Annotated in this window: 56 protein-coding genes and 1 pseudogene (1 of these 57 cut by a window edge); 17 read left to right on the top strand and 40 right to left on the bottom strand. The window is 61.9% G+C overall.

Annotated features, from left to right (window positions below; all coding sequences use genetic code 11):
* Positions 1–430: 430 nt before the first annotated feature.
* The 3 genes from EFD56_RS24445 to EFD56_RS24455 all read right to left on the bottom strand — a co-directional run bounded on the left by EFD56_RS24445 (position 431) and on the right by EFD56_RS24455 (position 3974).
* Entirely contained in the window at positions 431–1288 is an 858-nt protein-coding gene (locus EFD56_RS24445; protein ID WP_126906525.1) for an MOSC domain-containing protein, read from the bottom strand.
* Positions 1289–1297: 9 nt separating this feature from the next.
* Positions 1298–1942, bottom strand: a complete 645-nt coding sequence (locus tag EFD56_RS24450) for an HD domain-containing protein (protein WP_126906526.1) — start codon at positions 1940–1942, stop codon at positions 1298–1300.
* A 145-nt stretch (positions 1943–2087) separates the two neighbouring features.
* The gene (locus tag EFD56_RS24455; RefSeq protein WP_064827274.1) at positions 2088–3974 is read right to left on the bottom strand and encodes a putative bifunctional diguanylate cyclase/phosphodiesterase; all 1887 of its coding nucleotides are present in this window, start codon (positions 3972–3974) and stop codon (positions 2088–2090) included.
* Positions 3975–4382: 408 nt separating this feature from the next.
* Between EFD56_RS24455 and EFD56_RS24460 the strand changes: the two genes are divergently transcribed.
* The gene (locus EFD56_RS24460; RefSeq protein WP_126906527.1) at positions 4383–4724 is read left to right on the top strand and encodes a hypothetical protein; all 342 of its coding nucleotides are present in this window, start codon (positions 4383–4385) and stop codon (positions 4722–4724) included.
* Between the two features lie 396 nt (positions 4725–5120).
* Positions 5121–5636 carry a superoxide dismutase family protein gene (locus EFD56_RS24470; protein ID WP_004669892.1) on the top strand — a complete coding sequence of 172 codons (516 nt, stop codon included), beginning with the start codon at positions 5121–5123 and terminating at the stop codon, positions 5634–5636.
* A gap of 28 nt (positions 5637–5664) precedes the next feature.
* Here the strand turns inward: EFD56_RS24470 and EFD56_RS24475 are convergent, their stop codons facing one another.
* The 8 genes from EFD56_RS24475 to EFD56_RS24510 form a co-directional block, all read right to left on the bottom strand.
* Entirely contained in the window at positions 5665–6549 is an 885-nt protein-coding gene (locus EFD56_RS24475; protein WP_126906528.1) for a mechanosensitive ion channel family protein, read from the bottom strand.
* Positions 6550–6607: 58 nt separating this feature from the next.
* Positions 6608–7138, bottom strand: a complete 531-nt coding sequence (locus tag EFD56_RS24480) for a tyrosine phosphatase family protein (RefSeq protein ID WP_037137785.1) — start codon at positions 7136–7138, stop codon at positions 6608–6610.
* Positions 7135–7707, bottom strand: a complete 573-nt coding sequence (locus EFD56_RS24485; protein ID WP_012483273.1) for an HD domain-containing protein — start codon at positions 7705–7707, stop codon at positions 7135–7137. Before EFD56_RS24485 ends, EFD56_RS24480 begins: the two co-directional genes overlap by 4 nt.
* A gap of 29 nt (positions 7708–7736) precedes the next feature.
* Positions 7737–8585: a CAF17-like 4Fe-4S cluster assembly/insertion protein YgfZ gene (gene ygfZ / locus EFD56_RS24490; protein WP_126906529.1), complete on the bottom strand. Its 849-nt coding sequence runs from the start codon at positions 8583–8585 to the stop codon at positions 7737–7739.
* A gap of 83 nt (positions 8586–8668) precedes the next feature.
* A complete protein-coding gene (locus tag EFD56_RS24495) occupies positions 8669–9421 on the bottom strand; it encodes a hypothetical protein (RefSeq protein WP_126906530.1) in 753 nt (250 codons plus the stop codon).
* Positions 9422–9439: 18 nt separating this feature from the next.
* Positions 9440–9697 carry a hypothetical protein gene (locus tag EFD56_RS24500; RefSeq protein ID WP_004675135.1) on the bottom strand — a complete coding sequence of 86 codons (258 nt, stop codon included), beginning with the start codon at positions 9695–9697 and terminating at the stop codon, positions 9440–9442.
* Positions 9698–9800: 103 nt separating this feature from the next.
* Complete coding sequence (locus EFD56_RS24505; protein WP_184319994.1) at positions 9801–10244, bottom strand: TIGR02301 family protein; 444 nt, start codon at positions 10242–10244, stop codon at positions 9801–9803.
* Between the two features lie 123 nt (positions 10245–10367).
* Entirely contained in the window at positions 10368–10802 is a 435-nt protein-coding gene (locus EFD56_RS24510; protein ID WP_126906531.1) for an NUDIX hydrolase, read from the bottom strand.
* A gap of 185 nt (positions 10803–10987) precedes the next feature.
* Between EFD56_RS24510 and EFD56_RS24515 the strand changes: the two are divergent.
* Together EFD56_RS24515 and EFD56_RS24520 are read left to right on the top strand one after the other, a co-directional pair.
* A pseudogene (locus tag EFD56_RS24515) lies at positions 10988–11307 on the top strand (YnfA family protein).
* A gap of 93 nt (positions 11308–11400) precedes the next feature.
* A complete protein-coding gene (locus EFD56_RS24520) occupies positions 11401–12165 on the top strand; it encodes an SOS response-associated peptidase (protein WP_126906532.1) in 765 nt (254 codons plus the stop codon).
* A gap of 147 nt (positions 12166–12312) precedes the next feature.
* Here the strand turns inward: EFD56_RS24520 and EFD56_RS32775 are convergent, their stop codons facing one another.
* From EFD56_RS32775 to EFD56_RS24540, 5 genes are all read right to left on the bottom strand, one after another.
* A complete protein-coding gene (locus EFD56_RS32775; RefSeq protein ID WP_010006292.1) occupies positions 12313–12459 on the bottom strand; it encodes a hypothetical protein in 147 nt (48 codons plus the stop codon).
* Between the two features lie 359 nt (positions 12460–12818).
* Positions 12819–13664 carry a CDP-diacylglycerol--serine O-phosphatidyltransferase gene (gene pssA / locus EFD56_RS24525; RefSeq protein ID WP_004675126.1) on the bottom strand — a complete coding sequence of 282 codons (846 nt, stop codon included), beginning with the start codon at positions 13662–13664 and terminating at the stop codon, positions 12819–12821.
* Positions 13665–13677: 13 nt separating this feature from the next.
* Positions 13678–14376 (bottom strand): phosphatidylserine decarboxylase, encoded by a 699-nt coding sequence (locus EFD56_RS24530; RefSeq protein WP_004675124.1) that lies wholly within the window; start codon positions 14374–14376, stop codon positions 13678–13680.
* 137 nt (positions 14377–14513) lie between these two features.
* Entirely contained in the window at positions 14514–16391 is a 1878-nt protein-coding gene (locus tag EFD56_RS24535) for an ABCB family ABC transporter ATP-binding protein/permease (RefSeq protein ID WP_126906533.1), read from the bottom strand.
* 200 nt (positions 16392–16591) lie between these two features.
* Complete coding sequence (locus EFD56_RS24540; RefSeq protein ID WP_126906534.1) at positions 16592–18610, bottom strand: LysM peptidoglycan-binding domain-containing protein; 2019 nt, start codon at positions 18608–18610, stop codon at positions 16592–16594.
* A 155-nt stretch (positions 18611–18765) separates the two neighbouring features.
* Here EFD56_RS24540 and EFD56_RS24545 point away from each other — a divergent pair, with 155 nt between their 5' ends.
* Complete coding sequence (locus EFD56_RS24545; RefSeq protein ID WP_126906535.1) at positions 18766–19389, top strand: LOG family protein; 624 nt, start codon at positions 18766–18768, stop codon at positions 19387–19389.
* A gap of 43 nt (positions 19390–19432) precedes the next feature.
* Here EFD56_RS24545 and EFD56_RS24550 read toward each other — a convergent pair whose 3' ends face one another.
* Positions 19433–20368: a LysR family transcriptional regulator gene (locus EFD56_RS24550; protein ID WP_126906579.1), complete on the bottom strand. Its 936-nt coding sequence runs from the start codon at positions 20366–20368 to the stop codon at positions 19433–19435.
* An 87-nt stretch (positions 20369–20455) separates the two neighbouring features.
* On the opposite strand from EFD56_RS24550, the gene EFD56_RS24555 reads away from it, so the two are divergent.
* The 3 genes from EFD56_RS24555 (at position 20456) to EFD56_RS24565 (ending at position 23376) form a co-directional block, all read left to right on the top strand.
* On the top strand, positions 20456–21349 hold the full coding sequence (locus EFD56_RS24555) for an MBL fold metallo-hydrolase (RefSeq protein ID WP_126906536.1): 894 nt from the start codon (positions 20456–20458) through the stop codon (positions 21347–21349).
* Positions 21342–22349: an alpha/beta hydrolase gene (locus EFD56_RS24560; RefSeq protein ID WP_126906537.1), complete on the top strand. Its 1008-nt coding sequence runs from the start codon at positions 21342–21344 to the stop codon at positions 22347–22349. The genes EFD56_RS24555 and EFD56_RS24560 overlap by 8 nt, the downstream gene beginning before the upstream one ends.
* 94 nt (positions 22350–22443) lie before the next feature.
* Complete coding sequence (locus EFD56_RS24565) at positions 22444–23376, top strand: hypothetical protein (protein ID WP_126906538.1); 933 nt, start codon at positions 22444–22446, stop codon at positions 23374–23376.
* Positions 23377–23409: 33 nt separating this feature from the next.
* Here EFD56_RS24565 and rarD read toward each other — a convergent pair whose 3' ends face one another.
* From rarD to cysS, 7 genes are all read right to left on the bottom strand, one after another.
* On the bottom strand, positions 23410–24327 hold the full coding sequence (gene rarD, locus EFD56_RS24570; protein ID WP_126906539.1) for an EamA family transporter RarD: 918 nt from the start codon (positions 24325–24327) through the stop codon (positions 23410–23412).
* Between the two features lie 198 nt (positions 24328–24525).
* Positions 24526–26139 (bottom strand): citramalate synthase, encoded by a 1614-nt coding sequence (gene cimA, locus EFD56_RS24575; RefSeq protein WP_064817858.1) that lies wholly within the window; start codon positions 26137–26139, stop codon positions 24526–24528.
* 102 nt (positions 26140–26241) lie between these two features.
* Positions 26242–27204: a prolyl aminopeptidase gene (gene pip, locus EFD56_RS24580; RefSeq protein WP_004675106.1), complete on the bottom strand. Its 963-nt coding sequence runs from the start codon at positions 27202–27204 to the stop codon at positions 26242–26244.
* The gene (locus tag EFD56_RS24585) at positions 27201–27677 is read right to left on the bottom strand and encodes a GFA family protein (RefSeq protein ID WP_064827287.1); all 477 of its coding nucleotides are present in this window, start codon (positions 27675–27677) and stop codon (positions 27201–27203) included. Before EFD56_RS24585 ends, pip begins: the two co-directional genes overlap by 4 nt.
* Positions 27674–28162: a GFA family protein gene (locus tag EFD56_RS24590; protein WP_037115852.1), complete on the bottom strand. Its 489-nt coding sequence runs from the start codon at positions 28160–28162 to the stop codon at positions 27674–27676. Before EFD56_RS24590 ends, EFD56_RS24585 begins: the two co-directional genes overlap by 4 nt.
* Entirely contained in the window at positions 28159–28635 is a 477-nt protein-coding gene (locus EFD56_RS24595) for a GFA family protein (protein WP_064827289.1), read from the bottom strand. The genes EFD56_RS24590 and EFD56_RS24595 overlap by 4 nt, the downstream gene beginning before the upstream one ends.
* Before the next feature lie 363 nt (positions 28636–28998).
* Positions 28999–30390, bottom strand: coding sequence for a cysteine--tRNA ligase (cysS, locus tag EFD56_RS24605; RefSeq protein ID WP_126906540.1), 1392 nt, complete (start codon positions 30388–30390; stop codon positions 28999–29001).
* A 287-nt stretch (positions 30391–30677) separates the two neighbouring features.
* Between cysS and EFD56_RS24610 the strand changes: the two genes are divergently transcribed.
* Positions 30678–31427 carry a glycoside hydrolase family 25 protein gene (locus tag EFD56_RS24610; RefSeq protein ID WP_126906541.1) on the top strand — a complete coding sequence of 250 codons (750 nt, stop codon included), beginning with the start codon at positions 30678–30680 and terminating at the stop codon, positions 31425–31427.
* Positions 31428–31436: 9 nt separating this feature from the next.
* Here EFD56_RS24610 and EFD56_RS24615 read toward each other — a convergent pair whose 3' ends face one another.
* The 4 genes from EFD56_RS24615 to radA all read right to left on the bottom strand — a co-directional run bounded on the left by EFD56_RS24615 (position 31437) and on the right by radA (position 36080).
* A complete protein-coding gene (locus EFD56_RS24615) occupies positions 31437–32177 on the bottom strand; it encodes an SDR family NAD(P)-dependent oxidoreductase (protein ID WP_126906542.1) in 741 nt (246 codons plus the stop codon).
* An 80-nt stretch (positions 32178–32257) separates the two neighbouring features.
* On the bottom strand, positions 32258–33748 hold the full coding sequence (gene purF / locus EFD56_RS24620) for an amidophosphoribosyltransferase (RefSeq protein ID WP_016734261.1): 1491 nt from the start codon (positions 33746–33748) through the stop codon (positions 32258–32260).
* A 223-nt stretch (positions 33749–33971) separates the two neighbouring features.
* On the bottom strand, positions 33972–34589 hold the full coding sequence (locus EFD56_RS24625) for a CvpA family protein (protein WP_126906543.1): 618 nt from the start codon (positions 34587–34589) through the stop codon (positions 33972–33974).
* Positions 34590–34679: 90 nt separating this feature from the next.
* Positions 34680–36080: a DNA repair protein RadA gene (gene radA / locus EFD56_RS24630; RefSeq protein WP_012483297.1), complete on the bottom strand. Its 1401-nt coding sequence runs from the start codon at positions 36078–36080 to the stop codon at positions 34680–34682.
* A 165-nt stretch (positions 36081–36245) separates the two neighbouring features.
* On the opposite strand from radA, the gene EFD56_RS24635 reads away from it, so the two are divergent.
* Positions 36246–36881, top strand: a complete 636-nt coding sequence (locus EFD56_RS24635; protein ID WP_126906544.1) for a LysE family translocator — start codon at positions 36246–36248, stop codon at positions 36879–36881.
* Positions 36882–36890: 9 nt separating this feature from the next.
* Here the strand turns inward: EFD56_RS24635 and alr are convergent, their stop codons facing one another.
* From alr to EFD56_RS24670, 7 genes are all read right to left on the bottom strand, one after another.
* Entirely contained in the window at positions 36891–38051 is a 1161-nt protein-coding gene (gene alr / locus EFD56_RS24640) for an alanine racemase (protein WP_126906545.1), read from the bottom strand.
* A gap of 100 nt (positions 38052–38151) precedes the next feature.
* On the bottom strand, positions 38152–39648 hold the full coding sequence (locus EFD56_RS24645) for a replicative DNA helicase (RefSeq protein WP_012483300.1): 1497 nt from the start codon (positions 39646–39648) through the stop codon (positions 38152–38154).
* 374 nt (positions 39649–40022) lie between these two features.
* Complete coding sequence (rplI, locus tag EFD56_RS24650) at positions 40023–40601, bottom strand: 50S ribosomal protein L9 (RefSeq protein ID WP_004680496.1); 579 nt, start codon at positions 40599–40601, stop codon at positions 40023–40025.
* Positions 40602–40622: 21 nt separating this feature from the next.
* On the bottom strand, positions 40623–41609 hold the full coding sequence (locus tag EFD56_RS24655; RefSeq protein WP_126906546.1) for a DUF2232 domain-containing protein: 987 nt from the start codon (positions 41607–41609) through the stop codon (positions 40623–40625).
* Positions 41610–41757: 148 nt separating this feature from the next.
* Positions 41758–42006, bottom strand: a complete 249-nt coding sequence (gene rpsR / locus EFD56_RS24660) for a 30S ribosomal protein S18 (protein ID WP_004680498.1) — start codon at positions 42004–42006, stop codon at positions 41758–41760.
* Positions 42007–42018: 12 nt separating this feature from the next.
* Positions 42019–42477 carry a 30S ribosomal protein S6 gene (gene rpsF, locus EFD56_RS24665; protein WP_004680499.1) on the bottom strand — a complete coding sequence of 153 codons (459 nt, stop codon included), beginning with the start codon at positions 42475–42477 and terminating at the stop codon, positions 42019–42021.
* Positions 42478–42781: 304 nt separating this feature from the next.
* On the bottom strand, positions 42782–43825 hold the full coding sequence (locus tag EFD56_RS24670; protein WP_126906547.1) for an aldo/keto reductase: 1044 nt from the start codon (positions 43823–43825) through the stop codon (positions 42782–42784).
* A gap of 209 nt (positions 43826–44034) precedes the next feature.
* Between EFD56_RS24670 and fabD the strand changes: the two genes are divergently transcribed.
* From fabD to gmk, 7 genes are all read left to right on the top strand, one after another.
* Positions 44035–44979 carry an ACP S-malonyltransferase gene (gene fabD / locus EFD56_RS24680; protein ID WP_126906548.1) on the top strand — a complete coding sequence of 315 codons (945 nt, stop codon included), beginning with the start codon at positions 44035–44037 and terminating at the stop codon, positions 44977–44979.
* A 30-nt stretch (positions 44980–45009) separates the two neighbouring features.
* Positions 45010–45747 (top strand): 3-oxoacyl-[acyl-carrier-protein] reductase, encoded by a 738-nt coding sequence (gene fabG, locus EFD56_RS24685; protein ID WP_085742157.1) that lies wholly within the window; start codon positions 45010–45012, stop codon positions 45745–45747.
* A 285-nt stretch (positions 45748–46032) separates the two neighbouring features.
* Positions 46033–46269: an acyl carrier protein gene (locus tag EFD56_RS24690; protein ID WP_003547058.1), complete on the top strand. Its 237-nt coding sequence runs from the start codon at positions 46033–46035 to the stop codon at positions 46267–46269.
* Between the two features lie 93 nt (positions 46270–46362).
* Positions 46363–47625 carry a beta-ketoacyl-ACP synthase II gene (gene fabF / locus EFD56_RS24695; RefSeq protein WP_004680503.1) on the top strand — a complete coding sequence of 421 codons (1263 nt, stop codon included), beginning with the start codon at positions 46363–46365 and terminating at the stop codon, positions 47623–47625.
* Positions 47626–47755: 130 nt separating this feature from the next.
* A complete protein-coding gene (gene mltG / locus EFD56_RS24700) occupies positions 47756–48973 on the top strand; it encodes an endolytic transglycosylase MltG (RefSeq protein ID WP_037118865.1) in 1218 nt (405 codons plus the stop codon).
* 18 nt (positions 48974–48991) lie between these two features.
* The gene (locus EFD56_RS24705) at positions 48992–49879 is read left to right on the top strand and encodes a YicC/YloC family endoribonuclease (protein WP_004680505.1); all 888 of its coding nucleotides are present in this window, start codon (positions 48992–48994) and stop codon (positions 49877–49879) included.
* A gap of 3 nt (positions 49880–49882) precedes the next feature.
* Positions 49883–50545 (top strand): guanylate kinase, encoded by a 663-nt coding sequence (gene gmk / locus EFD56_RS24710; protein ID WP_004680508.1) that lies wholly within the window; start codon positions 49883–49885, stop codon positions 50543–50545.
* A gap of 82 nt (positions 50546–50627) precedes the next feature.
* Here gmk and rsmA read toward each other — a convergent pair whose 3' ends face one another.
* The 5 genes from rsmA to lptG form a co-directional block, all read right to left on the bottom strand.
* Positions 50628–51455, bottom strand: a complete 828-nt coding sequence (rsmA, locus tag EFD56_RS24715; RefSeq protein ID WP_126906549.1) for a 16S rRNA (adenine(1518)-N(6)/adenine(1519)-N(6))-dimethyltransferase RsmA — start codon at positions 51453–51455, stop codon at positions 50628–50630.
* Positions 51455–52483: a 4-hydroxythreonine-4-phosphate dehydrogenase PdxA gene (gene pdxA, locus EFD56_RS24720; RefSeq protein ID WP_126906550.1), complete on the bottom strand. Its 1029-nt coding sequence runs from the start codon at positions 52481–52483 to the stop codon at positions 51455–51457. Before pdxA ends, rsmA begins: the two co-directional genes overlap by 1 nt.
* A gap of 6 nt (positions 52484–52489) precedes the next feature.
* Positions 52490–53434, bottom strand: coding sequence for a SurA N-terminal domain-containing protein (locus EFD56_RS24725; RefSeq protein WP_004680513.1), 945 nt, complete (start codon positions 53432–53434; stop codon positions 52490–52492).
* A 184-nt stretch (positions 53435–53618) separates the two neighbouring features.
* Positions 53619–55949, bottom strand: a complete 2331-nt coding sequence (locus EFD56_RS24730; protein ID WP_037137840.1) for an LPS-assembly protein LptD — start codon at positions 55947–55949, stop codon at positions 53619–53621.
* A protein-coding gene (gene lptG, locus EFD56_RS24735; RefSeq protein WP_004680515.1) for an LPS export ABC transporter permease LptG crosses the window boundary here: on the bottom strand, positions 55949–56302 show its 3' portion. Its footprint extends 735 nt past the window's final position; the window shows 354 of its 1089 coding nt (coding positions 736–1089); the start codon falls outside the window, past its right edge; it ends in the stop codon at positions 55949–55951. Before lptG ends, EFD56_RS24730 begins: the two co-directional genes overlap by 1 nt.

Here is a 56302-nt window from a genome sequence, read left to right on the forward strand (position 1 = left end):
CGGCTGATGCCGAAGCGCTGGCAAAGCGCCGAGACATTCGCACCTTCGAGCCCCGCCAACCGGCAGAATTCCAAACGCTCATCCACAACTGACCTCGACCGCCAAACCATGCCGACCTCCCGAAAAAACATCTCGAAAGTGTCAGGCATGTCTCCGAACATCTGTCAGGTATGTATCCGGGCTTTACACTTGAGCCTGGGATCCATGAGGCGGCTGATGATGGATGCGGTGTGGATGCTCGGCTCAAGGCCGAGCACGACGGAGGGTGGGGTGGGCAGGAGAAACCCATTCACAGCGCAGACGCCGTGTCAGCGACGCTATCCGCTAGCGAAACCAGACAATGCCAGTCACGACCTAAACTGACTTGGTGAGGGCGGATGTGACAGCGTGCGGAAGAGAGCGCTGTTCAGACGGCCTTTCGCTGTGTGATCTACCCCCGCGCACGAACCTTCAGTGCCCAGCCTTCAGGCCTCTCTTCGACAATGCGGACGGCGTCGCCGATCGTGATCCTGCCGCTGCCGCGCGGCGTGACGTTCCAGCCGAACAGCGGTCCGGGCACGCGGCGGTCGGCCGACATGCGGATGCGGCCCATGGCCGGCATCGGGTTATCCACGTCGCGTGACCCGGTCAGTTGGTCTTGCGTCGTCATGATGCAGCGCGAGCAGGGTTTGACGAGATCGAAGCGGATGCCCGCGATTTCAATTGCCGCCCAGCGATCCTCCGGCCAGGCCTCGTCGGTGTCGATGACGATGTTCGGTCGGAAGCGCTCCATGCCGACGCTGCCTTCGCCGTGGACGGCGAGATCGTCGTTCAGCGCCTGCAGCGAACCGGTCGTCGTCACCAGGATCTGATAGCCGTCGGTAAAGCTCACCGGCGTGCCTTCGCCGGCCCATTCGGCATTCGCCGTCCGCCGTGCCCGGCCGTCGAAAAACACCAGCCGCACCTCGCGGCCGAGCCATTCGGAAAGCTGGCGGTTGCTCTCTGCATCGGCGACGGCGGCGCTGACGGCCGATTTCCAAACGCTGACATCCATGCGGATGTCAGGCCGGGGCGGCGGTACCGATATGTCAGGCTTGCCCTGCATCAGCAGCCGAAAGGCACCGGCCTCCGGCCGGATCTCGATGCGGGCGAGGTCCGGCAGTTCGCGCTGGGTGATGAAGTGGCCTTCAGCGTCTGTGATCATCGCCCGCCGGTCGCCGGGAAGCCCATAGGCGTCAATATCGGCGGCGGGCAGCGCGATGGCGCGAGCGCTCTTGAGCGGGTAGATGAAGAGGTCGCTGACACGCATGCCGTTCTCCTAAATTTCGTCCAGGAATGCCGAGAGAAAATCACGCAGACTTTTATCACGCGCAGCCGCCAGCCGGCGGCCGGTCTCGGTCTGGAACCCGTCCGCCAGTTTGAACAGCTTCGTCTGGAAATGGTCAATGGCATAACGTTTGTCGTCGAGGGGACGGTTCGTTGCCGCCGGATCGAACGGATCATAGAGCCCGGATCCCATTCGCCCGCCGATATAGAAGCAGCGTGCGACGCCGACCATGCCGATCGCGTCCAGCCGGTCGGCATCCTGCAGGATTTTCGCCTCGATCGTCTGCGGCGTCACCCCGGCGGAGAAACTGTGAGCGGTGATGGCATGCCCCACAGCGCTGATATCCGCCGCAGTCCAGCCGAGTTCGGCCAGGATTGCCGATGCCTTTTCCGCCGCCAGCGCCGATGCCTTGGCGCGCAAGGGGGAATTCTTCTCGACCGCGACGCAGTCGTGCAGCAGCACCGCAGCGGCGAGGATGCGTCCGTCTCCGCCTTCGCCCGCATGGATGCGCATGGCATTTCTGAAGACGCGCAGGATATGGGCGAGATCGTGTGAACCGTCATCGCCTTCGGCCGCATGCGCAATCAGCGACGCAGCGAGCGTCTCATGAGGGGAGAAGGCTTCGGCCTTGAACATCGCGCCACCTGTTATTGGAAAAATCGTTCATCGAGCATCGAAAGCGGCTTCCGGGAAGCGGCCCGGCTACGAAGATCTGCAGAACACGGAGCCGGTTTGTAGCGGCTTGCCATGCGAGTCGCAATCATGAGAAATTCACCTGCCCTCAGGAGAAATTACCGTCGCTCTTCGGCGGCATGGAGAGAAGGTGCTGCACGTCGCGAACAGGGCGCGGCGGACTGATGTGATAGCCCTGGATCTCGTCGCATTCCTCGCATTCGAGCAGCGCCAGCTGAGCGGCCGTCTCGACGCCTTCGACAGTGACGCGCATGCCGAGCGCATCACCGAGCAGGATGATTGCGCGCATGATCGCATGCGCCTCCCTATTGTCGACGATGTCGTTGACGAAGGATTTGTCGATTTTGATCTTGTCGAAGGGGAAGCTCGAGAGATAGCTCAGAGAGGAATATCCGGTGCCGAAATCGTCCATCGAGATGCGGATGCCGCGCTCCTTCAGGGCGTGCAGGATCGGCAGCACCTCGCTGAGGTTCTCCATCAGCACGCTCTCGGTGATTTCGAGTTCGAGGCGTGACGGCAATAGCGCAGCGGCGGCAAGCGCTTCGCTGACATCCTGCATCAGATCGCTGCCGCTGAATTGGATCGCCGAAACGTTGACCGACACCTTGATGCCTTCCGGCCATTGCGCCGCATCGCTGCAAGCTTGGCGCAAAACCCAGCGGCCAATATCGACGATGAGCCCGACCTCCTCGGCAAGCGGGATGAAATCCATCGGCGATACGCGGCCGCGGATCGGGTGGTTCCAGCGGATCAGCGCTTCGAAACCGCAGACCTGCTGCTTGGAAAGGTCGTAGAGCGGCTGGTAGTGCAGCTCGAATTCCCCCTTTTCGACGGCGGCGCGAAGATCGGCCTCGAGGGCATGGCGCAACTGCATCTGCGCTTCCATCTCGCTGGTGAAGAAGCGCTCGCGCTTGCGTCCGTCGGCTTTGGCATGCAACAGCGCCACGCCGGCATTTTTCAAAAGGATATCTGTTTCTTCACCATCCCGTGGAGCGATTGCGATGCCCATGGAGACGCTGAGCTCCACTCTTTTTTCGCCGTGCAGGAAGGGCTCGGAAAGGGCGCGGCGGATCCGGTCGGCCAGCGCCGTCGCGCTCCGGGGCTGCCGGTTACCTGTCTGCAGGATGGCGAATTCGTCGGAACCGAGTCGCGCCACTGTATTTTCCGAGCCGGCCGAGGCTCGGATGCGCCCGGCGACCTGCTGCAGGATCTTGTCGCCAACCGATACCCCGATCGTATTGTTGATCGACTTGAAGCGGTCGAGATTGAGGTGGACCAGGGCAATCTGCTCGTCCGGCTTGCGCTCCGCCAGCGTGGCATCGACCTGCTCGCGGAAATAGATGCGATTGGGAAGATCGGTCAGGAGGTCGTGATGGGCGAGATAGGTGATGCGCTCTGCTGCCTTTCGATCCTCGGTAATGTCGGCATGGATGGCGATGTTGCTGCCGTCGGAGAGGATCGTCACTACGCTTTGGATAATGCGGCCGTCATTCATCTGCCATTCGCGCCGGCGGATGCGGCTGCTCCCCGCCTTGGCGGAAGCAGGTCGGCCGGTTCGCCTGCCGCCTGGTGAGACGGCGCTTTCCCTGCCGCGCATTTTTTCGAGGAGCTCGGTAATCGTTGCGCCGGCGGCGATATCCTCCGGCGTCAGGCCGAAGAGTTGGTGGAAGCGGCTATTGTAGAGCGTCAGCCGCTGGTCGGCGTCGAAGACGCTGAGGCCGAGCGGCAGATTGTTGAGGACGATTTCGAAGAGTCTCTTCTGTCCGTCGAACGCCTGGCTAAGGGCCGAAAGATTACCCCTCAGAGACTGGTTTTCCTTCAGCAGCGTTTCCGCGCTTTTCTCGATTGCGTCATAGTCGCTTTCGTGGCCGCGATAGGTTGCGATCACCAGCTGCATCAGACGCTGCGCGTCGATTGATCCATCGGCCGCGACAGCCTCTGTACATTGCCGCCAAAAGAGCGCTTCAGCTTTCATGGCAAGCGTCTTGGAGAACGGCCGTGGCCGTTCGATGATGCACGTGCCTCAAAACGCGGGCCATCAGAACCTCAAAAGACAGACATGGAATTCGATATTTACAAACGTACGGTGGTAATGCCCCACCATTCTGGATCTGCGGGATTAATATTCGGTTGCAGTGCAGCAGCCGCACACGCGGTTTGAAACCCGCGTTTTTACATTAAAAACCGCTGAAATATCGAGGAGGCTGTCGAGGAAAAGCCGATTTGGCAGTCCTCCGTTAACGCCTGTCAATCTTCATTAATGAGAAGTTAACAACTTATTGACGCACTGCGCAAATCAGTTTAACCACCGAGTCACTCGTTATTTTCCGTTCTCGTATTGCGTACAAACACCACCGGCAAAAGGCGGTGAATGGAGGTTTGTATGACCCGCACCACATCCGTTTCAGATACTTCATATGCATATCTTGCCACGCTTTCGCGGCTCGATTCCAATGGTGACGGCGTGCTCAGCCGCGGCGAACGTGCCGCCGATGAGAAGCCCGGTATCCTCAAGCAACTGCTGGAAGACGACACGACCGGCGACACGCAGCCGAAATTTTCCGGCAGCCTGATTGCGCTGATGATGGACACCCGCGACACCGTCACGATGAGCAGCATCGCCGTTCCCTATCCATTGCAGCAGACCGCGCCGACGACCGGCGATCAATCCGACGATCTTTACCGCAATACCTACGGCCAGTTCGATTTCGACGCCGTCGCCTGACGGCGTCTAGAGCCTTTCCTGGTTAGATTGAAGCATTCTGTTGGCTCAAACGGAGTCGGATGGTCGACCGGCCGGCGCGCGTCGTAGCAAAGCTCTACGGCCAAGCCGGCCGGTCGATCAGCCGGTCCGTTTCAGCCAACCCGAAGGGCCGGGCATGTTTCCGCCAGGATCAGAGGCGATCGGCTCGGACGTACCTGGGGGGTATGCCCATCGCCAATCGCCTCTGCCCTGACGAAAACCTGCTCCGGCAGAATGCTTCAATCTAACCAGGAAAGGCTCTAGATCCCTGTGATCTGCAAGCCGGCCCATTGGCCGGCTTTTTTGTTGGATGGTCCGCTGAGGAACACGTTCCGGGCTGACACGTTCAGAAGGACAACCGGACGGAAGGAGATCTCCATGAAAGCCATGCGCATCATCGCTGCCCTGAGCCTGCTTGCAATTGCCTTGCCGGCGAGTGCCCAGGACAAGCAAACGGCGGTCGCCAATTTCGTCGGCAAGGACGGCAAGGAAAGCGGCCGCGCCCAGCTAACGGCTGCCGCCAATGGCGGCGTCCTGATCGAAGTGGAGATATCGGGACTGCCGGCGAATAAATGGGTGGCCTTTCATGTTCACGAGACCGGCCGCTGCGATGCGGCAACCCATCACGAATCGGCAGGCGGCCATTTCAACCCGGACTCGGCCGAGCACGGGATTCTTGCGGCCAAAGGACCCCATGCCGGCGATATGCCCAATCAATATGTCGGACAGGACGGCGTGTTGAGAGCCCAGATATTCGACGGCATGGTCACGCTTGACGGCAAGAAGGACGGCATCCGCGGCCGCGCTTTGATGGTGCACGCCAATTCCGACGATTATCGCAGCCAGCCTTCCGGTGACGCCGGGGAGAGGCTTGCCTGCGGCGTCATTCAATAGGCCGACGATCGCCCCGGTCAGCCATGTTTCACTGCCGCGTCGGCTTTTCGGCCGCCGCGGTGCCGTTGGACCTCTTTCCCGCCGCGGAATTTGAATCGTCCCGCAAAGCGGCCGGATCGTCCTTGTCGTCGAAGGCAAGTTTTACCCGCTTCACCATGTCACGGCTGACCTGCCACCAGTCCCCCGTCTTTGCCCAGTAGCGCAGCGTCACCGATATCGTGCTGTCACCGAGGCTGTCGATGAAAACGCTGGGTGCCGGTGACGGCAGCACCCTGGGATTGCCTTTGGCAAGGCCCATCAACGTTTCCATCGCCAAATCAAGATCATCCTCACGCGAAATACTGATCTTCAGGTCGTTCTGCCGCGTAGGTTCGCGGCTGAAGTTGGTAATCGGGGTGTTCCAGAGCGTCGAATTCGGCGCCAGCCGATAGAGCCCGTCGCCGGTTCTGAGTTCTGTCGCAAATAGCCCGATCTCGCGCACCGTGCCGGCCACGCTGCTGGTCTCGATATATTCGCCGACGCGGAATGGTCTGAGGACCAGCAGCATGATGCCGGCCGCAATATTCTGCAGCGTCCCTTGCAGCGCCAGCCCGATCGCCAGGCCGGCTGCGCCAAGGGCGGCGATGATCGAGGCGGTCTGGACGCCGAACTGGCCGAGTACGGTAATGAACACCAGGATCAGCAGTGCATAGCGGATGACGTTGGTGAAGAAGCGCGCCAATGTCTCGTCGATACCGTGGATGAGCGACAGGCCTTCATAGGCCCAGCGGCTGACGAAGCCGGCCAGCGTCCAGCCGACGACGAGCACGATGACCGCTCCGAGAATGGAAAAGGAATATTGGACGGCGAGCGCGCTTGCCTGGCTCAGTGCCGTCCGGGTGGCAAGAAGGACGTCGGCTGCTTGTTGTTCCATGATTTGGCCCTGCGGATCGTGCGTGGTCGAGGGCAAGATGGAGCGGACGGCGGCAGCGTCAACCGCCGCCGGCGTCGTGAATGTCGAGCACGAAGGGCGCATTGCCGTCGGCATCGGCGCCGCGTCCGATGGCCCGCACGGCCGTGACCAGCCGGCCGCCGCGGCCGAGCAACGCGTCGCCAATCTCGATTAGCCGGGTATTCGGCGTCGCGAAAGGCGAGGCGGCGCGCAGCCGCCGGGCCAGCCCTTCTTCGCTCTGATCCGGTGCGAGCGACAATGCGGCGATCAAGGCGGCCGCCGGGGATCGCGACACACCCATCCAGCAATGGATGAGCAGCGGCGTCTCCTGCCGCCATGACGCGGCAAAATCGATAAGTTGGCGGACATGCGTTTCGTCAGGCGCCACGAGACCGCCGGTACCCTTGAACGCGATGTCGTTCATCGCCAGCGTCAGGTGACGCTCGGGCGCGATCACGCCCGGCCGGTGAAAGGCCTGTTCCTTGGCGATCAGGCTGATCATGTCGCGCGCCTTATGGCGCACCGCCATTTCGGCGATGCGCGACAGCGGCGAGACGATGATGACGCTCACGATCCCATCTCCCGCTCGGCCTCGATCGCCGCGAAGCGCTCGCAGAACAGCCGCTGCGCTTCGATCGCGGGCAGCGGCTCCATCATCAGCAAGTCCTTGCTGATGCCGCGCGGCTGGCCGAAGAATTTTTGCGCTTCAGCCGGTGTGAAACCGGCAAGCACCGTCGCCTCGAAATAGGCGGCAATGGTGTCGGCCTTCTTGATCCGGTCCTTGAGGTCGCGCGTGGGATGCGGCGGCAGGCCGAAGCGCAGGTGCACGGCCGCCTCCAGCCGCATTTCAACCGCCTTGTAACCGCCGCCGACCACCGATTTGAACGGCGAGATCATGTCTCCGATCACATATTCCGGCGCGTCGTGCAGCAGCGCCATCAGGCACTCCTCCGGCCGGGCATTGTTGAAGCGGCGGAAAATATCTTCGACGAGGAGACTGTGCTGCGCCACCGAAAAAGCGTGATCGCCGGATGTCTGGCCGTTCCAGCGGGCGACGCGCGCCAATCCGTGGGCGATGTCGGCGAGTTCGACATCGAGCGGCGAGGGGTCGAGCAGGTCGAGCCTGCGCCCGGACAGCATGCGTTGCCAGGCACGCGGAACTTTGGCCGTCACGCGCTGGCCTCGTCGGCGCTGGTCGGGAAGACAAGCCCGGACCATTGCGGCAGGGTGAGAGAAACGGCCGTCCCGCCGGCCAGCAGCGGCGTTCCTTCCGCCATCGCGGCGCCGGCGCGGTCGATGCGCACGATCGCAAGTCCGCTGCCGCCGTCGATGGAACCGAGGGTCCCCACTGGCTTGCCGGCGGCGGTGATCTCGGTGCCTGTCCCCGGCAGAGCCGTTGCGGCGGATACCGTGACGACGCGCCGGCGCGCGGTGCCGCGGTGCTGCATGCGCGAAACCACTTCCTGTCCGACATAGCAGCCTTTCTTGAAGGAGAGGCCGCCGTTCAGATCCATCAGAACATCATGCGGAAAGGCATCCTGCAGCGAAAAGTCCGATCCCGATGTCGCAATGCCGTGGGCGATGCGCAACGCATCGTAGAGCGCCTCAGCGCCGTCACCGTGTCGTCCCGGCCGGCGGGTCAGCGTGAGGCCGGCCTTGGCGAAGCGGCTGTCCCGGAAGCCTAAGCTGACGCCATCGGTATCTTCGCCCCAGCAAACGCTGATGCCTTCTTCGGCGACGGGCGCAAGCGTGACGGCGGCCCGCAGCTTGTACATCGTCAGCCGTTTCAGCAGCGCATCGCGCTGGCCGGCATCGGTTTCGATCATGTAGCCGTCGCCATCCTGCCAGATCATGAAGTCGAACAGGATCTTGCCCTGCGGCGTCAACAGCGCCCCAGGCCGCGCTTCGTCGGCCGCAAGCGAGGTGATATCGGTGGTGATCAAGTTTTGCAGGAAGGATTGGGCATCCGCGCCGCCGACGGAGAGCAATGAGCGGTCTTTCAGGAATACGGCTGGCATGGCGGAACCTGTCGCGTTGGTCATCGCTCAGAGGTATGACTTGATGAGGCGGATCGCAAGCGCCATGCAGCTTGCGTCAGGCGTCAATCGCCTGCCGTGAAGAATTTCCATTTGCCGTCGGGCGTAATGCCGAGGCGGTAGAAATTATATCCGCCGAATTCCTGCATGTCGGACAGATCGCCGGCGGTGACGATGCGCAGCAATTCGACCCGCTCCGGCGGCGTCAGCGACTTCAGGTCTTTCTCGGCGAAATAGGGCCAGACATACATGTCGTCGGCGGTGCCCTGGCCGACATGGACGAAGCCGGTCGAGACGATGTCGAGCATGATGGCGAGGATTTCATCCCCATCGGGATCGCCGGAAAGATCCTTCAGCGTGCCGATTGGATCTTCTGTGGGTTCGCCGACCGTCACCTGCGTCTGCTCTGCGCCGGCGCCCATCAGCGGCCGCAGCCGTTCGAGATCGCCGGAAGCGGCCGCCTCGACGATCTGCTGGCGCATCTTGCGAACCGGCTCGGGGGCCTTGCTGATGTCGTAGATCACCTCGACGGGCTTGGAATTGTCCTGCGTGCCCGGCGTCTTGTCGACACCTTGACTGTTCTGGCTATTCACCAGCGGATCGGCCATGGGAACGCCGGGGGTGGTGCCGCCTTGCGGCTGGCTCTGCCCTTGGGCGCTTCCCTGTGCCGGCTGGTCGTTCGGCTGGCCGGGGATCTTGTGCAGTTCGGAAAGCGCGTAGGCCGAGGGCGTAAGGGCGAAATTGCCGGCGGCAAGGCTGAGCGCAAGCATCACCGGCGCGAGCGAAATTCGCGAAACTTTCTCTTTACCGATGCGCATCGAGCTCTCTGATAATAATTATTGCAGGGTGCGGTTGGCGGAGAATTCGCCGGCAAGCATACGGTCGCGCAGCGAATCGAGCAAAGCTTCGGCGCTGCTTTCCCCATGCAATCGAATGGTCTCGCGCAGTGCATGCGCGATGGCGGCATCAGCAATGATCTCAGGCTCGATCCCGTCGGCCATGCCGTCGGCCCAAGCCTCGTTCTGGTACTCCAGAGCCGCCTGCATCTTTTCGTGGACGATCATGTCGTCGATCTCGTTGAGGCTTGCTTCCATTGTCTTTTCCTCAGAACTTCTCATCTCTTACTGCACCGTTAACAACACTAACAGCCTTTTCCCAAAACGACACGTCCGCATGCGAAAACAGGTTAATTAAACGTCAATTTCCAAAGCGCGAGGTAATTTCTGTGGCAAGTGTTGCACCTTCGTTACGGTAGCGCTCTTCTGCCACGATGGCCGCCGGGGTGCAATCCGTGTAGACCGAGGCGAAGGCGCGATAACCGCGATTGAAGGCTGCCGTGAGCTTTTCCTTGCGTTGCGGTTCGTTGCCGGCCTCCGAATCGAGCAGCTGCTGCATGCCCTTTCGCCACTCATCGCCGCCCGCGGCCTTGCAGAGGGTTCGCAGATAATGCACCGAACCCAGCACCTCGGCGAGCCGCGCCAGCTTGTCGTCATAAGGGACGATCGCGGCCGGCGGCGCAATCTCCTCCTCCTGTGGAGGCGGCGTGTTCTTGCCCTGAGCCATGGTGGGGCCGGCGAGCACGAGCAGGGACAGGACAACGCGTCGAACGGGAATCATGCTTCCAGTTGATACGTTGACCATGACGGCAACAAGGCGCGCTTGACAATTTCCACTTCTATTCGCCGCCCGCCAGAGCATGGCGCCGAAAAGTGTCAGCGGTTTTCGGACGACATCATGCTCTAACTCTAATTCAGAACAGGATGATTATCGGCCGGTTGGCCGATAATCATCCTGTGCCAGCCGTTCCGCGCATTCGAGCACGCTCTGCGGCACAGGCAGCCGCCGAATCTCATCCACCGTATACCAGCCCAGCGCCGCTGCATCGTCGGCGGCTTCCGCCACCATGTCCCGGTCGGCCTCGACGCGAAAGACCGACAGGAAGAAATGACTCTTGAGGCTGCCGTCCGGCCCATGCGTCTTCAGGTCATAGGTCGAAAACAGCCGCGGATTATGCGCCGAGATGCCGGTTTCCTCGCGGAATTCCCGCAGCGCCGTCTGCTCCGGCGTTTCCCCCGGCTCGGCGCGTCCACCGGGAAAGGCATACATGTCGGCGGAAGGCGGGTTGCGTCGCAACACCAGCAGGAACCGGCCGTCGCGTTCGAGAATGGCGGAGGAGGCGGCTTTGGCGGTGGAGATCATAAGACTGCTCTTGGTGTGACGGCCCATTCTATCGCATGGACCGATTGTTGCATGCCGGCGCTGCCTGGCTTCCCCAATTTTTCGTCTGGCCAGGTTCGGAAGACAAGGCCCGAAAGGCGGTGCAACGGTTCCCGAGGTGACGACATGTGTGCAACAGAGATTCCAGATTTTCGAGAGGGCTTTGCGTGACCTATATCATCTACGCCTTTGCCGCCGTCTTCGAGATTGCCGGCTGCTTCGCCTTCTGGGCATGGCTGAGGTTCGAAAAGCCCGTCTGGTGGCTGGTGCCGGGCATGATCTCGCTCGCGCTTTTCGCCTGGCTTCTGACGCTGGTGCCGAGCGAGGCCGCCGGCCGAACCTTCGCGGCCTTGGCGGCATTTATATTCTGGCTTCGCTCTTCTGGCTCTGGCTGGTCGAAGGCCGTGTGCCCGATCGTTATGATATCGGCGGCGGACTGATCTGCCTTGCCGGGGCGAGCGTCATCCTCTTTGCGCCACGAGGCTGAAGCATGTCGCGCAGGCGCAACGCGCTTAGCTCTTTGGTCGCGGCACGCCCAGGGCGTCTTGACCGGACTCGGACCGGGTGCAAAGACGGGTCGATGTGTGGACGTTTCGCCCTGACAAGTTCCAGCGCAGACCTGCGCGATTTCCTCTCCGGTGTCGATCTCGACGATTTTCCGGCGCGCTACAACATCGCCCCGACGCAGCCGATCCTGGTCGTCATAGCAGGCGAGGACAGGGAGCGAGGCAGCAATCTGGCCGACCGGCGCGCGGTGCTGGTGCGCTGGGGTTTTACGCCGGCCTGGGTCAAGGACCCGAGAGAATTTCCGCTGCTGATCAATGCGCGCGCCGAGACGGCGATCGGCAAAGCCTCGTTTCGGGCGGCGATGCGTCATCGCCGCGTGCTGATTCCGGCTTCGGGTTTTTATGAATGGCATCGTCCGCCGAAGGAGAGCGACGGCAAGCCGCAGGCCTATTGGATCAGGCCGCGTCAGGGCGGAATCGTCGCCTTTGCCGGATTGATGGAGACATGGTCCTCAGCCGATGGCTCGGAGGTCGATACCGGCGCGATCCTGACGACGTCCGCCAATGCGGGCATCTCGGCGATCCATGATCGCATGCCTGTCGTCATCAAGCCGCCGGACTTCGCGCGCTGGCTCGATTGCAGGACTCAGGAACCGCGTGAGGTGGCGGACCTGACGCAGCCCGTTCAGGACGATTTTTTCGAGGCCGTACCGGTCTCCGACAAGGTCAATAAGGTTGCCAATATGGGCCCTGACCTGCAGGAGCCAGTCGTCATCGAACGGCAGTTCAAGGCACCCGAGAAGCAAAGGCCGGATAACGGCCAACTCAGCCTTTTCTGAAACGCTATCGGCCGCTTCTGGCACTGCGGCCCGTTGGTCGAATCCTAGAGATCGGGACGCTTTAGAAACATGCCGCAGTCTTGGGGCAACGGCATGCCGGAAGCTGGAAGGTGAAGCGCAGGTGACGGCGGTTCGAAGCTCGGCGCTTCAAGCGGATTTCTTGACGCTCTCCGGCTTGTTCTTCGCCATCAGCGATGCCGCGGCAACGGCCTTCAGGCCGACGGGGCGATAATTGGCGGCGAGGTCCGGCTTGGCCGTCTGCTGTTCGCCGGTACTGCTCTTGTTCGAAGTCACGGATACTCTCCTTTACGTGGTTCTTCCCTGGGAATTTTATTTTTGCAGTTTCGCCAGAAATAGCGACGAATCGGCGGCGCCGCTTATCAGGATTTGTGAACGCCCACCATAATTCGCGAGGCTTAACTGAAGCCTACGTTGGTTAATACTTACTGAAGGAAGCGGTTCCCAAAAAACTGCGCAGCCGTTATCCCCGGGGAAAGCTCATGGCTTTCCCCGGAAGAAGCACAAGTTTTCCGGGAATATGCGAGAACGAGGGGAGAAGCATTTCCGTGGGAGAGAGGCTACTGCAGTTCAAAGTCTTACAGCGTCCTTTGCGCGTCTGAAAAGACGCGCGGCGCTGTAGGAATGCCTGGAGGTCAGATATGACGGCCGATATCGTCGTCGCCGACGCCGGGCTCCTCGATCGTCAGCGTCCCATATTTCCGCCGCCATTTCCGCGCGCCGAAGGGAAGCGAAACGAGGTAGGCGGCAACGGTAAACACCATCACCTCCCAGGTGTAGCTCATCAGCAGAGCTACATAGAGCACGACGCCGAGCATCATCGGCAGCACGAGATCGCGCCGCAGCCGGTTGCCCTCCGATTTGCCCGACCAGACCGGCAGCCGGCTGATCAGCAGGAAGGCGATGAACACGGTATAGATCGACGAGACAAAGGCGAAGGTGCGGTCGGTCGCCATGCCAAGGAAGCCGAGATAGACCGGCAGCAGCACGAGCATGGCGCCGGCCGGCGCCGGCACGCCGACGAAATATTCCGACTGCCAGCTTGCCTTGTTCTCGCGTTCGGCCATGACATTGAAACGGGCAAGGCGCAGTCCGGCGGCGATCGCATAGATCAGCGCCGCGATCCAGCCGAGCGAGCGCGCCTGGTCGAGCGCGAAAACATAGACGACGAGGGCGGGTGCGACGCCGAAATTGACGATGTCGGCAAGCGAATCCATCTGCGCGCCGAACTTCGACGTCGCCTTCATCAGCCGGGCCACCCGTCCGTCGATACCGTCGAGGAAGGCGGCGACGAGCACCATGGAGACGGCGAGCTCGTAACGATTCTCGAAAGCCAGGCGGATGCCGGTCAGCCCGGCGCAGATTGCCAGAATGGTGATGAGATTCGGAAAGACGAGACGGAGCGGGATTTCGCGCAGACGCGGGCCGCGGGCGGAATCATCCGGACCATTGGGCTCGAAAGGCGGAAAAGGCGTTTCCATATCGCGTTCCAATCTAGCTGCGGCGGCTGATGACGGGACCCTTGGCCGAGGCGAATTCGGCGATGACGGTTTCTCCGGCAATCGCGGTCTGGCCGAGCGAGACACGTGGCGCCGCACCGGCGGGCAGGAAGACATCGAGGCGGGAGCCGAAACGGATCAGCCCGAAGCGCTCGCCGGCATCCATCGGCTCGTTGGGGTTTGCCCAGCAGAGGATGCGCCGCGCCACGAGGCCGGCGATCTGCACGACGCCGATCTGGCCGTGCTTGGTTTCGATCACCAGGCCGTTGCGCTCATTGTCCTCGCTCGCCTTGTCGAGCTCGGCGTTCACGAAGCTGCCGGAGCGGTAGTTGATGCTGACGATGCGTCCGCGCATCGGCGCCCGGTTCACATGGCAGTTGAAGACGTTCATGAACACGGAAATGCGCAGCATCGGCTCCGAGCCGAGGTCGAGCTCGGCCGGCGGGGTCACCATCTGGATCGCCGAGACCTTACCGTCGGCCGGGGAAATCACCAGATCGTCGTCCTGCGGGGTCACGCGCTCGGGATCGCGGAAGAAGTAGGCGCACCACAGCGTGAAGATCATGCCGATCCAGAAGAGCGGCTTGAAGATCCAGCCGAGGATTAGCGAGGCGACGAAGAAGGCGGCCACGAAGGGATAACCCTCCTTGTGCACGGGGACGATCGTGTTGCGAACCGTGTTGAACAGGCTCATGGCTGCCGGTCTCCTTGCGTTGTCGTTTTTTGCTGGTTAGCGAAAAACCGCCTCCGGGGCAATGCTGCGGCCCCGGCCCCTGTTCGCACGCTTAGGTTCTGAACAACAAAAGCCGATGCCGGCATCCGGTTCCCGAATTAATTTGCCGGCGCAAGCCGCGTGACCACGCCCATGTCGTCGCTTTCGCGCACCTGCTTCAGGTGTTCCTCGGCCTGTGTGGCCTCGCGCTGACGGTTCCACATGGAGGCATAGAGGCCGTTCCGTTCAAGCAGGGCCGCATGGGTTCCGCGCTCGACGATTTCACCGCTTTTCAGCACGATGATTTCGTCGGCGCCGATCACGGTCGAAAGCCGATGGGCGATGACTAGCGTCGTTCGGTTCTTCGAAACCACGTCGAGCGCCGTCTGGATTTCTCGTTCCGTCGTCGTGTCGAGCGCCGACGTCGCCTCGTCGAGGATCAGAATCGGCGGCGCTTTGAGGATGGTGCGGGCGATCGCCACCCGCTGCTTCTCGCCGCCCGAAAGCTTGAGGCCGCGCTCGCCGACTTTGGTTTCGAAACCTTCCGGCAGCATTTCGATGAAATGCGCGATCTGCGCCACCTCGGCGGCGGCAAAGACCTCGCCGTCGCTGGCCGATGTACGGCCATAGCGGATGTTGTAGGCGACGGTATCGTTGAAGAGCACGGTATCCTGCGGCACCATGCCGATCACCGAGCGCAGGCTCTTCTGCGTCACCGTGCGGATATCCTGGCCGTCGACCGTGATCGTGCCGCTCTGGATATCGTAGAAACGGTAGAGCAGGCGCGACAGAGTCGACTTGCCCGCCCCCGAGGGGCCGACCACGGCGACCGTCTTGCCGGCCGGCACGTCGAAGGAAATCCCCTTGAGGATCGGACGGGCCGGATCATAGGCGAAGTGCACATCCTTGAAGGAGATCGCGCCCTGGCCGCTCCTGAGTTCTGTTGCATCGGGCGCGTCCTTGACTTCGGCTTTCACCTCCAGGAGATCGAACATTTGCTCGATATCGGTCAGCCCCTGGCGGATTTCGCGGTAGACGAAGCCGATGAAGTTGAGCGGCGCGGAAAGCTGCAGCAGCATCGAATTGACGAAGACGAAATCGCCGACCGTCTGCTCGCCGCGCTGGACAGCCAGCGCCGACAGCACCAGCATGATCGTCGTGCCGATGCCGAAGATGACGCCCTGGCCGAAGTTCAGCCAGCCGAGCGAGGTCCAGACATCGGTCGCCGCCTTCTCGTAGCGCTCCATCGATTTGTCGAAGCGTTTGGCTTCCATCTCCTCATTGCCGAAATATTTGACGGTTTCGAAATTGAGGAGGGAGTCGATGGCTTTGGTATTGGCGTCGGTATCGCTGTCGTTCATCGACCGGCGGATGGCGATGCGCCAATCGGAGGCGCGGATCGTGAACCAGATATAGGCCCAGACCGTCAAGGCGGTGACGGCGAGGTAGGAAAATCCGTAACCCCACCAGAAGATTGCCGCGGTCAGCAGGAATTCGATGACGGTCGGAACCGAATTGAGGATCGTGAAACGGACGATCGTCTCGATACCCTTGGTGCCGCGCTCGATGATGCGCGAGAGACCGCCGGTCTTGCGCTCCAGATGGAAGCGCAGCGACAGCTCGTGCATGTGCACGAAGGTCCTGTAGGCGAGCTGGCGCACCGCATGCTGCCCGACGCTGGCAAACAGCGCGTCGCGCAACTGGTTGAGGCCGAGCTGGATCAGCCGCGTGAGGTTATAGGCGATGACCAGCGCGATGGCGCCGGCAAGCAGCGGCGGAACCGTGCCGGCGAGGTCCATCCTGCCATTCAGTGCATCGGTCGACCATTTGAAGAAATAGGGAACGAGCAGCAGAACGAACTTGGAGATCAGCAGATAGACCGAGGCCCAGACGACGCGCATCTTGAGGTCGGGCCGGCCGGCCGGCCACATATAGGGCCAGAGGTTGAGAAGCGTGCGCAGCAGGTGGGATTCCGAGACAGTCTTGCCGTTTGCCATGCGTGTCTCCAGTCCGGATGGGAGTTGCTGCCGTCGCGTGCGTCGATGCTGGCAAAGCGCGAGCGGGACGTGCTCGAAAGCGTTTCCCCTGTCACCGCCAGATAGGGTGCCGAGCGGATGAATACAACAAATGCGGGGCTCAGGAAAAGCCCGGGCCGGGCGGTTATCCCGCCCGGCCCGATCATGTTCTTCTGCTTTGTTTAAAGGTGCTGGCCGGAAAGGCGTTTGCGGTGCAGTTCCTCGGCATTCGGCAAGGCATCCTTCGGCAGGCCGAAGATCTGGCCGGGGCGGATGCGGTCGGGATCGGTGATCTTGTCTTCGTTGGCGATGTAGATCGTCGTGTAGCGCACACCAAGGCCATAGGTCCGGCGCGAGATCTGCCACAACGTGTCGCCGCGGCGAATGATCACCGCCGCATTGTTGGCCGTCAGCGGCGCCTGTTCGATGGTTTTCGGCTGGTTGCCGGCAGCGTCGTTGGTGGACGTCGCGGATGCAGGGGCCGCAGGCGCTGGTGCGCCGTTGAGTTCGGCAATGATCGCCCCCAGCCCGTCGAGACCAGCCCCGACGGATTTTGCATCCTTCGGCAGGCCCTGCAGCATCTTCAACGCGTTGGTCGCCTTCTCAGAGGCGGATCCGGATGCTTGCTTGAGGGTATCCGATGCGTCGGCGCCTGGGCGGAAGTCGGCGAGCGAGCGCAGTGCGAATTCCGTTGCCGAGCGCGCCGCTGCAAGCTGTTCGTCGCCGGGCAGCCTGCCGTCGGCAAAAAGCCCCTTCAGCAGGCCGAAGGCCTTGCCGGCCTCGGCCTTGCGCTTGCCGAGTTCGCCTTCGTCGAGCGGTACCATCGAAGAGGAGCCGTTCACGTCGGCAGGGCCGGCTTGCGCGGCGACCCTTACCTGGTCGCCAGCCGGACGATTGAAGGTCACCGCGGCGCGCACGATCACCTTGCCGGCGGGATCGACGACATCGACGCGGATCTTGTGGTCGCCGACTGACAGTGCTGCAACGCCGTCAATAACGAAATGTCCGTCGGCACCCGCCGTGTCCTGGCCGACGAGGTTGTCGTCGGCATAACCGAGGACCTTGGCGTTGGCGCGCGCCGTGCCGGCGATGAAGATCTTGTTGCCCTCGATCTCGACGGCGTTGACCATAACATCGGGTGCCGTGGCCTTGTCGGCTTCGGCCGGGCCGGGAACGGCCGGCGCCGCATTCGTGCCGCCGGGCAACCCAGGCGTCTGCAGAGCCAGCTCACCGGTCGCTGCAGCAGGAGCGGTTCCGTCGGCTGCTGCCTTGTCGGCAGACGGCGCCATCGGATCGGAGGCGTCGGCGACTTCGGTTCCGCCCGTTGGCGCCGTGATGATGCGGCTTGCGGTGCCGGGCTTGGAGACCATGGCGAGCAGATTGGCGCCATTGCCGTCCTCCGGCACGGAAACGGTTGCGACTTCTTCGGAACGCGTGGTCTTGCCATCCTTGCCCGTCACCTTCAGCACCAGTTGGTGGTCACCGGCCGGAAGCGGATTGTCGAGGACGGCGGCGAAATCGCCGCTCGGACCGATATCGGCCGTCGTCACCACCTTTTCGCCGTCGAGCACTTCAAGCTTGCCGTTCGGCTCGGCGGAACCGGCAATGACGGTCGATCCATCCGGCTCGACGCGCAGGACGTCGAAGGCCGGAAGCTTGGGACCGGCATTGGCCGCTGCAGCGGCCGGCTCGGGGGCGCCGGTCAGCGCTGCCTCGGCCTTGGCAATTGCCGCGCTCGCATCGGCGATGTTTTCGGGCAGCGACTGCACGATGGCCAGCGCCTTGGCGCCGCCTTCCTTGGCCTTCGTGGCAACGGCTTGCGTCGCGGGATCGATGCCCTCGGGAATGGTGAAGCCGGCAAGGGCGGTGAGCGCATTGATCGTCTTGGTCTTGGCGGCGGTGAAGACATCGATGGCCGGGCCTTTGCCATCGGCAAACAGCGCCTTGAGCTCGCCGAGCGCGAGGCCGGCATCGGCCGAAAGACGGCTGACCTGGGCGGCGACCGCAGTCGGATCGGCGGAGGAGCGTGATGTCTTTGACGCCTCGTTAACCGTGTTCTTGAGCTCCGTGCTCGCCTGGTTGATAGCGTCGCCGACCTTGGTCGCATCGCCGCCGATGCGCGGCATGACAAAGAATACCATCAGTAGGATTGCGGATACGAGCACTGCAAGGGCCAGCAAGCCGGCACGGTTCTTCATCATTATGTCTCCCAAGGCGGCAAATTGCCGTAGTACCGAAAATTGCTAGCGATTCCCGTTGCTTTTCACAAGCATTCAAAGCAATTAGGCAAGCTAGGCATGCTGCTTTTCAGTCAATTTTCTTGACTGCATTGAAATGGAATAGTTGTTTCGCCTCCATGACCGAACAATCTGTATCGATTCGATCCATCTGCGTTTACTGCGGCTCAAGGCCGGGACGCGATCCCTCTCACATGGCGGCCGGGCGTGCTCTCGGACGAGAGATCGCCGAATACGGCCTGCGCCTCGTCTATGGCGGGGGTACCAAAGGCATCATGGGCGCGGTTGCAAGCGGGGTGCTTTCAGGCGGCGGTCAGGTCACGGGCATCATCCCGGAGTTCCTGATCGATATGGAAGCGACTCGCCATTCGCTCGGTCAGCTCAACGAACTCATTGTAACCCCTGACATGCATGCGCGCAAACATACGATGTTCGAGCGCTCCGATGCCTTCGTCGCGCTGCCGGGCGGCATCGGCACGCTGGAGGAGATCGTCGAGATCATGACCTGGGCCCAGCTCGGCCGCCATGAGAAGCCGATGGTCTTTGCCAACATCAACGGTTTCTGGGATCCGATGATGGAACTGCTGCGCCATATGACCGAAGAAGGTTTCCTGCACACAGCCCACCGGGTGCAGCCGCTCATCGTCGACGACGTTTCCGGCATCATTCCGGCGATCATGGCCCAGGCGGCCCAGCTCGCCGCCGATCGCGACGGCGAGGACGAGGTAATCTCGAAGATGTAGGTGGGCAAGAGCCCTGGATTGCCCAGCCTTGTGGCCGGCATATTCAGCTGTAGGCCGAAACAAGCCGGGTCACCTGAGATCGCATCCATTGATTGGCGGGATCATTGTCACTTGCCGCCGACCAGACCATCGATATCGGGCTCACCGTTAAGTCAAGGGGAACCTCGGCGGTCGCCAAGCCGAAAAGGCCGGCATACCGCTTCACGATCCTGGTCGGCAGGGTCGCGATCAGGGGCGCTTCCAGGACGGCGGTAAGCACGGTCAGGAATTCCGGCGCTGCCACCGACACGTCCAGTCGCACGTTGATCCGCTTCAACGCGTCATCGATGCAGCCTTCGATGGCGTCCTTCTGGGAAACGAGTGCATGCCTCAGCCCGACATAGCTGTCCCGGTCCAAAGTTTCGGGAAGATCGAGAAGCTCAGGATTGTAGCAACACATTAGCGATTGCTCGAACAGCAGGGTCCGCCGGTGTCTGTTGTTGCCGTCATCGTAGCAACCGACGCCGAGGTCGATGACATTGTCGTCCAGAAGCTTGTGGACCAGCTCCGGGTCGACCGCTCGCGCAAGCACTTTAATACCGGGGGCTGTCTCGTTCAACATAGCGGCGAGGCGCGGCACGAGCAGCACCTCAAGCTCGCTGGAAAAGCCGATGCGGAATATCTGCTCGGCCTGATCGGGCTCGAAGATTGCCGGCGTTACGATCGCCTGCTGCGTGCGGCTGAGTATCTGCTCTACGGCTTCGGCGAAACACAGCGCCCGATGAGTCGGCTGCATGACCTGGCCGACACGCACAAACAGCTCATCTTGCAGCAATGTCCGGAGAGTGCCGAGATTGTGGCTCATCGCGGGCTGCTGGATTTTCAGGCGAACAGCAGCTTTCGTCACGCTCCGCTCCTTCATGAGCGCATCGAACGCGACCAGCAGATTGAGGTCGAAAGACCACAAATTGAAATGATCAATGGAGACAATTTCATTCATCGATTTGATCGTTGCATGAATCCTTCTTACTGTCCATAGCCATCGGACAGCGCTGTCCCGGTTCCAGTTCAACTCGAAAGGAATTCCATGAGCGATCTTGGAAAGGAATATCGTATTGCCGGCGTGACAGTGAGAAAGGTGCAGGAGCAGTACCTTCACGACGTTCCGCCCTCATTCCTCTACCCGACTGCCGGATCTGAGGAGATCAAGGCGGTCGAGCCGCGGCTTTCCGCCGTCGATATGGAAGAGGGCCGCGATGCCCTTGTAGTGAGCATTCATAGCTGGCTTGTCATCACGCCCGACCACGTCATCCTCATCGACACGGGCTCGGGGAACGACAAGGAGAGACCGCGCAATTCCGGCTTCCATCGTCAGACCATTCCGTTTCTCGATAGGCTGCGTCAAGCGGGTGTCGAGCCCGAAGATGTCGACTTCGTCATCAATACCCATCTCCACGTCGATCATTCCGGCTGGAATACCGTGCTTCAGGACGGACGATGGATCCCGACTTTCAAAAACGCCCGCTACGCCTTCCCACGCGCCGAGCAGGAATATTACGCGTCGACGGCGAGTCACAACGACGTCAACATTCCCAGCCTCGGCGTCTATGAAGACAGCGTAAGGCCGGTGATCGAGGCGGGGCTTGCCGATTTCATCGACAGCGCAGGCGGTCCTTTCCTCGATCGATTCATCTTCTTGCCGACGCCTGGGCACAGCATCGGCCATATGTCCGTTATGCTGGAGGCGGACAATGAAGCGGCAATCTTCGCCGGCGATGTCATGCACCATCCGATCCAGGTGGAACGGCCCGACCTCAACACGGTCTTCTGCGAATTCCTGGATCAGGCTGCCCAGTCCAGACAGCGCGTCCTCGAACTCGCAGCTGATAATCGCGCCATGTACTTCTCCACGCATTTCCCCGGTTCGTCTGCTGGTTATGTCACCCGCGACGGCGAAAAATTCAGGTGGTCCTATGTCTAACAACGAGCTCGGATCGTCAGCTTTTGACGCCAGTCAGATCGTATTCGACGAGCATTACGTCGACAGCGGAACCGAGGGCATCAAGCTCTATCTGCGCAATAAGCGAAGGAAGGACCACAAAGTCTTTCTTGCGGAGAAAACAATCGTGATGGTGCATGGAGCGACCTTCTCGTCCGGAAGTCTTTACGACGTTCCCTTCAATGGAATGTCCTTCATCGACTTCCTCGCGCATCATGGATTCGACGTCTTTGCCGTCGATGTCCGGGGCTACGGAAAATCGACCCGTCCACCGGAAATGCAGGCGCAGCCCGATCTCAACCCGCCCCTTGTTTCCACCGACACGGGCGTCACCGACTTCGCAACGGCTGTCGAGTTCGTGCTTCGACTTCGGGGCCTGAAGGCTGTCAACGTGTTCGCAATGTCGTGGGGCGGTACCGTAGCCGGCGCATATGCTGCTCGCAACGCCGACAAGGTCGTCAAGCTCGCGCTGCTCGCGCCACAATGGCTGAGTGACGTTCCCATTCCCATCGACCAGGGCGGTTCCCTCGGCTCCTACAGGCTTGTTCCAGTCAAAGCGGCCCTGGCGCGTTGGCTGGGCACCGCACCTGAATACGCGCGTGAACGTCTTGTGCCCGAGGGCTGGTTCGATCTCTGGTCGGAATTGACCCTCTCGGAGGAGACGTCGCAAGATGATAGGGAGCAAGGAAAACTTCGCGCCACCAACGGGCCGATCCAAGACATCCGCACCTACTGGAGAGCTGGAACCCCATATTATCAACCGAGCGAGATTCGCGCTCCGGTGCTGCTGTTGCACGGGGAATGGGACATCGACGTTCCGCTTGATCTGGCGCGGGCCTATTTCGAGCAGCTGACCGGCGCCTCCTACAGGCGATGGGTGGAAATCGGGGAGGCGACACATCTGGCCCTCATGGAGAGCCACCGCATGCAGGCCTATGCCGAGGTCGTCCGCTTCTTCGATGAAGCTTTCAAACCGGAATAGAGTCTGAACGATCAGGCTCCGGCATCGAACCCGGAGTCTGCTTCCTCCATCAAGCCGGCCGCGCGTTCACCCGGCCATCGAGCCATTCGTTTCCATGACAATTCTGATAACCGCCATCCTGGATGCCGGGCGAAGTGCCGTCGACATCGCGATATTCACCTTTCTGCCTCTCATGATCGTGACATTTTCGCTGATGCGCTACCTCGAGAGCGTGAGCGCGTTGCGATCAATCGCCGGCAAGGTAAACCCGCTGTTCAGACCTTTCGGTCTGGACGGTTTTGGGGTTTTGGCAATCATCCAGCTCAGCCTCGTGAGTTCGGCTGCCCCGGTCGCTGCCCTGACGCTGATGGCGCATAAAAGAACGTCGGAGAAATTTATGGCCGCGGCCTTTGCCGCGGTACTTGCGGCGGCGCCGGCGAATGCCAGTTTTCCGCTCGCAAGCCTCGGTGTCGATCCGGGCTCGATCATAATGAACGGCATTTGCGGGGCGCTCGCTGCGTCCACTCTCGCCGGTTGGATCGTCGGCCGCCGTTCCTTGCCTGGAAAGATCTGTTCCTGCGACAGGACGGATGACCACGACGTCGTCAGGCGCGATCTGCTGGCCGCGATCAATCGCGGTGGCGCAGATGCCATTGGCGTCATTGCTGCGATCCTGCCGGTGCTCGTGATCTCACTTGCCCTGGTAAGGCTGACCCAAAATACAGGCGCACTTTCGGCTTTCACGTCCGTTGCGCAGCCATTGCTTCAGCTGCTAGGCGCCTCGCAGCAGGATGTGCTGTTCTTCCTCACAAAGTGCCTGGCAGGATCGAGCGCAACGGTCACGCTGTTACTCGACGCCCACAAGGAACTGAGTCTTACGCCAGAGAAAATCATTCACGGATCCGCATTTCTGCTAAACCCTCTTGACCTTCCTGGCCTCTCCATTCTTATCGCTTCGGTGCCGGCGCTCCGCTCGGTTGCGGGCGTCGCAGTCTTCAGCGCATTGGCCGGAATCCTCTTCCGCACAGCGCTGCTATCCTGGCTTTGAGCCAAGTCGGTCGGGTTGCGACGAGCGCAACGGCTATATCCTTCCGCGGCTCCCTTTGAGCATCGACCAGCTGTAGAAGAACAGCCCCGCCCAGATCAGCGGGAAGGCGATCATGCGCGCCGTGCCGAGCGGCTCTTGAAAGGCGAACACGGCGATCAGGAAGATCATCGTCGGCGCGATATATTGCATGATGCCGATCGTCGAGAGCTTCAGCAGCTTGGCGCCATTGGCATAGATCATCAACGGCACGGCGGTGATGACGCCGCAGCCGAGCAGCAGGGTCGTATCGGCAAGGCCGGTGCGGTAGAGATGGCCCTGGCCGCTGCCGAATTCGAGATAGAGGATGTAAAGGAGGGCCGGCCCGCTCAGGATCAGCACCTCGAGGAAGAAGCCCTGATTGGGTCCGAGCGGCAGTGTCTTGCGGAGCAGGGCGTAAAAACCCCAGCTGACGGCCAGCGTCAGCGCCACCCATGGAATGCCGCCGCTGTCGAAGGCGAGAATGGCGACGGCGAGCCCTGCAAGGGCAATCGCCGCGATTTGCAGCGGCTGCAGCTTCTCCTTCAGGAGCACTGCGCCGAGGAAGATGCTGAACAGCGGATTGATGAAATAGCCAAGCGCTGCATCGAGCGAATGGCCGGCGCCGATCGCCCAGACATAGGTGCCCCAGTTGACGGTGATCAGCGACGCCGCCAGCGCCCCCATCGCCAACATGCGCGGCGAGCGCAGTGCTGCGCTGATATCGGCGGTGCGTCCGAGCACGATCAGCACGATGCCGGCCAGCGGCAGCGACCAGACGATGCGGTGGGCGATGACTTCGGCCGGCGGAATATGCGCCACCGCCTTCATATAGAAGGGCAGGAAGCCCCAGAGCAGATAGGCTGTCAGCGCGAAGGCGAAACCGCGCGGACTATCTTCGTTCTTGGCCAAGGGAACGGATGCATCGGTCGACATCGGGTGTTTCCATCTTTGTTCTTCTTCTGATCCGGCCTAGCTTAAGCGCCGTGAATAGGCCAATTCATTTCGTTGAATGAATGGTGAGAGCATTTAGCAAAGTCCAGGCGATGACGAACACGAGCGGACGATCAGCCCGGACCTCAGCGGCCGATAGGCCGGCGGCGCCGGCAGCGCCGCCGAACCGGCGGAACAGATTCATTCCGCCGCGATCTTGCCGGCTAGCTGCCGGTTCTTCATCAGCTTGTAGATGACCGAATCCATCAGCGCCTGGAAGGAGGCGTCGATGATGTTCTCCGAGACGCCGACCGTCCACCAGCGCACGCCGTCACTGTCGGTGGATTCGATCAGCACGCGGGTAATCGCCTCCGTGCCGCCATTGAGGATACGCACCTTGAAATCGGCGAGCACCAGATCGTCGATCTCGTGCTGGTACTTGCCAAAATCCTTGCGCAGCGCCAGGTCGAGCGCGTTGACCGGACCTTCGGCGTCGGCAACCGACATCAGCGTCTGTCCGTCGATGGTGATCTTGACCACCGCTTCCGAGACGATTTTCACGCGGCCGAGGCTGTCGAAGCGGCGCTCGATCATCACTCGGAAGCCTTCGATGGTGAAGAATTCCGGGATGGTGCCGAGTGTACGATGCGCCAGCAGTTCGAAGCTCGCATCGGCGCCCTCATAGGCATAGCCGATGGATTCCCGTTCCTTGACGATCGAGATCAGGAGGTCGAGCTTCGGATCGTCCTTGGCGACGGTGATGCCGCGCCGCTTCAGCGCGTTGATGAAGTTCGCCTTGCCGCCCTGGTCGGAGACCATGACCTTTCGGAAATTGCCGACACTTTCCGGCGGCACATGTTCATAGGTCTTCGGATCCTTCAGCAGCGCCGACGCGTGAATGCCGGCCTTGGTGGCGAAGGCGGAAGCGCCGACATAGGGCATCTGGTGGTCGGGCGAGCGGTTGAGCAACTCGTCGAAGGCATGCGACAGCCGGGTGAGGTTGAGCAGCCGCTCCTCGTCGATCGCCGTTTCGAAGCGTGTGTTGTAAGCGCTCTTCAGTGCCAGTGTCGGGATCAGCGTCACCAGGTTGGCATTGCCGCAGCGCTCGCCAATGCCGTTCAGCGTTCCCTGGATCTGCCGGACGCCGGCTTCGACCGCGGCCAAGGAATTGGCGACGGCCTGGCCGGTGTCGTTATGGGCATGGATGCCGAGACAGCGGCCGGGCACGCCTGAAGCGATCACCGCCTCGACGATGGCGCGGACCTCCGGCGGCTGCGTCCCGCCATTGGTGTCGCAGAGCACCACCCAGCGGGCGCCGCTCTCATAGGCGGTCTTGGCGCAGGCGATCGCATAGGCCGGATTGGCCTTGAAGCCGTCGAAGAAATGTTCGCAGTCGACGATCGCCTCCTTGCCGGCGCCGACCGCCGCCTTGACGCTTTCGGCGATGCTTTCGAGGTTCTCCTCGTTGGTGCAGCCGAGCGCCACCGCGACATGATAGTCCCAGCTCTTGGCGACGAAACAGATGGCGTCGGCTTTCGCCTGCAGCAGCCCGGCAATGCCTGGATCGTTGGAGACCGAAACGCCCGCCCGCTTCGTCATGCCGAAGGCGACGAAGGTCGCCTGGCTGGTGCGCCTCTCGCCGAAAAAGGCAGTGTCCGTCGGATTGGCGCCGGGATATCCGCCTTCGACATAATCGAGGCCGAACTCATCCAGCATGGCGGCGATCGCGATCTTGTCCTCGACGGAAAAATCGATGCCGGGCGTCTGCTGCCCGTCCCGGAGCGTCGTGTCGAAGAGGTAGATGCGTTCTTTCATGTCGTTTCCTCCCGCCAGGCGGGTGTTGTTGAACTGCGGATGCTGCCCTTCATCCGCGCGCGGGGAGAGGGCTAGGGTGAGGGGCCGCCCTGCTCAGGGCAATCAGTCCCGCTTCCCGGCAAACTTATCCGTCGCCCGGATCAGCCGGTCGAGTATCCCGGGCTCCGAATAGGCATGGCCGGCACCCTCGATCAGATGGAATTCCGCCTTCGGCCAGGCCTTGTGTAGCAGCCAGGCATATTTGGCCGGGCAGGGCATATCATAGCGGCCATGCACGATGACGCCGGGAATATCTTTCAGCCTGCCTGCGTCACGGAGCAGCTGTCCCTCGTCCATCCAGCCGGCATTGACGAAGAAGTGGTTCTCGATACGGGCGAAGGCATAGGCGAATTCCGGCTCCTCGAACTTGCCGCTCGTCGAAGGTTCCGGCAGCAGCGTGATCGTTTCGCCTTCCCAGATGCTCCAGGCCTGCGCGGCCGCAAGGCGCACGTTTCTGTCCTCATGCGTCAGGCGGCGATGATAGGCCTGCATCATCTCATGCCGCTCTTCCGGAGGAATGGGAGCGATGAAGCGCTCCCACTTGTCCGGGAACATTTCCGAGACGCCGAACTGATAGTACCAGTCGAGCTCCGCCTTGGTCAGCGTATAGATGCCCCGCACAATGAGCTCGGACACGCGCTCGGGATGGGTCTCGGCATAGGCGAGCGCCAGCGTCGAGCCCCAGGAGCCGCCGAATACCTGCCAGGTCTCGACGCCGGCCATCTCGCGCAGCCGCTCGATATCGGCGACGAGGTGCCAGGTCGTGTTGGCATTGAGGTCGGCATGCGGCGTCGACCGGCCGCAGCCGCGTTGATCGAACAGCATGACGTCGTAGAGAGCGGGATCGAACAGCCGGCGATGGGCGGGCGAGAAGCCGCCGCCCGGGCCGCCATGCAGGAAGACGGCCGGCTTGGCGCCTGATGTGCCCGACCGTTCCCAGTAGATCACATGGCCGTCACCGACATCGAGATGGCCGGAGGCATAGGGTTCGATTTCGGGATAGAGGGTGCGCAGTATCTCGGTCATATCTTCACGCCTTTCGCGGGCCAGACCTTAGTGTCATGATCGGGATGCTGAAAGGAGATGATCGCCTCCTGTCGGGCATAGAAATCCGGGTCCTTGTGCACCGGGGCTTCGAAGATCGTCTCGACCCAGGGCAGGCGGGCGTCGTAATTGACCTGGATCTGCGGCGCCAGATCGCTGCGGTCGTCGAAGGCGCCGATTGCAAGCTCCAGGCCACCGGGATGACGATAGGTCATCGGCGTGCCGCAACTGCTGCAGAAGCCGCGGGCGATATTGACGGAGGACTGAAAGTAGCTCGGCTCGCCGCGGGTCCACTCCATTCCCTCCTCGGGTGCGGTGACGAGGGCGGAGAAGAAGCCGCCGAACTGCTTCTGGCACATGCGGCAATGGCAGATCGAGGGCCGACCGAGCGCGCCTGATATGCGGAAGCGCACGGCGCCGCACTGGCATCCGCCTGTTCTGATTTTATCCGTCATGGGGTTTCTCCGGGTGGCCAGCTTTTCGTATCATGGTCGGGATGCTGATGATTGCTCGCCGCGATCGTATCTTCGCGCTCGGACGTGTCCGGCTCCGGTTCCAGCGGCAAGGCGTCGATCGCGTGAAACCAGGACATCTTGCGGCCGGTATTCGATTGCATCACCGGCTTGACGGCATCGGGCTCATCGAGCGAGCCGAGCGCGATATTGATGAAGTCCGCGTCCGGAATATCGTAGAACATCGGCGTGCCGCAATCGCCGCAGAAGCCGCGCCGCACGAGATCGGAAGAGCGGAACCATTTCGGCCCGCCGCGCGTCAATTCGAAATCCTGACGCTTTGCCGCAGCGAGCGGCAGGAAATAGTTGCCGGCCGCCTTCTGGCACATCCGGCAGTGGCAGATATGGGGATAGCCGAGTTCGCCGCGCGCGCGGTAACGCACCGCGCCGCACTGGCATCCGCCGGTGTACTTCGTGACGTCGCTCAAGCGCGATCCTCCGGCGGCCACACCTGCGTATCATGGTCGGGATGCTGATAGGAGGCGATTTCAAGCACGAAGGGGGCGGCCTGCGCATCCTCTTCCGTCCGATGTCCGGGCAACTCGTGCAGATGATCGACGAAATCGATCTTGCCCTCGACGCCGAATTGCACTGTCGGCGGCAATGCTGAAGGATCGTCGAATGCGCCGGCGGCGACCGCCATTCCATCCGGCGCCTCGTAGGTCAGCGGTGTACCGCAATCGCCGCAGAAGCCGCGCTCGACGAAATTGGAAGAGCGAAATTTTTTCCGCTCTCCCCGTGTCCATTCAAAATCAGCGCCGCGCACGGAGACGAGCGGCGCATAATAAGCCCCGAACGCCTTCTGGCACATGCGGCAATGACAGATCGATGAATCCTTGAGTTCGCCGCTGACGCGGAAGCGGATCGCACCGCACTGGCATCCGCCGGTATGGGTGGTCATGGCAGGTCCTTTCCGATGATGCGGATGATATGGATGCACATGTTGTCATCGGTCATTGCCTTGCGCATGCGCCGGGCGTTCGCCCGCCGTTGCGGCGGAACTGGTGTATGCGGCATGGCCTGCCTCTTGCGATGAAGGGACCGGGCTGCCGCGGCACCCCCCTCTGCCCTGCCGGGCATCTCCCCCACATGGGGGGAGATCGGATGGGAGCGGCCGCTCGCCCCAGTCAAACACCTCAGATAGCCGAAGCTAATTAGCGCGCGGTCGATATCTCGGGAAGCCGGCGCGTCTTGCCGATCTCCCCCCTTGTGGGGGAGATGCCCGGCAGGGCAGAGGGGGGTATATCCGGCCGCCCGACCCATCCTACCGCTTGACCTCCCACGTCGTCACCCGCTCACCGGTCGCAGCATCCTTGCCGTCCTTCAGCTGGATGCCCTTTGCCGTCAGCTCGTCGCGGATCTTGTCGGCTTCGGCAAAATTCTTCGCCTTCAGCATTTCCAGACGCATGGCGACCAGCGCGTCGACCGCTGCTGCGACGGCTTCATCGATTTCGGCTTTCTTCGGCAGCACCCCGAGGAGTAAGGCCGTCGCGGCGAAGGTGGCGCCGATGGCGGCATCGGTATGGGCAGCCTGCGCCAGCGCATGCAGGGCCTGCACCGCCGCCACCGTATTGAGGTCATCCGCCAGCGCGTTCATGACGGCCTCGTCCGGCCTGGCGTCGCCGGGTTCCGTTGCCGGCCACTTGGCGAGCAGCCGTTCGGCTTCCTCCAGCCGCTTGATCGAGAAATCGATCGGCTCGCGGTAATGCGTCATCAGCATGGCAAGGCGCAACACCGCGCCCGGCCATTTCCGCCCGCCGAAGGTTTCCGTGTGCAGCAAATCGTGGATGGTGACGAAATTGCCTTCGGATTTCGACATCTTGCGGCCTTCGACCTGCACGAAGCCGTTATGCATCCAGACATTCGCCATCACCTCGGTGCCGTGAGCGCAGCGCGACTGGGCGATCTCGTTTTCATGGTGCGGGAAGATCAGATCCAGCCCGCCGCCGTGAATATCAAAGATATCGCCGAGATAACGCCGGCTCATCGCCGAGCATTCGATATGCCAGCCGGGCCGGCCGCGGCCCCAGGGGCTCTCCCAGCCGGGTTCGTTGTGGCCCGACAGTTTCCACAGCACGAAATCGCCGGGGTTCTTCTTATGCGCATCGACGGCGACGCGGGCGCCGGCCTGCTGTTCGTCGAGCGGGCGCTTCGAAAGCTGGCCGTAATCCGCCATCGACTTGGTGTCGAACAGCACTTCGCCAGATGCGACATAGGCATGACCGTTGGAGATCAGTTTCTCGATGATCTCGATCATCTCTTCGATATTGTCGGTGGCGCGCGGCTCGACGTTCGGCTCCAGGCAGCCGAGTTCGGCGACATCGGCGTGAAACTGCGTCTCGGTCTTTTCCGTGACCGCGCGGATGGCCTCGTTCAGCGGCAGGCCCGGATGATCCCTCAGCGCCCGCGCGTTGATCTTGTCGTCGACGTCGGTAATGTTGCGCGCATAGGTGACGTGGTTTTCGCCATAGAGATGCCGCAACAGCCGGAACAGCACGTCGAAGACGATGACCGGCCGCGCATTGCCGATATGGGCGAAATCATAGACCGTCGGGCCGCACACATACATGCGGACGTTATTGGGATCGATCGGCGCAAAGACCGATTTCTCCCGCGTCAGCGTGTTGTACAGCTTCAGTTCCGGCGTGCCGCCCATTTCACTCTCCCAAAATGCACGTTCAGAAAATATCGCAACCGGCGGGCCGGGGCGTTTCGCATCTTGACTGTGTGGGAGACGAAAACGGCCGGGCCAGCGCTTGCGCTAGCGAATAATCTTTCCGCAGATAATGCAGATAACCGTTTTCATGCCGCGTTTTATGGCGCGGGAATGACGTTTGGTCAAGAGGGGCGAGGTACGATCCAGCGCCACAGTGCGTCCGCCATTTTCCCGGCACAAATCGCTTGTAGCCCGTCGAGAAGCTGCTGAAAATACGGGAGGAATGAGTGGGGAGCGTGTTTCGGTGGAGTGTCGGAGCGGCCGCAATTCTTGTGGTCGCATCCGTTGCGTATTTCGCATACGATTTCGGCATGCTTCGCTTCAACAATCCATCTCTGTCGCGCTATCCGATCCAGGGCATCGATGTCAGCCATCACCAGGGCGACATCGATTGGAAGACGGTGGCCGCGCAGCCGAATATACGCTTTGCGATCATGAAGGCGACCGAAGGCGGCGACCACAAGGACTCCAGGTTCGCCGAAAACTGGCAGCGCGCCGGTGATGCAGGGGTGGTCAGGGGCGCCTATCATTTCTTCACCTTTTGCCGCCCGGGCAGGGATCAGGCGCAGAACGTCCTTTCGACCGTGCCGAAGGCGCCGGGAACATTGCCGATCGCCATCGATCTCGAGTTTGTCGGCAATTGCGACAAGGTCCCGACCCTCGAAGAAATGGCGACGGAAGTGAACGCCTTCGTCACCGAGCTGAAAGCCACTTTTCCGGAAAAGCCGATCTTTTACGTCACGCAGGAATTCTACGATCAATATCTGAAAGGCAATGAGGCCCGCTTCCCCGAGCATTATCTCTGGCTGCGAAGCGTATTCAAGGAGCCGCCACAGGAAGGCTGCGGTCGCTGGTCGATCTGGCAATTTGCCGACAATGGCACAGTGAACGGCATTCAGGGAGCGGTGGATCTGAATGCTCTCTGCCCGTCGGAAACGGGTTTCGCGCATTTGTTTCCAGCCCTTGCTGCGAACTGAGGCGTCGATCTATTCCGGCAGCCGATAATCGGCGAGCTTGTTTTCCCGCACGATGAAAAGCTTGCCCGTTTCGGTCACGCCGGGCCCCAGAAGCGGCAGGATCGTCTTGGCGACCTCGGAAGGGTGCGGCAGCGTCTGCGGATCTTCGCCCGGCACGGCCTGCGCCCGCATGGCGGTGCGGGTCGCGCCCGGATCGACGCTGGTGATGCGCAGCGGCGTCGATTGCGTTTCGCCGGCCCAGGTGCGGGCGAGCGCCTCGACGGCAGCTTTTGAGGCGGAATAGGCGCTCCAGAACGGGCGGCATTTGTGCGCGGCGCCGGACGACAGGATGACGGCGCGGCCGGCGTCCGAGCGGGCGAGCAGCGGATCGACCGAACGGATCAACCGCCATGTCGCCGTCACGTTGATGGTCATCACTTTCTCGAATACCTTCGCCTCGATATGGCCGATCGGCGAGATGACGCCGAGCACGCCGGCATTGGCGACGAGGATATCGAGCTTGCCCCAGCGCTCGAAGATCGACCCGCCGAGCGCATCGATCGCGTTCATATCGGCAAGATCGAAGGGCACCAGCGTCGCGCTGCCGCCGACCGCCTTGATCGCATCGTCGAGATCCTCGAGCCCGCCGACCGTGCGGGCGCAGGCAATCACATGGGCACCGGCTTTGGCAAGTTCCAGCGCCGTGAAATAGCCGATGCCACGCGACGCACCGGTGACGAGTGCGATCTTGCCCTCAAGATTGATGTTCATCTGTCCGGTTCCGGATTTGCTTGCGAAGGTGAGGGGCGCAATTAGGCCCCTCGGAAGCGAAAGTCAAAGCGGCAAACGGCTCAGCCGTTGCTGGCAAGCATCGAAAGCTTGTTGCCCATGGACTCGCCGTTCTTGTCGAGGAGACGGGTCGGGTAGTCACCGGTGAAGTAGTGGTCGGTGAACTGCGGGCGGGCCGGATTGCGGTCCTCGCCGCCGACGGCGCGGTAAAGGCCGTCGATCGACAGGAAGGCGAGCGAATCCGCGCCGATATATTTGGCCATGGCTTCGACATCGGCATATTGGTTGGCGAGCAGCTTGTCGGCATCGGGCGTGTCGATGCCGTAGAAATCGGGGAAGAAGATCATCGGGCTTGCGACACGCAGGTGAACTTCGCGCGCGCCGGCTTCGCGGATCATCTGCACGATCTTGAGAGACGTCGTACCGCGCACGATCGAATCATCCACCAGCACGACGCGTTTGCCTTCGATCATCGCGCGGTTGGCGGAATGTTTTAGCTTCACGCCGAAGGCGCGGATCTGCTGCGTCGGCTCGATGAAGGTGCGGCCGACATAATGGTTGCGGATGATCCCGTATTCGAAGGGGATGCCGCTCTCCTGCGCATAGCCGAGCGCCGCCGGCGTGCCGCCATCCGGCACCGGCACGACGACGTCGCCCTCGACGGGCGCTTCCTTGGCGAGGTTCATGCCCATGTTCTTGCGTGTCGTATAGACGTTGCGGCCGCCGACGACCGAATCCGGCCGGGCGAAATAGACATATTCGAATAGGCAGAGGCGCTCCGGCTGCTGTTTGCTCGGCTTGCGGGCATCGATGCTGATCGAGCCGTCGGACTGGATTTCGCAGATGATGACTTCGCCGTTTTCCACGTCGCGAATGAACTTGGCGCCGATGATGTCGAGAGCGCAGGTTTCCGAACAGAAGATCGGCTTGCCGTCGAGTTCGCCCATGACCAGCGGGCGGATGCCGGTCGGGTCGCGCGCGGCGATCAGCTTGGTGCGCGTCATGGCAAGCATCGAATAGCCGCCTTCCATCTGGCGGATGGCGTCGATGAAACGGTCGGACGTGGACGCGTGGCGCGAGCGGGCGATGAGATGCAGCACGACTTCGGTGTCCGAGGTCGACTGACAGATGGCGCCGGTCGCGATGATCTGCCGACGCAGTGTCAGGCCGTTGGTGAAATTGCCGTTATGGGCAATGGCGATGCCGCCTTCCTCCAGCTCGGCAAACAGCGGCTGGACGTTGCGCATCGCCACTTCGCCGGTCGTCGAATAGCGTGTATGGCCGATTGAGATGCTGCCGGGCAGGCGCGCGAGCGTCATCGGATTGGTATAGTGGTCGCCGACGAGGCCCATATGACGCTCCTGATAGAAGCGCTTGCCGTCGAAGGAGACGATGCCGGCCGCTTCCTGTCCGCGATGCTGCAGGGCGTGCAGGCCGAGAGCCGTAAGGGTCGCGGCATCAGGATGTCCCAGAATTCCGAAAACGCCGCATTCCTCATGCAGCGTATCTCCGTCGAGCGGATCGTCGGTCGGGAAGGAATGGGACTGGTTCATTTCTGCGGGCCTCTGCTCTCACAAGAATGGATCGGCATTTCCAGTATCATATATCGGAAACCTGGCAGCTTTCCGATAACTGAACGACATCCGCTGTCAAAGCCCGCTCGCCGGCTCTGAAACGGCTGAGGTCCGGCGGAGCTGAATGCCCGGCCGGACCTTTATTTCACGTCCCGCTCAAATGGCAATTGCCGGACGGCGGGTCAAGCTCTTGAACACTGTGTCAATTCGCCGGCTGCTGTGTGCCGCCTGCAGGCGCGTCTTCCGCCGGAGCCTGATCGGTGGTCGGCGGCGTGGCGCCTTCGCCGCTCTGTGCCGGAGACTGCATCTTATCACGGAAGCTTGCCTCGATCATCTGGGCAAATTGCTCCGGCAGAACTGCCTTCAGCTTCACCACCATCGAATCCAGGAAGGGCTTCGACTTGGCCTCGTTGACCCAGGCCGGGCGGTGGTCGACATCAACGAGCCAGTTCCAGAAGGCCACAGCGACGACCATCAGCAGCAGGCCGCGCGCTGCGCCGAACAGGAAGCCGAGCGTGCGGTCGAGCGCGCCGATGCGGCTGTCGATGATGAAATCGGCGATCTTCATGGTGATGAAGGAGATGACGATGAGCGCGATCAGGAAAACGACCGCGGCCGAACCGGCGATCGCGATGCGATCGTCATCGGTGTATTTCTTCGCATAAGGCAGCAGGTACGGATAGAGGTAGTAGGCGGCGGCGGCCGAACCGCCCCAGCTTGCGATTGAAAGGATCTCGCGGGAGAAGCCGCGGACCATCGCCAGTACGGCGGAGAAGAGCACGACGCCGATGACAATACCGTCGAAAATCGTAATGGGCATGTAAATTCAACTCCAGGACTGCCGCTTGGCGGCCGTGTCGTGCCTTATCGTGTGCTTCCTATATCATTACCGTTCCCGGCAATGAAAGGATCAAACCTCGTCTTCCACACGCAGCGCTCCCTTCGATCCGGCGATGCGCGCGACCAGATCCGGCAGGCTTTCGACCTCGTTCCATCGTCCGCCGGAACCCTTCGGCAGCTCGGCGGAGGCGGAAGGAAGCAGTGCTGTCGAAAAGCCCAGCTTCTCGGCTTCCTTGAGGCGCTGGGCGGTGTGCGCAACCGGTCGGATGGCGCCCGACAGGCTGACTTCGCCGAAATAGACGCAATCGGCGGGAAGGGCAATACCGGCGAGCGAGGAAACGAGCGCCGAGGCGACGGCGAGATCGGCCGCCGGTTCGGAGATGCGGTAGCCGCCGGCGACGTTGAGATAGACGTCGTGCTGGCCGAGCCGGACGCCGCAATGGGCCTCCAGCACCGCCAGGATCATCGACAGCCGGGCCGAATCCCAACCGACCACGGCGCGCCGCGGTGTGCCGAGCGAGGTCGGCGCCACCAGCGCCTGCACCTCGACAAGCACGGGCCGCGTGCCCTCCATGCCGGCGAAGACGGCCGCACCCGGCGATTTTTCGTTGCGCTCGCCGAGAAAGAGTTCGGACGGGTTGGCGACCTCGCGCAAACCTCTGTCGGACATTTCGAAGACGCCGATCTCGTCGGTCGGGCCGAAGCGGTTCTTGACCGTGCGCAGGATGCGGTAGTGATGGCCGCGATCGCCTTCGAAATAGAGCACGGCATCGACCATGTGCTCGACGACGCGCGGCCCGGCGATCTGTCCGTCCTTGGTCACATGCCCGACGAGCACCATGGCCGCACCCGTCTGCTTGGCGAAACGGATCATCGACTGCACGCCGGTGCGCACCTGCGTCACCGTTCCCGGCGCGGAATCGGCCAGCTCGCTCCACAGCGTCTGGATGGAATCGATGATGACGAGGTCAGGACGTTTGCCTTCGGCAAGCGTCGCCAGAATATCCTCGACGTTGGTTTCTGCCGCCAGCAGCACGTCGGTGTCGGCTGCCGCGAGACGCTGGGCTCTCAAGCGAACCTGTGCCACCGCCTCTTCGCCGGAGACGTAGATGATCCTGTGGCCGCGCCGTGAAAGCGCGGCGGCTGCCTGCATCAGCAGCGTCGACTTGCCGATGCCGGGATCACCGCCGATCAGGACCGCCGAGCCGCGCACGAAGCCGCCGCCAAGCGTACGGTCGAGTTCGGACATGGCGGTATGAATGCGCGGCGCCTCCTCGATCTCGCCGGAAAGCGCCGTCAGTGCCACCGGCCGGCCCTTCTTTGGCGTCTTGCCCGGGCCGGAGCCGATGCCGCCCATCGGGTCTTCCTCGACGATGGTGTTCCACTCGCCGCAATTGTCGCATTTGCCGGCCCAGCGGTTATGCACTGCGCCGCAGTTCTGGCAGATGAATTGTGTCCTGGCCTTCGCCATCATCGTTCTTTCAGTCGAGTTATCAAGACGAAGCCGACGTGCGCTTCATCGAATCACTGTTGTGCTTGAGATAATGGCTATCGCGACGGATCAAAACTAATGATTTCCCCATCAGCGTTTGCCGTGCCTATGCTTTTCACCTCTGCTCATCAGCTACGGTGGAAGATGTTCGACTATTCGCTCGCGCACTGGCTTGCATTTCTATCGGCGGCGGTTTTGCTCAACCTGTCGCCCGGCCCTGACATCGGCTTCATCCTCGGCCACACGATGAGAGGCGGGAAACGCGCCGGTTTTTCCGCGTTGTTCGGCGTCTGGTCAGGCGCCTGCCTGCATGTGCTGATGGCCGCATTGGGCCTCTCCGCCGTGCTTGCCGCCTCTGCCTTCGCCTTCTCAACCGTCAAATGGCTCGGCGCCGCCTATCTCGTTTGGCTGGGCATCCAGGCTTTGCGCGCCGGTGGTGGCGGCAGCCTGATCAAGGCGGCCGGTGAAAGATTGCCGATCGCGAGGATCTATCGACAGGGAATCCTGGTGTCGCTACTCAATCCGAAAGTCGCGATATTCTTCCTGGCCTTCCTGCCGCAATTCGTGGTCGACGGCGCGGGGCCGGCATGGGCGCAGCTCATGCTGCATGGCGGCCTCATCATCGTCGTCGCGGCCTTCATCGAACCGCCGCTCGTCCTCCTTGGCGGGCGCCTTGCGGACGCACTGAGGCATAATGAAAAAATCGGAGTGTGGCTCGATCGCGGCCTCGGCGCGCTTTTCCTGGCGCTCGGCGCCCGCCTTGCGCTAAGCAGCCGTTGAGGGCCAGCTTTATTCTTCGGCGACATAGCGCCGCTCGTGGCGAAGCCCCATGCTGGTCAGAATCTCGTATCCGATCGTCCCTGCCGCCCGTGCCACGTCGTCCAGCGCCACGTTCTTCCCGAACAGCTCGACGTAGTCCCCGGCGCGCACGGCGTTTTCCGGCAGATCGGTGACGTCGAAGATCGTCAGATCCATGGTGATCCGGCCGGCGACCGGGACCTTATGTCCGGCGATGAAGCCTTGTCCGCCCTGCGGCACGACCTGGCGCAGCGGCACGCCGCCACTCGACTGGCTGCGCATATAGCCGTCGGCATAACCGGCCGAGACGATCGCCAGCCGGCTGTCGCGACGAAGCTGCAGCGCCCGGCCGTAGCTGACGGTCTCGCCGGCTTTGACGGTGCGCACCTGGATGATGCGCGCTTCCGCGGTGGCGACCGGCCGCATCGGGTTCGTCACGCCGCAGACCGCTTCGCCGCCGTAGAGCGCGATGCCCGGCCGGGTCAGCTCGAAGTGGTAATCCTCGCCGAGGAAGACGCCGGCCGAGGCGGCAAGACTTGAATCGACACCTTCATAGGCGGCGGTAACCCTGCGGAATGATTCGAGCTGTTGCCGGTTCATCGCATGGCTGGGATCGTCGCCGCAGGCGAGGTGGCTCATGACCAGCACCGGCGCGAAGCTTGCCGGCCGCGAGACGTCATCGGCAAGCGCGATCGCATCGTCGATGTGCAGCCCCAGCCGGTTGAAGCCGGTATCGACATGCAGCGCGCAAGGATAATCGCCATAATCGGCAAGCACCGCCATCCAGAAGGCGAGTTGCTCGTCGGAAGAAATCACCGGAACCAGATCATTGTCGAAGAAGCGCCGTTCGGTGCCCGGCCATATGCCGGAGAGCACGAAGATGCGCGCCTCGGGCGCATAGAGGCGAAGCGTGACGCCTTCATCGACAGTCGCGACAAAGAAATCCCGGGCGCCTGCCGTGTAGAGCGCTTCGCCGGCATCCTCGATTCCAAGGCCGTAGGCATCTGCCTTGACAACGGCGGCGGCGCGCGCAGTGCCCGAACGGCGCGCCATGTCGCGCCAGTTTTCCGTCAGTGCGGTCAGGTCGACGGTCAGCCGCAGGCCTGCCGAGGCAAAGGTGTCGTCTTCGGGGGCGTCGAGAAATTCGCTCATGATCCACGTCGAAAAAGAGGCCGGAGAAGGATTCTCCGGCCAGTCTAGAGGCCAACCCTGTCAAGGGAAAGGCCGAGGCTGGAGGACCCCTGCACCGCGATCAATGCTCTTCATATTGAATGAAGGATGGATCGGCGAGATCGGCAAAGCGCGTGAACTCCGCCTGGAAAGCCAGCTTCACCGTGCCCGTCGGCCCGTGGCGCTGCTTGGCGATGATGACGTCGGCCGTGCCCTTCACCTTGTCGAACAGCGCTTCCCATTCCGGATATTTCGGATCGTGCGGATCGCGCGGCTCCTGGTTTTTGACGTAATATTCCTCGCGGAACACGAAGAGCACGACGTCGGCGTCCTGCTCGATCGAGCCGGATTCACGAAGGTCGGAAAGCTGTGGCCGCTTGTCGTCGCGGCTTTCGACCTGGCGCGACAGCTGCGACAGCGCGATGATCGGAACATTGAGTTCCTTGCCGAGCGCCTTCAGGCCGGTGGTGATCTGGGTGATTTCCTGGACGCGATTGTCGCTGGATTTGCCCGAGCCGGTCATCAGCTGCACGTAGTCGACCACGAGCACGTCGAGGCCGCGCTGACGCTTGAGGCGGCGCGCGCGTGCCGAAAGCTGGGCGATCGAGATACCGCCGGTCTGGTCGATATAGAGCGGCACCTTCTGCATCATCATCGAGCAGGCGACGAGCTTTTCGAAATCGGCATCGTTGATGTCGCCGCGGCGGATCTTCGAGGAGGAGACTTCCGTCTGTTCGGAGATGATACGGGTGGCGAGCTGTTCGGACGACATTTCGAGCGAATAGAAGCCGACAACGCCGCCATTCCTCGCTTTCATGCTGCCATCGGACTGCACCTCGCCCTCGTAGGCGGCGGCGATATTGTATGCGATGTTGGTGGCGAGCGAGGTCTTGCCCATGCCCGGACGGCCGGCGAGGATGATCAAGTCCGAACGCTGCAGGCCGCCCATCTTGGCGTCCAGCGAGTGGATGCCGGTGGAAATGCCGGAAAGGCCGCCGTCGCGTTCCTTGGCGACGGCCGCCATGTCGATCGCCAGCGCCACAGCGTCGTTGAAGGATTGGAAGCCGCCGTCGTAGCGGCCATTTTCCGCGAGTTCGAAGAGCCGGCGTTCAGTATCCTCGATCTGCGACTGCGGCGGCATGTCGAGCGGTGCGTCATAGGCGATGTTGACGACATCCTCGCCGATCGTGATCAGCGCCCGGCGCAGCGCCAGATCATAGATCGCCCGGCCGTAATCCTCGGCATTGATGACGGTGACGGCGTTGCTGACGAGGCTCGCCAGATATTGCGAAACCGTCATGTCGCCGACCTTTTCGTCGGCCTTGAGGAAGGTCTTGATCGTTACCGGGTTGGCGATCTTGCCCATGCGGATAATGTCGCCGGCCACCTCGAAGATCTTGCGGTGCAGCGGTTCGTAGAGATGGATCGGCTTGAGGAAGTCCGACACCCGGTAATAGGCGTCGTTGTTCATCAGGATGGCACCCAGAAGCGCCTGCTCGGCCTCGATGTTGTTGGGTGCTTCGCGATAATGCTGCTCCGAGGGAGCAACAGCTGCAATCTTTCGAGCGGCGTCGTTCATCATCATCCGTTCTGTCTTTTTCCAACTCCGGATTTGCAATTCCGGATGGAGAAAATCAAGGGGCTGCAGAAGGCGCGAAGGCCCGCTTCGCCTAAATCCTGAACGCTGTGCACGTTGTTCGACTTCTCCACAGTCCTGGGCGACACAAGCGAGAAATACCGGGAGTGTCACCCTGAGGACACGGTACGGAGCCGACTCAGATCATCCGTTCCGGAGATGGCCATGGTAACGCGATGACATCGGCCACGCAGCAAAAACATCCGGAAATCCCCCGTTTAAGATGATCTCCCCGGTTGTTTCCGATCAGGCGGATGAAACGAAAAAGCCCGGCGCAACGGCCGGGCTTCCCTCACGCGGATTGTGTCCGGCGAGACTTATGCTTCGTCTTCGTCGATGCCGTCGGCTTCCGGATCGAAGAAGTCTTCGGGACGCAGCGCGTCTTCGTCGACGCCGTAGATCGCGTCGACCGAGGTGAGTTCTTCACCCTTGGCCTGGCGCTCGGCCTCTTCGGCGGAACGGGCAACGTTCAGCTCGACATGGATTTCGACTTCGGCATGCAGCTGCAGCTCGACCTTGTGCAGGCCGATCGCCTTGATCGGCGTGTTCAGGTGAACCTGGTTGCGGCCGATGTTGAAGCCTTCGGCGGCGAGAACTTCGACGACGTCACGGGCAGCGACCGAGCCATAGAGCTGGCCGGTTTCGCCAGCGGAGCGCACGACGATGAAGGACTTGCCGTCGAGAACGTCGGCGACCTTCTGGGCTTCCGACTTGCGCTCGAGGTTGCGGGCTTCGAGCGTCGCACGCTCGGATTCGAAACGAGCCTTGTTGGCAGCGTTGGCGCGAAGCGCCTTGCCGAGCGGCAGCAGGTAGTTGCGAGCAAAGCCGTCGCGAACCTTTACGGTTTCGCCCATCTGGCCGAGCTTGGAGATGCGTTCGAGAAGGATGACTTCCATTTCTTTGTCCTTTCTTGTGTCTCAGATTTTCGTATCGGATTGGTTGGGGGTATCGGCATCTTTCGTCGGGGTCAGTGCGATCGCCTTGCGCGTGTCGCCGAGACCGAGGACGAGGATGAGGAGGGCTGGCAGCAGCATGAGCATGGAGGCCAGATAGCAGAGGATGAGGGCCGGCAAACGCCAGTCCTTGCCGCGCGTGCGGAAATGCAGCGAGGCGAAACCGGAGAGCATGAAACCGGCGCCGAATGTGCCGATCACGGTTGCGCCGATCAGCGCCGGAACGCCGCCGAAGAAGCAGGCGGCAAGCCCGGCGAGGAAGACGAAGATCGAATTGCGGTTCATCCGCAGCGACGAAGGGATGTCCTCGCGGGGGCGAAGGCCGCGGCCGGATGCTGCGACGAGGCGCACCGCGAAATAATAGGCGGCAAACAGCATCGTGACCCACATGCCGCCCTGCAAAGCCGGCAGCATCAGCAGGATCAGCGATTTGGTCTGCGCGGTCGCCGCCGGATCGGGCATGAATTCCGGCTGCTGCTGCTTGACCGAGGTGATCAGCAGATCAACGATCGGATCGGTGATGTCGGGCCCGTAGCCGATCATCACACCGATGACGATGACGGCGAACGTCACCAGGCCGCAAAGATGCAGCAGGATATCGGAGAGCGGATACCAGGCGAGCAGGTGGTCCGGACCGCCGAGCTCGGATGCGGGGCGGGCGAGATTGGCGAGGTGGCTGAGCCAGCCGGCCGGCAGCAGCGTCACCAATGTCATGATCAGCGCGAAGAAGGGCGAGATGAACACCGCGCCGAGTGCGGCTGCGGTGACGACGGCCACAATTGCAGCGACATTGCCCCAGCCGAGCCCGACAAGCAGGATCGGCAGTGCCGAAGCCGTATAGAGGAGCGCGCTGAAAAACGACGGCTGCACGCTCGCGCCCAGCACCAGCAGGGCGGCGGTCAAGCCGGCGAGTGCGCCGGTCAGCAGCGTTTTAAGATCCAGTCGTTTCAAGGTCGCTGTCCTGCTTCATCAAGCAGTTAGAGGATGTTGCTGAATCGAATTCAGAAACGTCTCAACATGGGTTTTTAGAGTTCCGATCCGCGCCCATCGCGGAAGGGAGGCAACCCCCGGATCAGGGATCCGGGGGTCACATATTCTATCAGGCGACGACGTACGGCAGCAGGCCGAGGAAACGAGCGCGCTTGATCGCCTGGGCGAGTTCGCGCTGCTTCTTCTGGGAAACGGCCGTGATGCGGGACGGAACGATCTTGCCGCGCTCGGAAATGTAGCGCTGCAGCAGACGGACGTCCTTGTAGTCGATCCGCGGTGCGTTTGCGCCGGAGAACGGGCAGGTCTTGCGGCGGCGATGGAACGGACGACGGACCGGTGCGGAGGAAGCTTCAGACATTCTTATATCTCCTTATGCACGGTCTTCGCGGGGAGCGCGATCCGGACGCGGGCCACGCTGGAAGTCACCGTCACGGCGCGGCGGACGGTCACCGAATTCGCGGCGCGGGCCACGGTCGCCGCCTTCACGCGGGCCGCGGTCGTCGCGGTCGCGCTTCTGCAGCATCGCAGACGGGCCTTCTTCATGCTTTTCCACGGCGATGGTCATGTAGCGAAGAACGTCTTCGCTGATGCGCATCTGGCGTTCCATTTCCTGGATCGCAGCAGCCGGAGCATCGATGTCCATCAGCGCGTAATGCGCCTTACGGTTCTTCTTGATGCGGTAGGTGAGGGACTTGAGGCCCCAGTTCTCGATACGCCCGACCTTGCCGCCGTTTGCTTCGATCACGCCCTTGTACTGTTCTACGAGGGCATCGACCTGCTGAGCGGAAATATCCTGCCGGGCAAGGAATACATGTTCATAAAGAGCCATGACAGCTTTGCCTTTCTTGCGTTTGGTTCAACCCGATATTCGGCGGCTAAGCCTCAACGACTGCTCCTGATTGGGCGGACCCAGGCAAGAAAAGCGTTTCCGAGACGGTCGAGAGCGGAGACACGGGAGGCTGGAACGCTTCCGTTCCGAACGATTTCCGAGAGGAAACCGGCCCTCCGTTCAGCCACCAGCCAGAAGACCGGGTTAACGAACAGCGCGGCTTATACGGATTTTTCGGGGAAAGGCAACCCCAATCGGACATTCGAACCCGACGCAGGCCAATCGGCAGCGCCGAGCCGGGTCATCAAAGTGTCAGCGGATAGTGCCGGTGCACCTTGGCAATCTCCGCCAGCACCTCGTCGGAAAGCGTCAGCTCGGCTGCACCGAGATCGGTTTTCAACTGCTCCATCGAGGTTGCCCCGATGATGACCGAAGCCATGAAGGGCCTGGACAGGCAGAAGGCGAGCGCCATGGCCGCCGGGTCGAGACCGTATCGGGCTGCGAGGGCCAGATACGCCTTGGTCGCTGGCTCCTGGAGCGGCTGCAGGCGGCCGCCGATATCGGGATTGATCGAAGCGCGCGACCCCTTCGGCCTGCCGCCATCGACATATTTGCCGGTCAGTATGCCGCCGGCGAGCGGCGAATAGGCGAGCAGTCCGACATCCTCGTAATGCGACAGCTCGGCGAGATCGAGGTCGAAATGGCGGTAGAGCAGATTGTACTCGTTCTGGACGCTGGCAACGCGCGGCAGGCTCTTCTGTTCTGACAGCGTCAGGTATTTCTGGATGCCCCAGGTGGTTTCGTTGGAAAGGCCGATCGCCCGGATCTTGCCTTCCTTGACCAGGGCCCCCAGCGTTTCCAGGATGTCGAGCATGTTGGCGACGGCCTTGTCGCGATCCTGGTAGAAGGGGTTGTAGCTCCAGTTCTGCCGGAAGTGAAAATGGCCACGGTTCGGCCAGTGCACCTGGTAGAGATCGACATAATCCGTCTTCAGCCGCTTCAGGCTGGCCTCGAACGCAAGGCGGATATTGCTCGCATCCGCTCCTTCACCACCGCGCAGATAATCGCGGCCGCGGCCGGCGACCTTGGTGGCGAGCACGATCTCGCTCCGCTTGCCGGTCTTTTCGAACCAGCTGCCGATATAGTCCTCGGTCCAGCCCTGCGTTTCGGGCGAAACCGGCGTCGTCGGGTAGAGCTCGGCGGTATCGAAGAAATTGACGCCCTTTTCGACGGCGTAATCCATCTGCGCATGCGCGTCGCTTTCGCTGTTCTGCGAGCCCCAGGTCATGGTGCCAAGGCAGATTTCTGAAACGGAAATGTCTGTGCGGCCGAGTGACTTGTACTTCATGGAGAAAACCCTGGGAGCGATCTAGAGATGGAAGCCTTGGGGAAGGACCGGGCAAATCTAGGCCGGATTTGGCGGAGCGCAAGTGCAAAAACCGGCCTTTTGCGCCGGTGCGAAAGGCTTTGCGCAGAAGGTGCCGCCACTTGACTCTGCCGGAAAGAATGTCAATTGGAGGCAAAACAGCCTCGAGGGGCGCAATCAGGGACATCAGAATGACCATTGCTTTCACTTTTCCCGGCCAGGGCAGTCAGGCCGTCGACATGGGCAAGGATCTGGCCGAGAATTTCGCGGAAGCCCGCGCCGTTTTCGAAGAAGTCGACGAGGCGCTCGGTGAAAAACTTTCGGACGTCATGTTCAACGGTCCGGAGGACACGTTGACCTTGACGGCGAACGCCCAGCCGGCGCTGATGGCCGTCTCGATCGCCGTTGTCCGTGTTCTCCAAGCCAAGGGGTTGGATCTGAAGGCCAAGGTCGCCTATGTCGCCGGCCACTCGCTCGGCGAATATTCCGCGCTTTGCGCCGCCGGCACCTTTTCGCTCGCCGACACGGCGCGGCTGCTGCGCATTCGCGGCAATGCCATGCAGGCCGCCGTTGCCGTCGGCGTCGGCGCCATGGCGGCGATCATCGGGCTGGAACATGCCGATGTCGCAGCCGTCTGCGAAGAGGCCGCGGCCACCGGCGCCTGCCAGATCGCCAACGACAATGGCGGCGGTCAGATTGTCATTTCGGGTGAGAAGGCGGCCGTCGAAAAGGCCGCCGGCCTTGCAACCGACAAGGGCGCCAAACGCGCCATCCTGCTGCCGGTTTCCGCTCCCTTCCATTCCAAGCTGATGGCGCCCGCCGCTGAGGCCATGCGTGCAGCGTTGGCAACAGTTGCGAAGTCTGATCCCGTCGTGCCTCTCATTGCCAATGTCCGCGCCGCCCCGGTGACGGATGCGGACGAGATCGCGACCCTGCTGGTCGAGCAGGTGACCGGCCAGGTCCGCTGGCGCGAGACGGTGGAATGGTTCGCCGGCAACGGCGTGACCACGCTTTATGAACTCGGTTCCGGCAAAGTGCTGACCGGCCTTGCCCGCCGCATCGACAAAACGGTCAACGGCATCTCCGTCGGCGGTCCGGCGGATATCGACGCAGTCGTCGCCGCTCTCATGGCCTGATTGATATCTCCAGATATAAGGAACGTTTCCATGTTCGATCTTTCCGGCCGCAAGGCTCTCGTCACCGGCGCATCGGGCGGCATCGGCGAGGAAATCGCCCGTCTCCTTCATAAGCAGGGCGCCATCGTCGGCCTGCACGGCACCCGCGTCGAGAAGCTGGAAGCGCTGGCGGCCGAACTCGGTGAACGCGTCAAGATCTTCCCGGCCAACCTGACCGACCGCGACGAGGTCAAGGCGCTCGGCCAGAAGGCCGAAGCCGAGCTCGAAGGCGTCGATATCCTCGTCAACAACGCCGGCATCACCAGGGACGGCCTCTTCGTGCGCATGAGCGACGAGGACTGGGACGCCGTTCTCGAAGTCAATCTGACATCGACCTTCCGCCTGACGCGCGAGTTGACCCATCCGATGATGCGCCGCCGCTATGGCCGCATCATCAACATCACCTCCGTCGTCGGCGTCACCGGTAATCCGGGGCAGGCCAATTATTGCGCCTCCAAGGCCGGCATGATCGGCTTCACCAAGTCGCTGGCGCAGGAAATCGCCACCCGCAACGTGACCGTCAACTGCGTCGCCCCCGGCTTCATCGAGAGCGCCATGACCGGCAAGCTGAACGACAAGCAGAAGGAAGCGATCATGGGGGCGATCCCGATGAAGCGGATGGGTACGGGCGGCGAAGTCGCTTCGGCGGTTGCCTATCTTGCCTCCTCCGAGGCTGCCTACATGACCGGCCAGACGCTGCATGTAAACGGCGGCATGGCGATGATCTGAAACGACAAACCATCGGCATGGGGATATTTCCGCCAATAGCATGTTGAGCAATCACGAAGCGTTGATTTTCTGGCTTTGCGGCAGACTTAAACCATGTTAAGCGGGCCATGACTGTGAACAGTCGTCCCGAGAAAGCAGACGGACCGGCGGGCTTTTCGCAAGCCTCGGAAATCTCTGAAGCCGGGTAAACGAGTTTGCCGAGGATGTCTGAAAACATCGCAGGCTGAAAAAGGGTAGGGTGCCGCAACGGCATTCCGATCAGGACATAAAGTCGAGGAAACCGACATGAGCGATATCGCAGAACGCGTAAAGAAAATTGTTATTGATCATCTTGGCGTCGATGCCGACAAGGTCGTCGAGAGCGCCAGCTTTATCGACGATCTGGGCGCCGACTCGCTCGACACGGTCGAACTTGTCATGGCTTTCGAAGAAGAATTCGGCGTTGAAATCCCCGACGACGCTGCCGACTCGATCCTGACGGTTGGCGATGCAGTGAAGTTTATTGAGAAGGCCCAGGCCTGATCCTGTATATTTGAGAAAGGGCGGGCCTGGAGTCCGCCCTTTTCTTTTCGGCCTATTTCTCCATAGAATATAAGAGACGGGGGAAAGCACGCGATGAGACGTGTCGTCATCACAGGTACCGGCATGGTATCACCCTTGGGATGCGGAACGGAGGTGACGTGGTCGCGGCTGCTCGCCGGCCAGAACGGCGCCCGCCTCGTCACCGAATTCGAGGTCGATGACCTTCCCGCCAAGATCGCCTGCCGCATTCCCCTCGGTAACGCCGCAGACGGCGCCTTCAACCCTGATGAGTGGATGGAACCGAAGGAGCAGCGCAAGGTCGATCCCTTCATCATCTTCGGCATGGCCGCCGCCGACATGGCGCTTGCCGATGCCAACTGGCATCCCGAGAGTGATGAGGATCAGATCGCCACCGGCGTGCTGATCGGCTCCGGTATCGGCGGCATCGAAGGCATCGTCGAGGCGGGCTACACCCTGCGCGATAAAGGCCCGCGCCGCATCTCCCCGTTCTTCATTCCTGGCCGCCTGATCAACCTCGTCTCCGGCCAGGTGTCGATCCGCCACAAGCTGCGCGGACCCAATCATTCGGTCGTCACCGCCTGCTCGACCGGCGCACATGCGATCGGCGATGCCGCACGGCTGATCGCGCTGGGCGATGCTGACGTCATGGTCGCCGGCGGCACGGAATCGCCGGTCAGCCGCATTTCGCTCGCAGGTTTTGCCGCCTGCAAGGCGCTGTCGACCCAGCACAACGACGACCCGCAGAAGGCTTCCCGCCCCTATGACCGCGACCGCGACGGCTTCGTCATGGGCGAGGGCGCCGGCATCGTCGTCCTCGAAGAGCTGGAACATGCCAAGGCGCGCGGCGCCAGGATCTACGCTGAAATCGTCGGCTACGGCCTGTCGGGCGATGCCTATCACATCACTGCGCCCTCCGAAGACGGCGAGGGCGCCGGCCGCTGCATGGCGATGGCGCTGAAGCGCGCCGGGCTGACACCGGCCGACATCGACTACATCAACGCCCATGGGACTTCGACCATGGCCGACACGATCGAGCTCGGTGCAGTCGAGCGGCTAGTCGGCAACGCGGCGTCCAAGATCTCCATGTCCTCGACCAAGTCGGCGACCGGACACCTTCTTGGTGCTGCCGGCGCCATTGAGGCGATCTTCGCCACGCTCGCCATTCGCGATAATGTCGCCCCGCCGACGCTCAATCTCGACAATCCCGAGCGCGAGACGGCGATCGATCTTGTTCCGCACAAGGCCCGTGAGCGCGAAATCAACGTGGCCCTGTCCAACTCGTTCGGATTCGGCGGCACGAACGCATCGCTCGTGCTGCGCCGTTACGCGCAGTAAGAGGCCCGCCGGGGCCGGCGTGCTGGAGTCGAACGACCGGCAGCGGTTTCGTTGAACCGTGGCAGAACCTGTTTTTGCCGCATTGCTTCGCGAAATAGCGGAATGAGGGCCAAGTTTTAGAGGATTGCCGGTGAGCGATACGACGAACCAGAGCAACGACAGCCAGGCGCAGAAGGGACCGATCATCCCGAAGTCGCCGAACGAGGCCCTGCGTCCGGAACGTGTTCCGGAACCCCCGAAGCGCTCCAGGAACGCGCGCAGCCAGATCGTCCTCTTTCTGAACTTCATCATGACGATGGCGGTCGTGGTCTGTGTCGTTGCGGTCATCGGCTTCTACTACGCGACATCGACCTATCAGAGCCCGGGGCCGCTGCAGACGAACACCAATTTCATCGTCCGCAACGGCGCGGGTCTTGCCGAAATCGCTTCGAACCTCGAGCGCAATGCGATCATCTCCGATGCCCGCATCTTCCGATATCTCACGGCGACACATCTTTCCGCCGGAGAGAGCCTGAAGGCCGGCGAATATGAGATCAAGGCGAGAGCCTCCATGAGCGAAATCATGGAGTTGCTGAAATCCGGCAAGTCCATTCTCTATTCGGTTTCCTTCCCCGAAGGTCTGACGGTTCGCCAGATGTTCGACCGCATGCTGCAGGACCCTGTGCTGGAAGGCGACCTGCCGGCCGCGCTGCCGGCCGAAGGCAGCCTGCGTCCTGACACCTACAAGTTCTCGCGCGGCACCAAGCGTTCTGAGATCATCGAACAGATGGCGGCGGCGCAGCAGAAGCTTGTCGACCAGGTCTGGGACAAGCGTGATTCCTCGCTGCCGCTGCGATCCAAGGACGAATTCGTGACGCTTGCCTCGATCGTCGAAAAGGAGACCGGCGTTCCCGACGAACGTGCCCATGTCGCTTCGGTTTTCCTGAATCGGCTTGGCAAGGGCATGCGCCTGCAGTCGGACCCGACGATCATTTACGGGCTCTTCGGAGGCGAGGGGAAGCCGGCCGACCGGCCGATCTACCAGTCGGACCTGAAGCGGGACACGCCCTATAATACCTATGTCATCAAGGGCCTGCCGCCGACGCCGATCGCCAATCCCGGCAAGGATGCGCTGGAAGCCGTCGCCAATCCTTGGAAAACCCAGGATCTCTATTTCGTCGCCGATGGCACTGGCGGCCACGTTTTCGCCGCGACGCTCGAAGAGCACAATGCCAACGTCAAGCGCTGGCGTAAGCTCGAGGCCGACAAGGGGTCGGATCCGAATATCGCGGTCGACGGCCAGCCGGAAGAACAGCCGGCCGACAATGGCGCGACTGTCGTGCCGACGAAGAAAAAGAAGATCAACTGAAAGATTTCGGAGGCTCGCATGGCTTTGCAGTCCATGACCGGTTTTGCGCGGCGCGAGGGAACGAGTGGCCGCTGGCGCTGGGCATGGGAACTGCGCTCGGTCAACGGCAAGGGTTTCGACCTGCGCCTGCGCCTGCCGCCCGGTCTTGAACGCATGGAGGCGGAGGTCCGCCGCCTTGCCGGCGAAAGTTTCAGCCGCGGGAACCTGCAGGCTTCGCTCTCGGTCTCCGCCGACGAGAACCGTTTCGAAGCCGTCCTGAACAGGGAAGCGCTTGCCGCCGTGCTTGCCATGCGCGAGCAGCTGGTGGATGTGATCGATCCGGCGCCGCTGAAGCTCGACACGCTGCTTCTGGTGCGCGGCATTGTCGAGTTCCGTGAGGGCGAGGATGGCGAGGAGGCGCTGGCCGCCCGGGATGCCGATATTGCCGCCGGCCTCATGGCCGCGCTTGCCGACCTCCGGGCGATGCGCGAACAGGAGGGGGCAGCACTCTCCCGCATTCTTCTCGATCACGTCGCAACGATCGAGGGCCTGACGCGGACGATCGAGACGGATCCCTCGCGCTCGCCGCAGGAGATCGCGACCCGGCTGGTGGCACAGGTGGCTTTGCTGATGGACGGCATGGCCGCGCTCGACCGTGACAGGCTGCATGCCGAAGCCGCGTTGCTGGCGACCAAGGCGGATCTGCGCGAGGAAATCGACCGCCTGAAGGCGCATGTCGCCGCAGCCCGGGATCTGCTGGCAAAAGGCGGACCTGCCGGGCGCCGTCTGGACTTCCTTGCACAGGAATTTAACCGCGAATCGAATACCATCTGCTCGAAGTCGAATGCCTCGGCGGTCACCGCCGCCGGCATCGAGTTGAAAGTCGTGATTGACCAGTTCCGCGAGCAGGTCCAGAATTTGGAGTAGGACATGAAACCGGCGAAATCCTCGCCCGTGCAGATCGCCCGCCGCGGTCTGATGCTTGTTATTTCGTCGCCGTCGGGCGCCGGCAAGTCCACCATCGCGCGCACGCTTCTGGAGACCGACAAGCATATCGGTCTTTCCGTCAGCGTCACAACGCGCCAGCGCCGCCCGAGCGAGGTCGAGGGCGTGCATTACCACTTCAAGAGCGTGCGCGAGTTCGAGCGGCTGCGTGATAGCGACGCGCTGCTCGAATGGGCCGAAGTGCACGGCAATTTCTACGGCACGCCGCGCGAGCCGGTCGAGCAGGCGATGGCCGAGGGCCGCGATATGCTCTTCGATATCGATTGGCAGGGCGCCCAGCAGCTGCAAGAGAAAATGTCGGCCGACGTCGTCTCGATCTTCGTGCTGCCGCCGACCATGACGGAGCTCCAGTCACGGCTGCATCGCCGCGCCGAGGATTCCGAGGAGGTCATCCAGACGCGTCTCGCCAACAGCCGCGCCGAGATCGGCCACTGGCGCGAATATGACTATGTCATCGTCAACGACGACCTCAACACCGCCTTCGACGCCGTCCAGTCCATCGTCAAGGCCGAACGCCTGCGCCGCGACCGCCGCCACGGCATGTTCGATTTCGTCCGCGAGTTGCTGGAAGAGACGCCGTCGCTTTAAAGCGCGCCGCGACGCGCTTTGGCTCTTTGTTTTTATGCATGTCGTTGCCCCGGAACCCTGCACAGTTCCGGGCGACTTGCATTTAAAGGCTATTTGCCAACAGGCAGAATTCCTCGACGGACAGGGTCTCCGCCCGCCGCGCCGGATCGATCCCGGCCTTCACAAGCAGGCTCTCGCCGCCGAGTGGCTTCAGGCTCTGGCGCAGCATCTTGCGGCGCTGGCCGAAGGCGGCCTGTGTCACCTTTTCCAGATTGGCGACGGAGCAGGGGATGGGATTTTCCCGGGGAGTCAGATGGACCACCGTCGAAGTCACCTTCGGTGGCGGCGTGAAGGCTTGCGGCGGCACGTCGAAAGCCATGCGCGCTTCGGTCCGCCAGCCGCAGAGCACGCCGAGACGGCCGTAATGGTCGTCGTCCTCGTTGGCGACGATACGCTCGCCGACTTCCTTTTGAAACATCAGCGTCAGCGACTGCCAGAACGGCGGCCAGGCCTTCGGCAGCAGCCAGTTGACCAGCAGCTGCGTGCCGACATTATAGGGCAGGTTGGCGATGATCTTGACCGGGCCTTCCGGTGCCAGCGACTCGAAATCCGTCTTCAGCGCATCGCCTTCGATCACCTCCAGCCGGCCTGGATAGTGATCGGCGATCTCGGCGAGCGCCGGCAGGCAGCGCGCGTCGCGCTCGACGGCGATCACCTTTTTGGCGCCGAGCGCCAGGATCGCCCGTGTCAGCCCGCCGGGACCGGGGCCGACCTCGAAAACGGTCATCCCTTCGAGCCCGCCCGCCGTGCGGGCGACCTTCTGTGTCAGGTTCAGGTCCAGCAGGAAGTTCTGCCCGAGCGCCTTGCGCGCATCGAGGCCGTGACGCTGGATGACGTCGCGAAGCGGCGGCAGGCCATCGAGTGCTGCCATCAGCGGCGGCTTTCCCAAGTGCGGCCGAGCTGAGCGGCGAGCTTCAGCGCCGCAACGAGGCTCTGCTCGCGCGCCAGCCCTTTGCCGGCAATGCCGAAAGCGGTGCCGTGATCCGGCGAGGTGCGCACGAAGGGAAGTCCGAGCGTGACGTTGACGCTGTCGTCGAAGCCGAGCGCCTTGGCGGGGATCAGCGCCTGATCGTGATACATGCAGATGGCGACATCGTATCGCGCCCGCGCCTCGTCATGAAACATCGTGTCGGCGGGCAGGGGGCCGATCGCGTCGATGCCCTCGTCGCGCAGACGCTCGATGGCCGGGCGGATGACATCCTCGTCTTCCCTGCCGATCGTTCCGGTCTCGCCGGCATGCGGATTGAGGCCGGCAACCGCGAGCCGCGGCGCATCGATACCGAAGCGCTGCCTCAGATCTTCGTGCGCGATCCGGCAGGTATCCAGGACCAATTCCTCGGTCAGCGCCTGCGGCACCTCCCGGAGCGGAATGTGAATGGTAACGGGAATGGCCCTCAGCTTCGGTCCCGACAGCATCATGACCGGGGTCACCGGCCGGCCGTTTGCCCTGGCAGCGAGATCGGCGAGAAATTCGGTATGGCCGGGAAAGCGGAAGCCCGCCTCGTAGAGCACGACCTTGGCGATCGGATTGGTGACGACCGCAAGCGCCTCGCCGCCGATGACAAGCGAGACTGCTTTCTCGATCGCCGCGATCGTGCCTTTCGCCGTTGCCGCATGCGGCTCGCCGGCCACGACCTCAATGCCGGCCGGCACGCTCATGACAGGCAGCGCATCGGTAAATAGGCCGGTGGCCTCGTCGGCCTTGTCGATCTCACGGATGGAAACCGCCAGGTTGAGCTGGCGGGCGCGCAAGGCCAAGACATCGGGATCGCCGATCAGGAAAAATGGCGGGAGCCCGAGTTCACGCCGCCGGAGCCAGGCCATCAGCGTGATATCCGGCCCGATGCCGGCGGGATCACCCTGGCTCAGCGCAAGCGGTCGTGAGAACGGTATCGCCATCGTCGGTCAGCGATAGGCGATCTGCGCCTTCTTGCGCAGTTCATCCAGGTATTTCTTGCTGTTCTCGTTTTCCGGCGGACCGTTTTTGCCGGCCTTGGACTTGTCGAGATCCTCCTGGCGGAAGACCATTTCAGCGGCCTGGTCGTCGGAGACCTGGCGCTGGCTGCAGATCGCCAGATATTCGACACCCTTGTCGGTAACGCGGGTGCCGGTCGTGTTGCCCTTGGCCTGCTCGACCAGAGGCTTCCAATCCGGCGGGATCTCGGGAGCGAGCATGCGGCCGAGGTCGCGCACGGCGACATCGCGCATCGTTGCGGCAAAGACCTTTGCCTGGTCGCAGCCGGGGAATTTCGAGCGCGACGCCTCGGCCTCGCCCTTGCGCTTGCCGGTGATGGCGCCGCGCTTGGCCTCAGGAATGACGAAGATGATCTGCTGCAGCATATATTCCGTCGTTACCGGCTTCTGCTTATTGTTCTGCATCATGCGCGAGACGAGATCGTAATTCGACAGCCGCGTGGTCGAGCCGTAACGCGCATTGACGACACGCGGCCAGCTCATCTGAACGGCGATGAAGCCCTTGAAATGGTCGACGCCGACGCCGGCACGGTCGAGAATCTGCGACATCTGCGCGACGGAAAGCTTGTTGCCGGCCGAAAAGCGCGCGAAAGACGCGTCGACGTCCTGCTGCGAAACCGACATATGGACGCGGGCGACCTCCTGCCGCTTGAGAGTTTCGTCGATCAACTGCTCCTTGGCGGTCTTGGCATCGGCGGCCGTATGCTGCAGGCGAAGGAAGGCCTGCCGCTTGGCGACATCGCCGCTGGTGATGGCCGTGCCGTTCACCACGGCCTGGACTTCGCTGGCTGCCAGCGCCGGGCCGGCAAGGCCCGTCAGCAAGGCAAGCGCTGCGCCGGCGAGAAAGGCGGTTATGGCTTTTTTCGCGTCAGTCATCTGTTGACCTCCCAATAGCGCCGCGAGACGTTGTTCGCGGCGTCCTTACCACAGTGCGAGACACGCGGAAATCGCTTCCGTCACGGCGCAAATCCCCTATGCCTCAGATATCGGCTGGCGACAATGTCCTGCACAGGCTTACGGCGAAAGAATGACTTGAGGCCATGTTTACGCCGTCCGCCTGCTAGTTTGAGAGGGTATCGGAGCCGATCTTGATGTCGCCGAGCGTGCGGAACGTCAGCCGCGCGCCGATCGTCCAGTCGCTTGCCGACTCGTCTTCGGAATCCCTGCTATCCGTATAGGCGATCGTGAAGATCGTGCATTCGTCCTCATAGGAAAGGCCGAGCGTCCGGCGACTGATCACATCATTGTTCAGATCCCAGGCGATGCCGCCGAAGATCGACCAGTAGTCCTTGAACTTGACTTTGCTGCTGGTCTGGATCTCGTCATTGTCCTCGGCGAAGCCGTAGGCCGGCTGGGCGCTGAGATGGGTGTAGGTCACCTGCGTCTGGAAAGTGTCGTTCTGGTAGGCCGTCGTCAGGTCGCCGCGCCGGAACTCGAAATCCTTCTCATCGAGACGGTAGGAGGCGGCGACGGACACACCGTATGGCGTTTCGACGCCGCCGAGGCCGACATAATCGGAGCGGTCGGTTTCGAGGCCGGAATCGGCGCCGACATTGACGAGGTCGTCGGTGGCGAAAGAGTTCTGGCCGGCGATCTGATAAGACTGGCCGAAAATGCCGTGCAGCTTGTAACCGCTGTCGAACGTCCCGGTATACTGGACGCCAAGATTGGCGCGGGTACCGCCTTCAATACGGTCGTAGCCCGAGAACTTGTCGCGGTCGAAAAGCGACGTGGCATCGAAGACGAAGCTTTGTGCGTCCTCGTTCGGCAGCCGGCCGGCGAGCTGCTCGTCGGGACGGGCGTAGATCTGCGCGATCGGCTCGAGGATATGCGTGCTGTTTTCCGTCGTCATCAGAATTGGATAACGCACCTCCAACCCGGCGGTGAGCATCGAACGGGTGGCGGAATTGTCGTCGAGGTAATTGCCGGCGTAACCGGTCGGATCGTTCATATTGAGTGCGAAAGCGTCGCCGCGCGCCGCCAGAAGCGGCGTGATCACCAGGCCGGTCGGCGTGACGTAGGTGCGTTTCCACTGAAGTTCGGCGGTCAGGCGCGAAGTCTGGCCCTTCAGGCCGCGGAAACGGTCGAATCCGTCGACAGTGTAGAAGTCATCATGTGTGCGCGAAATATTCGTCAGGTTGACGTCCGCGGAAAGTTCGCCGCCTGCCAGCGGCTGAGGCGCTACATAATGATAATCGAGCGCCGGATAGACGATCGCCTGCTGTTTTTCGGCGGTGTTCTTGCGGTCGGCATCCTGAACGTCGAAATAAAACGCCCGCATGTCGAAATAATTCCGCTTGCCGAGCCCGGTCAGGTAGATCTGGTTGGTGCGATCCGTGCCGCTCAGGCCGCGGAGCTTGTAGGTTTTCGAGAAATTGTTGTCGCTCTGCACCATGACGTCCCAGCCGAACGCCCAGCGCGGATTGATGCGGAACTCTGCCTTTGACGCCACCATGCCGCGCCGCTCGGCTTCGGCATCACTGGTACCCGAGCTGAAATTGCCAGGCTTTGCCTGGTCGATGCCGGCGACGCGCAGGATATGCGTGCCGTTTTCGAAGCGCTGACGGAATTCGCCTTCGACGAGGAAGCCCTGGGCCGTGTAGCCGGTGGTGGTGACCGTCGCATCCATGCTCGGCGAGATCACGTAATAATAAGGAATGGAAAGACCGAAGCCGAGATTCTGCGACAGGCTCATCGTCGGGAACAGGAAGCCGGACTTGCGCTTCACCGTATTGTCGGGAACCTCGATGAACGGCACGAAGGCAATCGGGTAGCCGAGCAGCTCGAAGCGGGCTCGCTCCAGACGGATCGTATGGGTCTCGCCGTTCTGGATCACGCGCTTGGCCTTGACCTGCCAGAACGGCGCCCGTTTCGGATCTTCGGCGCAGGGAAGGCAGGCGGTGTAGACGCCCTTGTTGAGAATCATCTTGGTGCCGCCGACACGCTCGCCGCTTTCGGCGACGATACGGGTATTGTCGGAGGTCTCGATGCGCAGCGAGTTCAGGAACCCGTCGGCAAAATTGTCGGTCACGTCTAGGTTGTCGGCGTAGATGCGGTTGCCGTCCGGGCTGACCATTTCGACATTGCCGATCGCCATCATCCGGCCGGTCTTCTGATTGTACTCGACCTTCTGCGCGACCATCTTGTAGCCGCCATAGTTGATCTGCACGCCGCCGACCGCCGAGACCAGATCGGCGTCACGGTTATAGACGAGTTCATTGGCCGAAAGCAGCAATTTGGCGCCTTCGGGAATCTTGTTCTGAATATTTTGCTCAGGCGTGCTGGCCTGGCCGTGGGAGGCCGGGACGCTGCCGAAATAGGAACATAGAGCCGCACCGACAAGCAGGGCAACCGATTGTTTACTAAAATACTTGCGGTCGCCTACCGCCACTAGCCGTCCTCCTGATGAAGCAAAATAGTCGCGCCCAAGGCCAGCGCGACGACCACCGGTATCCAGGTCGCCACGAAGGGAGGCACGACTCCACTGCTTCCGAATGCTTTTACAAGCACGGTGATGACATAAAGCATGAAGCCTGACAGGATTCCACCCAGAATCACGGAGCGGGATTGGTTGAACCGGCTAAATTTTAGGGACACTGTTGCAGCAATGAGAGTCATGGCCACCAGCAACAATGGCTGGGACAACAGAGAGTTGAATTGTGTCTCCAATGCCTTGGTCGAGATGCCGAAGGATTTGGCCGCCGCAATGCGGTTGGAAAGGTCAAAGAAACCAATTGTTTCCGG

Source organism: Rhizobium phaseoli, assembly GCF_003985125.1.
Taxonomy (GTDB): Bacteria; Pseudomonadota; Alphaproteobacteria; order Rhizobiales; family Rhizobiaceae; genus Rhizobium; species Rhizobium phaseoli.

Bases quoted from the DNA above. Each gene is read 5' to 3' on its own strand.
- EFD56_RS24445 (WP_126906525.1), bottom strand. From the start codon at position 1,288: ATGCGTGTCAGCGACCTCTTCATCTACCCGCTCAAGAGCGCTCGCGCC.
- EFD56_RS24450 (WP_126906526.1), bottom strand. From the start codon at position 1,942: ATGTTCAAGGCCGAAGCCTTCTCCCCTCATGAGACGCTCGCTGCGTCG.
- EFD56_RS24455 (WP_064827274.1), bottom strand. From the start codon at position 3,974: ATGAAAGCTGAAGCGCTCTTTTGGCGGCAATGTACAGAGGCTGTCGCG.
- EFD56_RS24460 (WP_126906527.1), top strand. From the start codon at position 4,383: ATGACCCGCACCACATCCGTTTCAGATACTTCATATGCATATCTTGCC.
- EFD56_RS24470 (WP_004669892.1), top strand. From the start codon at position 5,121: ATGAAAGCCATGCGCATCATCGCTGCCCTGAGCCTGCTTGCAATTGCC.
- EFD56_RS24475 (WP_126906528.1), bottom strand. From the start codon at position 6,549: ATGGAACAACAAGCAGCCGACGTCCTTCTTGCCACCCGGACGGCACTG.
- EFD56_RS24485 (WP_012483273.1), bottom strand. From the start codon at position 7,707: ATGCTGTCCGGGCGCAGGCTCGACCTGCTCGACCCCTCGCCGCTCGAT.
- ygfZ (WP_126906529.1), bottom strand. From the start codon at position 8,585: ATGCCAGCCGTATTCCTGAAAGACCGCTCATTGCTCTCCGTCGGCGGC.
- EFD56_RS24495 (WP_126906530.1), bottom strand. From the start codon at position 9,421: ATGCGCATCGGTAAAGAGAAAGTTTCGCGAATTTCGCTCGCGCCGGTG.
- EFD56_RS24500 (WP_004675135.1), bottom strand. From the start codon at position 9,697: ATGGAAGCAAGCCTCAACGAGATCGACGACATGATCGTCCACGAAAAG.
- EFD56_RS24505 (WP_184319994.1), bottom strand. From the start codon at position 10,244: ATGGTCAACGTATCAACTGGAAGCATGATTCCCGTTCGACGCGTTGTC.
- EFD56_RS24510 (WP_126906531.1), bottom strand. From the start codon at position 10,802: ATGATCTCCACCGCCAAAGCCGCCTCCTCCGCCATTCTCGAACGCGAC.
- EFD56_RS24520 (WP_126906532.1), top strand. From the start codon at position 11,401: ATGTGTGGACGTTTCGCCCTGACAAGTTCCAGCGCAGACCTGCGCGAT.
- pssA (WP_004675126.1), bottom strand. From the start codon at position 13,664: ATGGAAACGCCTTTTCCGCCTTTCGAGCCCAATGGTCCGGATGATTCC.
- EFD56_RS24530 (WP_004675124.1), bottom strand. From the start codon at position 14,376: ATGAGCCTGTTCAACACGGTTCGCAACACGATCGTCCCCGTGCACAAG.
- EFD56_RS24535 (WP_126906533.1), bottom strand. From the start codon at position 16,391: ATGGCAAACGGCAAGACTGTCTCGGAATCCCACCTGCTGCGCACGCTT.
- EFD56_RS24540 (WP_126906534.1), bottom strand. From the start codon at position 18,610: ATGATGAAGAACCGTGCCGGCTTGCTGGCCCTTGCAGTGCTCGTATCC.
- EFD56_RS24545 (WP_126906535.1), top strand. From the start codon at position 18,766: ATGACCGAACAATCTGTATCGATTCGATCCATCTGCGTTTACTGCGGC.
- EFD56_RS24550 (WP_126906579.1), bottom strand. From the start codon at position 20,368: ATGAATGAAATTGTCTCCATTGATCATTTCAATTTGTGGTCTTTCGAC.
- EFD56_RS24555 (WP_126906536.1), top strand. From the start codon at position 20,456: ATGAGCGATCTTGGAAAGGAATATCGTATTGCCGGCGTGACAGTGAGA.
- EFD56_RS24560 (WP_126906537.1), top strand. From the start codon at position 21,342: ATGTCTAACAACGAGCTCGGATCGTCAGCTTTTGACGCCAGTCAGATC.
- EFD56_RS24565 (WP_126906538.1), top strand. From the start codon at position 22,444: ATGACAATTCTGATAACCGCCATCCTGGATGCCGGGCGAAGTGCCGTC.
- rarD (WP_126906539.1), bottom strand. From the start codon at position 24,327: ATGTCGACCGATGCATCCGTTCCCTTGGCCAAGAACGAAGATAGTCCG.
- cimA (WP_064817858.1), bottom strand. From the start codon at position 26,139: ATGAAAGAACGCATCTACCTCTTCGACACGACGCTCCGGGACGGGCAG.
- pip (WP_004675106.1), bottom strand. From the start codon at position 27,204: ATGACCGAGATACTGCGCACCCTCTATCCCGAAATCGAACCCTATGCC.
- EFD56_RS24585 (WP_064827287.1), bottom strand. From the start codon at position 27,677: ATGACGGATAAAATCAGAACAGGCGGATGCCAGTGCGGCGCCGTGCGC.
- EFD56_RS24595 (WP_064827289.1), bottom strand. From the start codon at position 28,635: ATGACCACCCATACCGGCGGATGCCAGTGCGGTGCGATCCGCTTCCGC.
- cysS (WP_126906540.1), bottom strand. From the start codon at position 30,390: ATGGGCGGCACGCCGGAACTGAAGCTGTACAACACGCTGACGCGGGAG.
- EFD56_RS24615 (WP_126906542.1), bottom strand. From the start codon at position 32,177: ATGAACATCAATCTTGAGGGCAAGATCGCACTCGTCACCGGTGCGTCG.
- purF (WP_016734261.1), bottom strand. From the start codon at position 33,748: ATGAACCAGTCCCATTCCTTCCCGACCGACGATCCGCTCGACGGAGAT.
- EFD56_RS24625 (WP_126906543.1), bottom strand. From the start codon at position 34,589: ATGCCCATTACGATTTTCGACGGTATTGTCATCGGCGTCGTGCTCTTC.
- radA (WP_012483297.1), bottom strand. From the start codon at position 36,080: ATGGCGAAGGCCAGGACACAATTCATCTGCCAGAACTGCGGCGCAGTG.
- EFD56_RS24635 (WP_126906544.1), top strand. From the start codon at position 36,246: ATGTTCGACTATTCGCTCGCGCACTGGCTTGCATTTCTATCGGCGGCG.
- alr (WP_126906545.1), bottom strand. From the start codon at position 38,051: ATGAGCGAATTTCTCGACGCCCCCGAAGACGACACCTTTGCCTCGGCA.
- EFD56_RS24645 (WP_012483300.1), bottom strand. From the start codon at position 39,648: ATGAACGACGCCGCTCGAAAGATTGCAGCTGTTGCTCCCTCGGAGCAG.
- rplI (WP_004680496.1), bottom strand. From the start codon at position 40,601: ATGGAAGTCATCCTTCTCGAACGCATCTCCAAGCTCGGCCAGATGGGC.
- rpsR (WP_004680498.1), bottom strand. From the start codon at position 42,006: ATGTCTGAAGCTTCCTCCGCACCGGTCCGTCGTCCGTTCCATCGCCGC.
- rpsF (WP_004680499.1), bottom strand. From the start codon at position 42,477: ATGGCTCTTTATGAACATGTATTCCTTGCCCGGCAGGATATTTCCGCT.
- EFD56_RS24670 (WP_126906547.1), bottom strand. From the start codon at position 43,825: ATGAAGTACAAGTCACTCGGCCGCACAGACATTTCCGTTTCAGAAATC.
- fabD (WP_126906548.1), top strand. From the start codon at position 44,035: ATGACCATTGCTTTCACTTTTCCCGGCCAGGGCAGTCAGGCCGTCGAC.
- fabG (WP_085742157.1), top strand. From the start codon at position 45,010: ATGTTCGATCTTTCCGGCCGCAAGGCTCTCGTCACCGGCGCATCGGGC.
- EFD56_RS24690 (WP_003547058.1), top strand. From the start codon at position 46,033: ATGAGCGATATCGCAGAACGCGTAAAGAAAATTGTTATTGATCATCTT.
- fabF (WP_004680503.1), top strand. From the start codon at position 46,363: ATGAGACGTGTCGTCATCACAGGTACCGGCATGGTATCACCCTTGGGA.
- EFD56_RS24705 (WP_004680505.1), top strand. From the start codon at position 48,992: ATGGCTTTGCAGTCCATGACCGGTTTTGCGCGGCGCGAGGGAACGAGT.
- gmk (WP_004680508.1), top strand. From the start codon at position 49,883: ATGAAACCGGCGAAATCCTCGCCCGTGCAGATCGCCCGCCGCGGTCTG.
- rsmA (WP_126906549.1), bottom strand. From the start codon at position 51,455: ATGGCAGCACTCGATGGCCTGCCGCCGCTTCGCGACGTCATCCAGCGT.
- pdxA (WP_126906550.1), bottom strand. From the start codon at position 52,483: ATGGCGATACCGTTCTCACGACCGCTTGCGCTGAGCCAGGGTGATCCC.
- EFD56_RS24725 (WP_004680513.1), bottom strand. From the start codon at position 53,434: ATGACTGACGCGAAAAAAGCCATAACCGCCTTTCTCGCCGGCGCAGCG.